The 57,671-nt window shown below is 61.7% G+C and carries 46 protein-coding genes, 1 tRNA gene and 2 pseudogenes (1 of these 49 running past the window's edge); 9 read left to right on the top strand and 40 right to left on the bottom strand.

Annotated features, from left to right (window positions below):
* From fliG to B3P22_RS10405, 26 genes are all read right to left on the bottom strand, one after another.
* Positions 1 to 836: the 5' portion of a flagellar motor switch protein FliG gene (fliG, locus tag B3P22_RS10530; protein ID WP_296270949.1), read on the bottom strand. Its footprint begins 181 nt before the window's first position; 836 of the gene's 1,017 nt are visible here — the first part of the coding sequence; its start codon is at positions 834 to 836; the stop codon falls past the left edge of the window.
* Positions 829 to 2,610, bottom strand: coding sequence for a flagellar basal-body MS-ring/collar protein FliF (fliF, locus tag B3P22_RS10525; protein WP_296270948.1), 1,782 nt, complete (start codon positions 2,608 to 2,610; stop codon positions 829 to 831). Before fliF ends, fliG begins: the two co-directional genes overlap by 8 nt.
* Before the next feature lie 152 nt (positions 2,611 to 2,762).
* The gene (gene fliE, locus B3P22_RS10520) at positions 2,763 to 3,092 is read right to left on the bottom strand and encodes a flagellar hook-basal body complex protein FliE (protein ID WP_296270947.1); all 330 of its coding nucleotides are present in this window, start codon (positions 3,090 to 3,092) and stop codon (positions 2,763 to 2,765) included.
* Positions 3,093 to 3,421: 329 nt separating this feature from the next.
* Positions 3,422 to 4,837 carry a sigma-54-dependent response regulator transcription factor FleR gene (gene fleR / locus B3P22_RS10515; RefSeq protein WP_296270946.1) on the bottom strand — a complete coding sequence of 472 codons (1,416 nt, stop codon included), beginning with the start codon at positions 4,835 to 4,837 and terminating at the stop codon, positions 3,422 to 3,424.
* Between the two features lie 3 nt (positions 4,838 to 4,840).
* Positions 4,841 to 6,055 (bottom strand): sensor histidine kinase, encoded by a 1,215-nt coding sequence (locus B3P22_RS10510; protein WP_296270945.1) that lies wholly within the window; start codon positions 6,053 to 6,055, stop codon positions 4,841 to 4,843.
* Positions 6,056 to 6,278: 223 nt separating this feature from the next.
* Positions 6,279 to 7,754: a sigma-54-dependent transcriptional regulator gene (locus B3P22_RS10505; protein WP_296270944.1), complete on the bottom strand. Its 1,476-nt coding sequence runs from the start codon at positions 7,752 to 7,754 to the stop codon at positions 6,279 to 6,281.
* Positions 7,755 to 8,013: 259 nt separating this feature from the next.
* A complete protein-coding gene (gene fliT, locus B3P22_RS10500) occupies positions 8,014 to 8,307 on the bottom strand; it encodes a flagellar protein FliT (protein WP_296270943.1) in 294 nt (97 codons plus the stop codon).
* 25 nt (positions 8,308 to 8,332) lie between these two features.
* On the bottom strand, positions 8,333 to 8,710 hold the full coding sequence (fliS, locus tag B3P22_RS10495; RefSeq protein WP_296270942.1) for a flagellar export chaperone FliS: 378 nt from the start codon (positions 8,708 to 8,710) through the stop codon (positions 8,333 to 8,335).
* Between the two features lie 80 nt (positions 8,711 to 8,790).
* Entirely contained in the window at positions 8,791 to 9,180 is a 390-nt protein-coding gene (gene fliS, locus B3P22_RS10490) for a flagellar export chaperone FliS (RefSeq protein ID WP_296270941.1), read from the bottom strand.
* A 22-nt stretch (positions 9,181 to 9,202) separates the two neighbouring features.
* Positions 9,203 to 10,591 carry a flagellar filament capping protein FliD gene (gene fliD, locus B3P22_RS10485; RefSeq protein WP_296270940.1) on the bottom strand — a complete coding sequence of 463 codons (1,389 nt, stop codon included), beginning with the start codon at positions 10,589 to 10,591 and terminating at the stop codon, positions 9,203 to 9,205.
* Between the two features lie 81 nt (positions 10,592 to 10,672).
* Positions 10,673 to 11,050, bottom strand: a complete 378-nt coding sequence (locus B3P22_RS10480) for a flagellar protein FlaG (protein WP_296270939.1) — start codon at positions 11,048 to 11,050, stop codon at positions 10,673 to 10,675.
* Positions 11,051 to 11,128: 78 nt separating this feature from the next.
* Positions 11,129 to 11,983 (bottom strand): flagellin domain-containing protein, encoded by an 855-nt coding sequence (locus tag B3P22_RS10475; RefSeq protein WP_296270938.1) that lies wholly within the window; start codon positions 11,981 to 11,983, stop codon positions 11,129 to 11,131.
* A gap of 421 nt (positions 11,984 to 12,404) precedes the next feature.
* Positions 12,405 to 15,917, bottom strand: a complete 3,513-nt coding sequence (locus B3P22_RS10470) for a glycosyltransferase (RefSeq protein ID WP_296270937.1) — start codon at positions 15,915 to 15,917, stop codon at positions 12,405 to 12,407.
* 83 nt (positions 15,918 to 16,000) lie between these two features.
* Positions 16,001 to 17,221 (bottom strand): flagellar hook-associated protein FlgL, encoded by a 1,221-nt coding sequence (flgL, locus tag B3P22_RS10465; RefSeq protein ID WP_296270936.1) that lies wholly within the window; start codon positions 17,219 to 17,221, stop codon positions 16,001 to 16,003.
* Positions 17,222 to 17,342: 121 nt separating this feature from the next.
* Entirely contained in the window at positions 17,343 to 19,364 is a 2,022-nt protein-coding gene (gene flgK / locus B3P22_RS10460; RefSeq protein WP_296270935.1) for a flagellar hook-associated protein FlgK, read from the bottom strand.
* 9 nt (positions 19,365 to 19,373) lie between these two features.
* On the bottom strand, positions 19,374 to 20,558 hold the full coding sequence (gene flgJ, locus B3P22_RS10455; protein ID WP_296270934.1) for a flagellar assembly peptidoglycan hydrolase FlgJ: 1,185 nt from the start codon (positions 20,556 to 20,558) through the stop codon (positions 19,374 to 19,376).
* A gap of 13 nt (positions 20,559 to 20,571) precedes the next feature.
* Entirely contained in the window at positions 20,572 to 21,651 is a 1,080-nt protein-coding gene (locus B3P22_RS10450) for a flagellar basal body P-ring protein FlgI (protein WP_296270961.1), read from the bottom strand.
* A 254-nt stretch (positions 21,652 to 21,905) separates the two neighbouring features.
* Positions 21,906 to 22,604 (bottom strand): flagellar basal body L-ring protein FlgH, encoded by a 699-nt coding sequence (flgH, locus tag B3P22_RS10445; RefSeq protein WP_419096428.1) that lies wholly within the window; start codon positions 22,602 to 22,604, stop codon positions 21,906 to 21,908.
* A gap of 40 nt (positions 22,605 to 22,644) precedes the next feature.
* Positions 22,645 to 23,430 (bottom strand): flagellar basal-body rod protein FlgG, encoded by a 786-nt coding sequence (gene flgG, locus B3P22_RS10440; RefSeq protein ID WP_296270932.1) that lies wholly within the window; start codon positions 23,428 to 23,430, stop codon positions 22,645 to 22,647.
* Between the two features lie 46 nt (positions 23,431 to 23,476).
* Positions 23,477 to 24,217 (bottom strand): flagellar basal body rod protein FlgF, encoded by a 741-nt coding sequence (locus tag B3P22_RS10435; protein ID WP_296270931.1) that lies wholly within the window; start codon positions 24,215 to 24,217, stop codon positions 23,477 to 23,479.
* A 211-nt stretch (positions 24,218 to 24,428) separates the two neighbouring features.
* Positions 24,429 to 25,814, bottom strand: a complete 1,386-nt coding sequence (flgE, locus tag B3P22_RS10430) for a flagellar hook protein FlgE (RefSeq protein ID WP_296270930.1) — start codon at positions 25,812 to 25,814, stop codon at positions 24,429 to 24,431.
* A gap of 36 nt (positions 25,815 to 25,850) precedes the next feature.
* Positions 25,851 to 26,516 carry a flagellar hook assembly protein FlgD gene (gene flgD, locus B3P22_RS10425; RefSeq protein WP_296270929.1) on the bottom strand — a complete coding sequence of 222 codons (666 nt, stop codon included), beginning with the start codon at positions 26,514 to 26,516 and terminating at the stop codon, positions 25,851 to 25,853.
* Between the two features lie 19 nt (positions 26,517 to 26,535).
* Entirely contained in the window at positions 26,536 to 26,979 is a 444-nt protein-coding gene (gene flgC, locus B3P22_RS10420) for a flagellar basal body rod protein FlgC (RefSeq protein ID WP_013714948.1), read from the bottom strand.
* 11 nt (positions 26,980 to 26,990) lie between these two features.
* The gene (gene flgB, locus B3P22_RS10415) at positions 26,991 to 27,398 is read right to left on the bottom strand and encodes a flagellar basal body rod protein FlgB (protein ID WP_296270928.1); all 408 of its coding nucleotides are present in this window, start codon (positions 27,396 to 27,398) and stop codon (positions 26,991 to 26,993) included.
* Between the two features lie 340 nt (positions 27,399 to 27,738).
* Entirely contained in the window at positions 27,739 to 28,566 is an 828-nt protein-coding gene (gene cheR / locus B3P22_RS10410; RefSeq protein WP_296270927.1) for a protein-glutamate O-methyltransferase CheR, read from the bottom strand.
* A gap of 44 nt (positions 28,567 to 28,610) precedes the next feature.
* Positions 28,611 to 29,543 (bottom strand): chemotaxis protein CheV, encoded by a 933-nt coding sequence (locus B3P22_RS10405; RefSeq protein ID WP_296270926.1) that lies wholly within the window; start codon positions 29,541 to 29,543, stop codon positions 28,611 to 28,613.
* Positions 29,544 to 29,619: 76 nt separating this feature from the next.
* Between B3P22_RS10405 and flgA the strand changes: the two genes are divergently transcribed.
* From flgA to B3P22_RS10385, 4 genes are all read left to right on the top strand, one after another.
* Entirely contained in the window at positions 29,620 to 30,378 is a 759-nt protein-coding gene (gene flgA / locus B3P22_RS10400; RefSeq protein ID WP_296270925.1) for a flagellar basal body P-ring formation chaperone FlgA, read from the top strand.
* A gap of 136 nt (positions 30,379 to 30,514) precedes the next feature.
* A complete protein-coding gene (gene flgM, locus B3P22_RS10395; RefSeq protein ID WP_296270924.1) occupies positions 30,515 to 30,850 on the top strand; it encodes a flagellar biosynthesis anti-sigma factor FlgM in 336 nt (111 codons plus the stop codon).
* Positions 30,851 to 30,900: 50 nt separating this feature from the next.
* Positions 30,901 to 31,368 (top strand): flagella synthesis protein FlgN, encoded by a 468-nt coding sequence (locus tag B3P22_RS10390; RefSeq protein ID WP_296270923.1) that lies wholly within the window; start codon positions 30,901 to 30,903, stop codon positions 31,366 to 31,368.
* 90 nt (positions 31,369 to 31,458) lie between these two features.
* On the top strand, positions 31,459 to 32,208 hold the full coding sequence (locus tag B3P22_RS10385; RefSeq protein ID WP_296270922.1) for a flagellar brake protein: 750 nt from the start codon (positions 31,459 to 31,461) through the stop codon (positions 32,206 to 32,208).
* Positions 32,209 to 32,222: 14 nt separating this feature from the next.
* On the opposite strand, the gene B3P22_RS10380 is transcribed toward B3P22_RS10385, so the two are convergent.
* The gene (locus B3P22_RS10380; RefSeq protein ID WP_296270921.1) at positions 32,223 to 33,539 is read right to left on the bottom strand and encodes an MFS transporter; all 1,317 of its coding nucleotides are present in this window, start codon (positions 33,537 to 33,539) and stop codon (positions 32,223 to 32,225) included.
* Positions 33,540 to 33,581: 42 nt separating this feature from the next.
* Positions 33,582 to 33,736 (bottom strand): annotated as a pseudogene (locus B3P22_RS10375) (glutamine synthetase); the annotation flags it as partial.
* Positions 33,737 to 34,026: 290 nt separating this feature from the next.
* Between B3P22_RS10375 and sstT the strand changes: the two are divergent.
* On the top strand, positions 34,027 to 35,250 hold the full coding sequence (gene sstT, locus B3P22_RS10370) for a serine/threonine transporter SstT (RefSeq protein WP_296270920.1): 1,224 nt from the start codon (positions 34,027 to 34,029) through the stop codon (positions 35,248 to 35,250).
* Positions 35,251 to 35,407: 157 nt separating this feature from the next.
* On the top strand, positions 35,408 to 36,175 hold the full coding sequence (locus B3P22_RS10365) for an ATP-binding cassette domain-containing protein (protein ID WP_296270919.1): 768 nt from the start codon (positions 35,408 to 35,410) through the stop codon (positions 36,173 to 36,175).
* A 10-nt stretch (positions 36,176 to 36,185) separates the two neighbouring features.
* Here B3P22_RS10365 and fhuF (B3P22_RS10360) read toward each other — a convergent pair whose 3' ends face one another.
* The 7 genes and pseudogenes from fhuF (B3P22_RS10360) to B3P22_RS10330 all read right to left on the bottom strand — a co-directional run bounded on the left by fhuF (B3P22_RS10360) (position 36,186) and on the right by B3P22_RS10330 (position 46,582).
* Positions 36,186 to 36,929, bottom strand: a complete 744-nt coding sequence (gene fhuF, locus B3P22_RS10360) for a siderophore-iron reductase FhuF (RefSeq protein ID WP_296270918.1) — start codon at positions 36,927 to 36,929, stop codon at positions 36,186 to 36,188.
* A gap of 21 nt (positions 36,930 to 36,950) precedes the next feature.
* Positions 36,951 to 37,076: pseudogene (locus tag B3P22_RS10355) on the bottom strand (GNAT family N-acetyltransferase); the annotation flags it as partial.
* A 105-nt stretch (positions 37,077 to 37,181) separates the two neighbouring features.
* On the bottom strand, positions 37,182 to 38,096 hold the full coding sequence (locus tag B3P22_RS10350) for an iron-siderophore ABC transporter substrate-binding protein (protein WP_296270917.1): 915 nt from the start codon (positions 38,094 to 38,096) through the stop codon (positions 37,182 to 37,184).
* Between the two features lie 10 nt (positions 38,097 to 38,106).
* Complete coding sequence (gene fhuB, locus B3P22_RS10345; RefSeq protein WP_296270916.1) at positions 38,107 to 40,143, bottom strand: Fe(3+)-hydroxamate ABC transporter permease FhuB; 2,037 nt, start codon at positions 40,141 to 40,143, stop codon at positions 38,107 to 38,109.
* A 70-nt stretch (positions 40,144 to 40,213) separates the two neighbouring features.
* Positions 40,214 to 42,298, bottom strand: coding sequence for a TonB-dependent siderophore receptor (locus B3P22_RS10340; protein WP_296270960.1), 2,085 nt, complete (start codon positions 42,296 to 42,298; stop codon positions 40,214 to 40,216).
* A 326-nt stretch (positions 42,299 to 42,624) separates the two neighbouring features.
* Positions 42,625 to 44,301 carry a multidrug ABC transporter permease/ATP-binding protein gene (locus B3P22_RS10335; protein WP_296270915.1) on the bottom strand — a complete coding sequence of 559 codons (1,677 nt, stop codon included), beginning with the start codon at positions 44,299 to 44,301 and terminating at the stop codon, positions 42,625 to 42,627.
* Positions 44,302 to 44,494: 193 nt separating this feature from the next.
* Complete coding sequence (locus B3P22_RS10330) at positions 44,495 to 46,582, bottom strand: TonB-dependent receptor (protein ID WP_296270914.1); 2,088 nt, start codon at positions 46,580 to 46,582, stop codon at positions 44,495 to 44,497.
* A gap of 201 nt (positions 46,583 to 46,783) precedes the next feature.
* On the opposite strand from B3P22_RS10330, the gene B3P22_RS10325 reads away from it, so the two are divergent.
* The gene (locus B3P22_RS10325; RefSeq protein ID WP_296270913.1) at positions 46,784 to 48,406 is read left to right on the top strand and encodes a cyclic peptide export ABC transporter; all 1,623 of its coding nucleotides are present in this window, start codon (positions 46,784 to 46,786) and stop codon (positions 48,404 to 48,406) included.
* 26 nt (positions 48,407 to 48,432) lie between these two features.
* Here B3P22_RS10325 and fhuF (B3P22_RS10320) read toward each other — a convergent pair whose 3' ends face one another.
* Positions 48,433 to 49,083: a siderophore-iron reductase FhuF gene (gene fhuF, locus B3P22_RS10320; protein WP_296270912.1), complete on the bottom strand. Its 651-nt coding sequence runs from the start codon at positions 49,081 to 49,083 to the stop codon at positions 48,433 to 48,435.
* A 229-nt stretch (positions 49,084 to 49,312) separates the two neighbouring features.
* Here fhuF (B3P22_RS10320) and B3P22_RS10315 point away from each other — a divergent pair, with 229 nt between their 5' ends.
* The gene (locus tag B3P22_RS10315; protein WP_296270911.1) at positions 49,313 to 51,010 is read left to right on the top strand and encodes an ABC transporter ATP-binding protein/permease; all 1,698 of its coding nucleotides are present in this window, start codon (positions 49,313 to 49,315) and stop codon (positions 51,008 to 51,010) included.
* 85 nt (positions 51,011 to 51,095) lie between these two features.
* Here the strand turns inward: B3P22_RS10315 and B3P22_RS10310 are convergent.
* From B3P22_RS10310 to B3P22_RS10300, 3 genes are all read right to left on the bottom strand, one after another.
* A tRNA-Arg gene (locus B3P22_RS10310) sits at positions 51,096 to 51,170 on the bottom strand.
* Between the two features lie 75 nt (positions 51,171 to 51,245).
* Positions 51,246 to 52,358 carry a Glu/Leu/Phe/Val dehydrogenase dimerization domain-containing protein gene (locus B3P22_RS10305; RefSeq protein ID WP_296270910.1) on the bottom strand — a complete coding sequence of 371 codons (1,113 nt, stop codon included), beginning with the start codon at positions 52,356 to 52,358 and terminating at the stop codon, positions 51,246 to 51,248.
* Positions 52,359 to 52,430: 72 nt separating this feature from the next.
* Positions 52,431 to 55,898: an indolepyruvate ferredoxin oxidoreductase family protein gene (locus tag B3P22_RS10300; RefSeq protein WP_296270909.1), complete on the bottom strand. Its 3,468-nt coding sequence runs from the start codon at positions 55,896 to 55,898 to the stop codon at positions 52,431 to 52,433.
* Between the two features lie 198 nt (positions 55,899 to 56,096).
* Between B3P22_RS10300 and B3P22_RS10295 the strand changes: the two genes are divergently transcribed.
* A complete protein-coding gene (locus B3P22_RS10295; protein ID WP_296270908.1) occupies positions 56,097 to 56,564 on the top strand; it encodes an Lrp/AsnC family transcriptional regulator in 468 nt (155 codons plus the stop codon).
* A 75-nt stretch (positions 56,565 to 56,639) separates the two neighbouring features.
* Here the strand turns inward: B3P22_RS10295 and phnP are convergent, their stop codons facing one another.
* Positions 56,640 to 57,404, bottom strand: a complete 765-nt coding sequence (gene phnP, locus B3P22_RS10290; protein ID WP_296270907.1) for a phosphonate metabolism protein PhnP — start codon at positions 57,402 to 57,404, stop codon at positions 56,640 to 56,642.
* Positions 57,405 to 57,671: the final 267 nt, after the last annotated feature.

Here is a 57,671-nt window from a genome sequence, read left to right as displayed (position 1 = left end):
TTGTCCTTGATCGCATCGTCGGCGCCCTTGAGCGCCAGCACCAGCACTTCGGACGAGACTTCGCGCATCAGCGCCTGGATACCGCGGTCGTCGACGTCGGCCAGGTTGTCGAAGACGAACATGAGGTCCTCGATCTGCGTCGACAGGTCTTCGTCCACTTCGCGGATCGAGTCCATGAGCTGGCCTTCGACCGAGCTGTCGAGGAAGTTCATGATGTCCGCCGCGCGCTTGACGCCACCCATGGTGGCGCGCGTGGTGTTGGCACTGCCGGAGAACTGCTTCTCGAGAATCTGGTTGAGTTCCTTGAGCGCAGACGGCTGCACGGTGTTGAGCGAGGACACGCGCAGGATGATGTCCAGGCGCACCTTGTGATCGAAATGGCTGAGCACCTCGCCGGCCTGATCGGGGTCGAGGTAGGCGACGACGATGGCCTGGATCTGCGGGTGCTCGTAGCGAATCACATCGGCAACGGCGCGCGGCTCCATCCACTTCAGGCTGTCCAAGCCGCTGGTGCTGCCGCCAAGGAGGATGCGGTCGATCAGGTTGCCGGCCTTGTCCTCGCCCAGTGCGGCAGTGAGCATCTTGCGGATGTAACCGTCGGAGCCGACGCCCAGGCTGGTCTGATCGCCGACGATCTCGACGAACTCGCCCATCACCTGCTCGACCTGCTCGCGGTGGATGTTGCGCATGCCGGCCATGGCGACGCCGACGCGCTGCACTTCCTTCGGGCCGAGATGGCGCAGCACCTGCGCGGCATCGGTCTCGCCCAGCGAAAGCAGGAGAATCGCGGCCTTGTCGACCTTGGTCAGTTTGGTAGCGGTACGATTGTCATTCATCGGCGTTGATCCACTCTTTCACGACCTGGGCTACGCGGCCAGGATCTTCCGCCACCAGACTCTTGATAGCGTTCAGTTGCGCATCATACCCCTCACTCGGGCTTGGCAGCAGTATGCTCTGCGGCCCGCCGAGGCTGACGCGATCATCGGACAGCTCACCATCCAGGCCGGCCATTGGACCAAGCTCAACATCACGCTCGGACAACTCCTTGTTACCGCCGCTAATGTTCTTCATCACCGGGCGCAGCACGAACCACACCAGCAGGAAAATCATCAGGGCCGGGACCAACTGCTTGAGCAAGCCCATGACCATGCCGAACAGCTCACTCTCATACCACGGCAGATCGATGGCTACCTCACGCTCGGCACTGAACGGGGTGTTAATAACACTGACGCTATCGCCACGGCTGGCATCGAAGCCCACCGAGTCCTGTACCAGACGAGTGAAACGCGCCAGGTCATCAGTGCTCCACGGCACCCGGCTGGTTTCGCCGGTGGCCGGATCGACGCGCACCTGATCGTCCACAACCACCGCGACCGACAGGCGGCGCAGGCGCCCCTGCTGCTGGCGGGTGTAGCTGATGGAACGGTCCAGCTCGAAGTTGCGGGTGGACTGCTCGCGCTTGTCCGCCGGGTACGGCGCCAGCATCGGCTGGCCGGTGGCCGGGTCCATGATCTGCTGGCCATTGGCATCGACCAGTGGCTGACCAGCGGCAACAGGGCCGGCCGGCGCAGCGGCGCCAGCAGCCTGCTCGGGAGCGGCAGCCGGGCCAGGCGGTTGATTGGACAGCGCGCCGGGCACACCTTGCGGCGGCAGGCTGCTCTGACGCTGCTCGTTGACCTGTTGCTCGCTGCGCAGCGCCGGCTGATCTGGGTTGAACATCTCGGAGGTGGACTCCACCGAGCTGAAATCCACATCAGCCGAAACTTCGGCCTTGTAGCGACCGGTGCCCAGCACCGGCTGCAGGATGTTGTGCACGCGCTGAGTGAACAGCCCTTCCATGCGACGGGTGTAATCGAACTGCTTGCCCGCCATGGTCAGCTCGGACAGCTCCTGCTGATCGGAAAGCAGGTTGCCCTTCTGATCGACCACGGTGACCTGCCCCTTGTCCAGCTCGGGAACGCTGGTCGCCACCAGATTGACGATCGCCATCACCTGACTGGGTTCCAGCCCGCGCCCGGGGTAAAGCTCGACCAGAACGGAGGCGGACGGTTTGCGCTCGTCGCGCACGAAGACCGACGCCTTGGGCATGGCCAGATGCACGCGCGCAGCCTTGACGTTATTGAGGCTGGCAACCGTACGCGCCAGTTCGCCTTCCAGGCCACGGCGGTAACGGGTCGCTTCCATGAACTGACTGGTGCCCAGGCCCTGCTCGCGGTCGAGAATTTCGAAACCAACGCTGTTGTCGGTCGGCGCCACGCCAGCGGCGGCCAGGCGCAGGCGCGCGCGCGCCAGATCGTCGGCCTTGACCAGCAGCGCACCGGAGTTGGGTTCGATGGTGTAGTCGATACCGGATGCGCTCAGGGTCTCGACCACCTGGGTAGCATCCATACCGTTGAGGCTGCCATAGAGCGGACGGTAATCCGGCTGCTGCGACCAGAGCACCACGGCAAAGCCAATGGCCACGCTGGCCGCCAGACCGACCAGCAGGCCGAGCTGACGCAGCACCGACATTTCGGCGAGATTTTCCAGGAAGCTAAGGCCCAGCAGAGGCTTCTTGGGCGCTCCTGCTTCGGCCTTGGCCGGTACGTTTGCTACTGCTGCTTCAGCCATTAATCAATCCTCAGAACCTGTTCAAAATCTTGCGAGCTAGAGGTATGCAAGGCAAAAACAGGCGAAAAAGCGGAGTTTACAAGCTGTAAATGAGCATTTTGAGTCTGTTTTTAACGCGGCAGACCCGACGCGCAGCAGATTTTGCATAGGTTCTAGACCGGCATCTGCATGATGTCTTGATAGGCCTGGACCAGCTTGTTACGCACCTGGGTCATGGCTTGGAAGGATACGCCGGCCTTCTGCGAGGCGATCATCACGTCGGTCAGATCGACCCCGCTCTGTCCCATCTCGAACGCAGTGGCGAGCTTGTTGGAAGCCTGCTGGGTCTCGTTGACCTTGTTCACCGCCTGCCCGAGCATATCCGAGAAGCTCGGCGCACCCGGCGCTGGCTCGCTGGCAGCAGGTTTATGACGCGCCATGGCCTCAGCCTGCATGGAACGCATTTCCAGCATCAAGCGATTGAATTCGACACCCTGGCTCATCACATCCTCCACTGCCCGCTTTTTGACGCTAGCGGCGCTATGCAGAGGTATTTGCAACAAGAGTGCCAAGAAGTGAAATGCGCGGTGAAAGGATGCGCAAAAGCCGGGCGACGCCCGGCCGGAGAGCTTGCATGAGTCGGCACAGCCCCAGAAATTTCGCGGACAAGTCCGCTCCCACAAGTAGCCAGCTCATGACCGGGATGAAATTAGATTCACCCGACAACCTGGCCCGCATACGGGCTCGCTACTCTCCCCCCTCAGAAGGAATCGGCAGCGCACCCCCGTGGGAGCGGACTTGTCCGCGAAGCTTTTCGCCGATTGCACGACGATCAACTGGCGTACAGATAGGCCTCCACATCCATACCCGCATCGCGCATCTGCGCCAGCTTGTAGCGCAGCGTCCGCGGACTGATACCCAGACGCTCGGCAGCTTCCTTGCGACGGCCACGCTCGGCGCGCAGGGTGTCGATGATCACCTGAAACTCGCGGCGACGCAGGTCATCGCCCAGCGCACTGGAGTCGGCGGCACTGGCAACCTCGACCGGCTGCGACAAAGGCGGTGCAACGCTCGGCACGACGGCGAGACGCGGCGCTGCGCTCTGCACCGTTTGGCCGATAGGCGCATGCAGGCAGAGATCCTGCGCCTGAATCACCCCACCCTGCTGCAGAATCAAGGCGCGCTGAATGGCGTTATCCAGTTCACGCACGTTACCCGGCCACTGGTGCTGCACCAGGCTTTGCGCGGCGGAATCCGACAGGCGCACCGGCGTCTGATTCATTTTTTTGACGTGCTTGGCCAGCAGCCGCTCGGCCAGCGGCAGAATATCGGCAGGGCGTTCACGCAGCGGACGCCAGGCCAGCGGGAATACCGACAGGCGATAGTAAAGGTCTTCACGGAAGCGTCCGGCCGCCACTTCGCTGGCCAGGTCACGGTTGCTGGTGGCCAGCACGCGAATGTCCAGATTGATCGGCTTGCGTGCGCCGACCCGCTCAACCTCGCGCTCCTGCAGTACCCGCAGCAGCTTGGCCTGCAGCCCCAGCGGCATTTCTGAAATTTCATCGAGCAGAATGGTGCCGCCGTCAGCCAGCTCGAATTTGCCGGGCTGAGCGGTGACCGCGCCAGTGAATGCGCCCTTCTCATGGCCGAACAATGTGGCCTCGAGCATGTTGTCGGGAATCGCCGCACAGTTGATGGCGATGAACGGACCGGATGCGCGTGGCGATTGCTGATGGATATAGCGCGCCAGCACCTCCTTGCCGGTGCCGGACTCGCCGGTGATCATCACCGTCGAGTCACTCTGCGCAACGCGCGCGGCCAGCTCGAGCAACTGCAGGCTGGCCGGCTCCAGCGCCACCGGACCGTCACGATCACTTGCCGGCAGCTTGCCAAGAGCATGTTTGGCCACCAGTTCGAGCAACGTACGCGGCTCGAACGGCTTGACCAGATAATCGGCCGCACCCTGACGAATGGCATCCACTGCACGCTCCACCGCACCGAAAGCCGTCATCAGCAATACCGGCAATTGCGGGTAGCGATCACGAATCTGCGCCAGCAGTTGGTGCCCGTCCATACCCGGCATATTGACGTCACTGACCACCAGCCCGAACGACTCCTCGGTCAGCGCAACCAGCGCCGCCTCGGCGCAGTCGACCGCCCGGTAATCATGCCTGCCCAGGCACAGGGTATCGGCCAGGGCTTCGCGCAGCGCGCGGTCGTCTTCAACCAGCAGGACTTTGGCAGCCATGGGTTACTCCTGATTCGAGTGAGGCGCTGCACCTTGCAGCGGCAGAGAAACGATGGCGCAGGTGCCACGACCCGCACGCGATTGCAGCAGCAACTGGCCCTGGTGAGCGCGGGCCACTGCCTTGACCACCGCCAGGCCGAGGCCGGTTCCGGTGGTCTTGGTGGTAAAGAAGGGTTCGCCCAGGCGCGCCAGGGTTTCCCGGCTCATGCCGGGGCCGTTGTCGCTGACACACAGGCGCAGCTGGCCATCGCGGCGATACAGATGCACCTTCAGGCGGGCATCGCGCCCGGCCGCCTGGATGGCGTTATCGATCAAATTGAGTACAGTGCCGACCAGCGTGTCGCGGTTGCACAGCAGTTCGCCGCCCTGCACATCGCACTGCCAGCGCACGGCCATATCGCCCACATGCGCATCGGCAGCCGCGCGCAACGCATCGAACAAGGCAGGCGGCGCAAGACGATCCGGCAGCGGCAGCTCGCCACGAGCGAAGATCAGCATGTCGCGCACCTGATTTTCCAGCTCGTGCAACCGCTCCTTCAAACGCCCGGCGAAGCGCTGTTGCTGCTCGGCCGGCAGCACCTGCTCGTTGAGATGGCTGGCATACAGCAGCGCGGCGGAAAGCGGCGTACGGATCTGATGCGCCAGGGAAGCGACCATCCGCCCCAGCGCCGAAAGACGTTCGTGGCGAGACAGTTGATCCTGCAGGCGTCGGGTTTCTGTCAGGTCAGTCAAAAGCACAAGCTGTCCCGGCTCGCCGTGCAGGGAGCGGGTCGCGATGGACAGCCGACGCCCATCGCGCATCGAGATTTCATGGCCATCGTCTTCACGCGGGGCAAAGTTACGGGCGATCACCTGTCGCCAGAGCATGCCCACCAGTGGCTGGCCGAGCAATGCACGGGCCACGGGATTGGCTTCCCGCACGACGCCCTGGCCGTCGATGACGATCACACCGCCGGGGAGCAGGTCCAACAGGCTTTGCAGGCGATGCGCCAGACGCTCTTTCTCCGCGAGTTCCTGCATGCGCTGGGCACTGACCAGCGCCAGTTGCCCCTTCAGCTCATTGACCCGGGCCTCGAGCAGACTGTAGGACTCGCTGAGCTGGTTGGACATCTGATTGAACAGGGCAAAGGCCTGCTCCAGTCCTGCGCGGCTGGCTTGTTCGAGCGGCGCAGATACACCTGGCTCAGCTGACTCGGGAGGGCGACGGTTGGCTTCCATTTGCTTCTCTCATACGACGCACCGTCAGAAGACGGTCGGATACAAGAGTCTTAGCAATCCCCGTGCCTACTTTTTTATCTTTATTTATCAGTGACTTGAAAAAACAAAGCCGGAGCTTGCGTCAAAGCTCCGGCTTTTGCGTCAACAATTCCTGTGGGGCACAGTGCGCGCCAGCTTTACAGCGTCATGCCATGAGCCAGTGCGCGCCCCTACACCAGACAAGTCAATCCTCGTCCTGGCCGTCCTCTTCGCGACGACTCATGCCGTACTTGCGCATCTTCTCCACCAGCGTGGTGCGACGAATGCGCAAGCGCTCGGCAGCACGCGCCACCACTCCACCGGCATCGTCCAACGCCTGCTGGATCAGGCCCTGTTCCAAGTTGCCCAGGTAGTCCTTCAGGTCCAGGCCTTCCGGCGGCAGCATGGCCGGCGTATCGAGGCCCGGCAGACCGGCCATGATCGCCGCGCGCTCTTCCATCTCATCGCGCAGACTGGCCGCGAGTTGCTCGTCTTCGTCATCGACATGACGGAATTTCTTCGGCAGCTCACCCACGCCGATCACGCCGTAGGGATGCATGATAGCCATGCGCTCCACCAGGTTCGCCAGCTCGCGCACGTTGCCCGCCCAGTCATGGCGACAAAGCGACATGATGGCCGCCGAGTTGAAGCGAATGGAGCCACGCTTCTCGTGCTCCATGCGCGAGATCAGTTCGTTCATCAGCAGCGGGATGTCTTCGATACGCTCGCGCAGCGGCGCCATCTCGATGGGGAAGACGTTGAGGCGGTAGTACAGATCCTCGCGGAAGCTGCCGTCCTCGATCATCTTCTCCAGGTTCTTGTGCGTAGCCGCGATGATGCGCACATCAGCGCTCTGGGTCTTGTTGCTGCCGACGCGCTCGAAGGTGCGCTCCTGCAGCACGCGCAGCAGCTTCACCTGCATCGGCAGGGGCATGTCACCGATCTCGTCGAGAAACAATGTGCCGCCATTGGCCAGCTCGAAGCGCCCTGCCCGGCTGGTGATAGCACCGGTGAAGGCGCCCTTCTCGTGGCCGAACAGCTCGCTCTCCAGCAACTCGGCGGGAATGGCGCCGCAATTGACCGGCACGAACGGCGCCTCACGGCGCTTGGAGTGGTAATGCAGATTGCGCGCGACCACTTCCTTGCCGGTCCCGGACTCGCCGAGAATCAGCACACTGGCTTCGGTATCAGCTACCTGCTGCATCATCTGCCGTACTTGCCCAATGGCACGACTGGTGCCAACCAGACTACGGAACAGATTGGGCTCGCGCTGCCGACCGCGATCACGCGCCTGGTCGTACATCTCACGATAGACCTGAGCGCGGTGCAGCGAATCGAGCAGCTTGTTGTAACTCAGCGGCGTCTCCAGACTGGCCAGCACGCGCCTGCGTAGATCTTCCGGCCAGTCGGCAACGCTGGAGTCGCCCACCGTCAACAGCGGCAGAAACTCATCCCAGCCAGCGATCTGCTTGGTCAGCTCCAATGCGCCGCCCTTGGCCTCGACATCGCCCAGTACGACGCTGAGCACCGCCCTGCTGGAATCAAGCTCGGCCACCACACTGCGCCAGTCCTGACTGGTACAGGCCAGGTGCTCTTCCCCGAGAAAACTCAGAATGATCGCCAATTCGTGGCGACGCGCAGCATTGTCATCGATCAGCAGGATTTTGGTTTCACGCCACATCTTGTGTATGTCTGACTCGAGGAATGAGGGAAATGCGCGCCAGATCTTCGGCACACACCGGCAACTGGCCACTAGTAAAGTCAAAAAATTGAAGCCAGTCAATTTTATGACGTAACTTTTTCGCCTGCCAATAGCGACAGCTAAGCACCTGCTGGAATAAGAGGGTAACGAGAGCGGATAAAAGGAAGGAAAACCCAAAACGGGGACGTGACAAAAACCGAGCCGAACCTGCGGGTTAAACTCGGTAAATGCAGAGTAATCAGCCGAAAAGCTGATAAACCTTGGCACCCTGACGGGATTGGTTGAGCTGTACCAGCTCGCTGGCAAGGCGTTGTTGCTCAGCCTGACAAACGGTCACAAGCTCTCGATACAGAGACAGCAAATTTTCCAGGCCACTGCGCAGTTCTTCCTCGTCACGACTGTCGGACATCGCCGCCTCGACTGCCATTCGACACTGCAGATCGAGCTCGCCAATCGCGGCCCAGTCCTGATTGACCAATGCATCACGCATGGCCGAACCGGTCGCTTGTAAATGCTGGACGGATGAACTCATTCCCATCTCCTCCGGTGTAACGCTGTTATTGGGCAATCGCATCCCACGCAGACTTGATCTCACGCAGCAACCCCGCAACTTCTTCAAGCAAGGCCGGCTCGTTATCACGGTGGGCCTGCAGCAAGCGCGCACTCATGTAATCGTAAAGACGCTCCAGATTCGCCGCCAACTCACCGCCCTGCTCATGGTCCAGCGCGTCGCGCAGGCCACCGACGATGGCGATGCTTTTGGTGATCAGCGCCCCCTTCAATTCCGTCTGCCCCCGCTCCATCGCGCCACGGGCCTGGGCGATGCGCGCCAGGCCGCCGTCGATGAGCATCTGAATCAAACCATGGGGGCTGGCGCCAAGGACCTGGGCATTGATGTTGACGGCCTGGTATTGCTTAAGGGCCAGTGCATTCATCGTTACTCTCGCTCTACTGTTTGGCTGATACCTCAGGTATCGGCCCTGACCAGCAAAGCTTTAGCTAGCTATTGCAAAATTCACTCGCCCAGCGGCTCCACCTCTTCGCCAATGGCATCCCAGGCCTCCTTGATCTGACGCAAAAGCGCCTGCACTTCATCCAGGCTACGCGGGGTATCGTCCAAGGCAACCGCACTCAAGCGCCGGGTCATGTATCCGTACAGTTCGTCCAGATTCTCGGCGATTTCACCACCCAACTCCTTGTCCAAGGCAGCCTGCAGCGCACCCAGGATGGTAATGGTGCGCCCCACGGCCACACCACGCACCGCGACATCGCCGTCCTGCTGCGCCTGACGAGCAAGCATCAAACGCTGCAATGCGCCATCAAGCAGGAGCTGCACCGCACGATACGGCGAGACTTCCTGGCTCACATTGATCTGCCTGTAGGTGTCAATCGACCGCTTGCTCATTACCCCACCCATCGTCTAACGATTAATTCTTGCCTAGCGACTTGTTCAGAGCATCCAGACTCGACAGCAGACTGTTGCCAGTACTGTTGAGCTGATAGACCAGATTATCCATGGCATTGAATTTGGATAAGAGCGAGGCTTCCAGCACAGCCATGCGCATGTCGTGGTCTTCACGCTGCTTGCTGATGTTACCAAGAGTCATGTTCAGCGCCTTGGTCTGCGTCTGGATGATGCCGTCGTATTTGGTGTACGCGTTCACCTGGTTTTCCAGGCGCGAGAACAGCCCTTCCTTACCCGTGAAGAAATTCACCAGAGCATCCGCATTCTGCTCCAAGGCATCGGACATGCGATCCTGGTCGATTTCCAGCGTCCCAGTCCGCGTCGTACTGATGCCCAGATCGTACAGCGACTGCACGCCAGCACCTTCGACAACCTTGTTGAGCTCACCACGCAGCATGTTGTTCAAGCCCCGCACAAGGGAGTCGCCGGTCAGTGCCGCGGCGTTGGTCTCGGTCGCCCCCTCCGTGGTGGTAACCTTGGTGAGATTATTGGTGACCGTGACCAGCTTGTTGTAGGCATCAACAAACTTTTGCAGCGACTCGGTCAGCCCCTCCTTATCGCCACTCACACCGATTGTTGCCGCGCCCTCGCCCTCCGGAGTCACCTGAAGCAGCTCGAACGTCAGGCCGCTGACTGCCCCTTCTACCGTATTCGACGTGCTGCTGAGCTGAACACCATCGAGCTCGAACTCGGCATTGGCAGCCCTTGTCAGATAGCTGCCCTGGGTATCATTGACATTCAGGGCCGCCAGGCCGCCGCCCACGCCCTCGACGCGGATATCATTGCCCTCTCCCGTGGTCGTGCTGCTCAGCACCAGACGCGAACCCTCCTGCGGATTGCCGGGGTTACTCATGATATTGGCGGTGATGCCATGATCCTTGAGCTGGGTATTGATCGCCTGGCGCACATCTTCCAGGGTCGCGCCCTCGGCGATCTCGACGGCCACCGACTGCTTGTCGCCGATGCTGACATTCAGCGTTCCCGCCGAAAACGTCTGGCCACTGGCAATCACCCCGCTGCTGGCTCTTGAGGCACTCGCCAATTGCGTGACCTTCAACTGGTAGGTACCGGCCACCGCATCATTGCCGGCCGTGACCTTCGCCAGAGCCTCATTGCTGCTACTGGCCTTGAGACCGGTAAACGCCGAGGCGGTGTTGATTTCCTTCAGGCTGGCGGTAAAGGCTTCCAGCGCATTGGTGAGCTGACCATAAGCGGAAATGGTACTGTCGGTACTGGCCTTGAGCCGGTCCAACTGCGCGGTTTTCGGAGCGGCCTGGGCATCGACCATGGCGCTGACGAGCTCGTTGATTTTCAGGCCAGAACCGATACCCGTGCTGGTGATAGTCGCCATTTCATCATCCTCCGACAGTATTCCGGCACAAACCGGCCGCTATAGGCTATAAGACAAAAATCGTGCCAAGTCATTCATGCTTTAGGCTTTGGCGCTGAACAGCAGGCTGCGCGCCTCTTCCAACTGCCCACGCAGGCGCAGAATATCTTCCGAGGGGATTTGCCGCACCAGCTCGCCATTGCTGTCGACAACCTTGACGATGACTGCGCCGCTTTCTTCGTCCAGGGTAAAATTCAGGTCACGATGGATCGACTGGGCCGCTTCACGAATGGAGGTGATGGCAGCGCTCAAGTCCTGCGCAGCGGGCACTTCGGGCGACTGATCCTGCACCACAGCGGAAGTGGCCAACGCCTCGCCAGCAAAGCCGCCCGGCGCCGCGGACGCAGCACTGCCGCCCTTGACTCTGCCATCCTGTATGGCGATGGCGGTATTTCTGACTGCGTGAATTCCGATCTCCATAGATGCCTCCCAAAAGGCAAAAGCAGGGGCAGGCACATTCGCCTACCCCTGCCGGCTATTGATCACCGCTACTTTAGCTTATTGCAGCAGGCTCAGCACTGCCGACGGCAGTTGGTTGGCCTGAGCCAGAATCGCGGTACCCGCTTGCTGCAGCACCTGGTTCTTGGTCAGTGCTGCGGTTTCCGCGGCGAAATCGGTGTCCATAATGCGGCCACGCGAAGCCTCGGAGTTCTCGGCGATATTCTGCAGGTTGTTGATGGTATTCTGGAAGCGGTTCTGCACCGCACCCAGGCCAGCGCGGGTGCTGTCGATGGCATCGAGGGCCGCGTCGATGGCGCTAAGAGCAGACTCGGTGCTAGCCTGATCGGTCACGCCAGTCAGGTCTACCGCTGCGCTGTCCACACCCAGATCGGAAGCACTGAACCCCGCAGTGGTGCCTGTAATGCTGAAAGTGATCACATCATCAGCAGTGGCCTGAGCACCGACCTGGAAGCTGACACCAGTGAAGGAGCCATCGAGCAGCTTGGTACCGGTGCCGAAGCTGGTGGTACTGGCAATACGGTCCAGCTCGGATTGCAGGGCAGCGACTTCCTCGTTCAACGCAGTACGGTCATCGGCGTTGTTGCTACCGTTGGCAGCCTGCAGGGTCAGGGAGCGCATACGCTGGAGGATGTTGGTCGATTCCTGCAGAGCGCCTTCGGCGGTCTGCGCCATGGAGATACCATCGTTGGCGTTGCGTACCGCGACGTTCAGGCCATTGATCTGGCGGGTCATACGGTTAGCGATCTGCAGACCGGCCGCGTCGTCCTTGGCACTGTTGATGCGCGAACCGGTGGACAGACGCTGCATGGAAGTACTGAGCTGGCTGGATGCGCTGTTCAGGTTACGCTGGGTGTTCAGGGAAGCGACGTTAGTGTTGACGGTAAGAGCCATGACGAGAACCTCGTGGTGTGGGCTTGTACGACTCCCGGCCTTGGCAACCGCCTGGGATGGCCTAGAGAGCTTTCATTAGGGTTATCGTACCGGCCTGCCAATTCTTTAGCGCTTCTTTGATATTTTTTTGCCCCTCGTGCCCGTTACGCCCGGCGCCCCAGAAATCGGCTCCTGAGACCGATGATGGTGCGCCTCATTCCCCGGTGCAAAACGCCAAATCATGACTATTTCCGCGTCTTGGTTCCCGCCTTTGTGGGGATGCCCCCGAATGCCCAATCATTATCATCCCAGCGCATGGCCTATCACCACCATTCCCGCGGCGAGCCAGCACTGATCGTGATGCTAAACTGAATGGCATTGGCCCTTACCGAAGAATGCAGATGATACCGCCACCACACTTCGCGCCCCATGATATACGGGCTCAGGGTAGCCAGACCTGACGCCAGCGCTGCAGGTTCTCACCTTCGAGCATCCAGTCGCGCAACACCTCCTCACGCAGCGCATCGCCCGCCTTGGCCGTGGCATCCAGATCAGCCAGGTGCATGCGGATCGCCTCCAGCCAGTCTTCGGTGCGGTTGCGTACCAGAGTCACCGGCAGGCCACTGTCACGGAACGGATCAATGTCGCTGCACACCACTGGATAACCGCAGGCACCGTATTCGAGCTGGCGCAGGTTGGTCTTGCAGCGGTTGAATAGATTGTCCTCCAGCGGGGCCAAGGCCAGGTCGAGATCAAGGGCCGCGAGCCGACTCGGATAATCGGCGATGCTGACCCCCGGATGGAATTCGTGCACATAGGATTGCAGCGAATCGGGGCACATGCCCATGAAGACCCATTCCACCTCGCCGGCCAGCGTACGCACCACCTCGGCGATCATTTCCAGATCACCGCTGTGGCTGCTCCCCCCAGCCCAGCCGACCCGCGGCTTGCCACCTGCCCGACGTCGACCACGCAGCTCTCCCCACCAAGCACGGGGCAGGTAGTTGGGCTGCACACGAATGTCGGGATGCAAGCCGGCGAAAACCTCCGCCAGCGGGCCGGTGGACACCACCAGGCGATCCAGCATGGACAGGGACACCTTGAAGAGATCCCTAATGTTCTGCGGCACATGTTTCTTGTGCAGGCTCTTTTCCGGAACCTCGAAAGCATAGTCGTCGCAGTCAGCTACGCGGAAGGCCCCCTTGAACAGGTGCCCCTCCTGGCGCTGCAACAGCCCCTGCACACCAATCTGCCGCTGGTAGACGATGACATCCGGGCAGAAGCGTTCCAGTTCCACGGCGGAGGGCAAGTGGTCGGCGATGATGGCACCGTCGACCAGCAGCGCCTCCTGCATGTGCTGGAAAGGCTGGCGGATGCGGTACTGCCCGCAGCCGCTGGCGTCGGAGGGGTGACAGAGCACGCGGGGCAGCGACGCCGGGCCGATGGCCTGCCACTCACGGGTCTTGCGGTAATCAGGCACGAAGCCGAAGGCCTGCAGGCTCAGGTTCTGGTTGTAGGCCGGGTCACGGGCGATCTGTGGCAGCCAGCGCTCGAACAGCAGCGGCTTGCCCTGTTCGAGGGCGACAGGCTGGTCCGCCAGGCTCCAGCGGGGCAAACGGACATGCGGCGTCCACACATTGAGATAACCTCCCTGTCCTAACCTGAGCCCTAGATCCACGGCCCGGTATTGCTCGTCCATCGGCTCGGTAGCGAAACCCTCGATATCCAGAAAGAGCTGCCGCGGCAGCATCAGGCACGCCGAGTCTAGCGCGCTGTAGTTCTGCACCACTTGCAAACGCCAGAGGTAGCCGGGGGCGTCGGATGCCTCGCCAATGAAGGCGCCACCTGCCGCACCGCGCAACCCCAGCACGATGCCGGCATGACGCACCTCGCCGCTGGGGTAGTCCAGACGCGGCGCCACCGCGCCGACCTCCGGACGCTGGGCATGTTCCAGCAGGCCCTCCAGCCAGTCCGGCTGGGTAATGCGCACGCCGCCATCAAGGAACAACAGGTATTCACCCTTTGCCAAGGTGGCCAGGCGGTTGCGCAACGCCGCCACCTCCTCCCCTGGCACCGCCTCGATGACCCGCATGCGCGCCTCGCCCAAGCCATCCATTGCTTCCAGCCAGGCGTTCAGTGCGCTATCCGCATCTTCTTGCGCAGCGATCAGGATTTCATAGAAAGGATACCGACTGTGCGCCAGGATCGACTCGATGCAAGCCTTCACGTCCTCTACCTGGCCACGAGCAGCCAGCAGTATGGAAACCAACGGCTGGGCGTCATGCCCATAGCGCACGCGATAGTGGCCTGGGCGGGTAGGTTCGACCGAGGCAGCAGAGTAACCCCTGGCATGCAGGTGACGAAGGATCGCCGCCTGCTCCTGCCGCGCGTCGGCCAGGCACGGCTGGCCCGTGATCAGCAGCACTTCGTCCACATGGCCGATGTCGGCCATGCCCCCCGCCTCGACGAGGCGCAGAATCAGGTCCAGCTCCGCGGCCTCGCCGAATCGTGGGTCGAAGCCATCCAGGGCCAGCAGCCGGTCACGGCGCAGCAGCCAGTGCCGCGACATGACCTGCGGCAGACTGAGCAGATAGTCAAGGTTGAAGCCTGGACGAAAGGCGCTCTCCAGCTTCCCCTGAGCATCGCGATACAGCGCATCGCCATACACCGCAGCGCAGTCTGGCGCTGCCAAAAGCTCCAAGGCCAGCGTCTGCAGCCCCGCTGCCACGAATTCATCGCCAGCCCGCACCAGCATCAGCCAGTCGCAGGGGAAGCTGCCGAGCAGCTCATTGAGCGCATCCACCCAGCCTGCCGGCCGAATGTGGACGAAGCGAAGTTCGTCGCTGGAATAGTCTGCTGGCACCTGTCGGGCGCTGAGTACCGCCAGGCGGGTATTGCCATAGAGGTTGCGATCAGCATCCAGGCTCTTCAGCGTTTCGGCCACAGCCGTCAGGTCGCCGGCCAGATCGAGGACAACGATACCGAAACAGGGCCCGCCGCCGTGCTCTGCAAACGTGCGTTCGATCAACCGAACCTGACTGCTGACCGGCTTGCGGCGCTCCAACCAGTGGCGCAGGCGCTCGCTCTCATCCAGATTGTCCAGCAGGTCGCGACTATGCAATTCGACCCGTTCACCAAAGGATTCCTGCGCCTCCAGCAGACCGCTCAAACGCATGATGCGCTCCAACGAGGCGCGCAACGCCTGAAAGTCTGGCCGGCACATCACGATGAAGTCGTGGTGTTTGCGGACAAAAAGCTCCTTGGCCTTGTTGTAAAGCTCAGAATGATTGGCCTGAGAGCTAATCGTGCTTTGCTCGATCGACCACTCGTCCTCACCGAAATAACGCCATGACTCGCCGATATCGGCAAAGAAATAATAAGCAGGATGCAGGCCGGCGAGAATCACACGTAAGGTATGATCGACGTGCTCCATTGCGTTGAAATATTCCTCATCCATCAACCCTACAGTTGCCAGGCAATGGTGGGAGTAATAGGAAAACGCCCCTACGCAATAGGGGTAGAACGCGACGTCGACGCCGTCATAGCGCGCCAAGGCGGCGGGATTGGGCAGGCGCCCAGGACCGGTCTTGTTGTGCACACCATGCTGGCTGTAGTTGAAATGCTGGATTCCAGACACCCTGGCCGCCTCGATATAACGGTCGAACACGGTGTCGTCGGTCAGATAGATGTCGTCCTCAATCAGGAAAATGTGCTCAATGCCACGCTCCTGCATGCGACGCAGGGCATCGTTCTTCGAGCGCCCCACACCCAGGTTGTTTTCGTGCTGGATAAATTCGTCGACCTGCAGCCCGGCGAACTCGGGGAAGGCCTGGCCATCGTTGACGATGATGAAGTAATCGAGTTGCTCGCGCGGGATGCTGGCGTACAGGCGCAGCAGGCTTTCCGGGCGGTTGTAGGTAATGATCGCGCAGCCGATGCGCTGGCCATGACTCATGGACACTCCTCGATTCAAACAGGTGAAGGGCAATCACGCCACACAGACCTGCACGCTCAAGCAGGCATGGATGTGAGCCAGCGTTACAGGAGATTGAACAACGACAGGTTGGCGATGCGTACATAACTTTGCTGCGCGGCCTCTAGGACCGTTGACTGCAGCGACAGGCGCGACAACGCCTCAGGGTAATCCAGCTCACGTAGCTCGGCCTGAGTCGCCTGATTGACCAGTGCGACGTTCTCGTTGTCGGCCAGGGTCGAACTCACGACATTCATGCGTGCGCCTATCTGCCCGCGGCCCTGATCCACGGCATCCATGCTGGCATCCAGATTGGCGATCGACAGGGAAACGGCATCACGAATCTCACGACCATCGGTGGAGCTCTCCAGAACCTGGCGCAAGTCGGCAATGACATTCAACGGGTTGACCCGCACCTGAGGATCATCCGTCATGTTCGCGGCAGGGTCCGGCCCGGTCACCGTGTAGCTGGAACCGGGAGCCGGCGTGCCATTGACGTAAAAACTGACGCCCTGGTAAGTCAACGCCGTGTCCTTGCCCTCGCTCAGCCGCCCGCTAATCGCCGGACTGCCATCACTCGGCGTGAGGGTGTAATTGAGCGGATCGCCGGCATCGAAGCTGATACTGAAACCACCATCTGGAAAGCTGCCGTAGGAAACCTCGTCCTGCACCAGCAACCCACTGATAGTGCCGTCGGCAATGTCCACGGTCAGGCGCGCAGCGTTCAGGCCGCTGCCGAATATCGCCCGGCCACTGTCGCTGATAGGCAGCTCCAGCGAGCTGGCTATCTGCACCTGACGCTGACCGTCATCACCGGTGTAGGCGTAGGAACCATCGGGCTGCCGTACAAACGGCTGGGTCTTGCCCTGAAAACCGGCAAACAGGTATTCGCCGCGGGCATTACGGGTGTTCATCAGGCTCAGCAACTCATCCTCACGCTCGGCCAGCTCGGCGGCGATGGATTGGCGATCCTCCTGATTAAGCGAGCCATTACCGGCGCGAATGGTCAGCTCACGCACCCGCTGCAGCACATTCTCCACGGCAACCAGTGTGCTCTCTTCCTGAGTCAGGCTGTTTTGCGCGGCATTGAGATTGGCGTTGTACTGCTTCAGCACGGCCTGCTGCTGCTCGAGCTGCAGCAGGCGCACCGAGGCCACCGGGTCGTCCGCCGGGGTGAGGATGCGGTTGCCGGTACTGATCTGTTCCTGGGTGCGGATGAGGTTGGCGTAGTTACGCTGCAAACCGTTTACACCGTTATTGAACGCCTGGACGGTGGAAATACGCATAAGCTGCCTCGCTCGGCCGGCGGAGCGTCAATGACCGCCAGTGAAAATCTATCGGGGACGCAGAGCACTCACCTGCGCCGGATTAGGCTGCGCCAAGCCAGCCTGGATGAAGCCTCGGCCCTTACCTGAAGGCACCAAGCAGGGTATCGAACAGATCGCGTGCAACTTGAATGGTCTGTGCCGATGCCTGGTAATACTGTTGGAATTTGATCAGGTTGGCCGCCTCTTCGTCGAGGTTGACGGCCGACAGTGAGTCGCGGTTGTCGTTGGCCTGTTTGAGGATGGCGGTGGTCGCCTCGCTGTCCTGGCGCGCCTGGGCCGTCAGGGTGCCGACGCGTTCGATCAGGTCGCCATAACCGTCAGAGAAGGTCACACCGGTGGTGCCCGGCGAGCCGGGGTCGATGCCGACCGTGGCCTTCGACTGCAGGTCTGCCAGCTTCAAGGCATTGCGGTTGTCGGATACGCCCTTGTCATTGAACGCCACGCTGAAGGTATCGCCCTCCTCCGGCCGCCCCGTCAGGCTGAAATGCACACGGCTGCCATCGGCCAGGGCCAACTCGTAGCGATTTTCCTGGCCGGGCACGAAGGTAGCAGGCGTGGCGGGCGAGCCATCGCTGGGATTGATGCGGGTCAGCGTCGCACCGGCTGGCACGCTAAAATTCCCTGCCGCGGCATCGAAGGTCAGGCTCAGCGGCAAGGCTCCGGGCAAACCGCCCAGATTCAGCTCGGAGACCAGTTCTGGCTGGCTGATACTGCCGCTGCCGCGGTTCTGCGAGTTGCTCTCGGCGCGCACCGGTGCGGCAAAGGCCAGCTCGTCGGCCTGCTTGAGCACCGCCTGGATATCGGTAGCACCGCGCCGGGTTGGCTGCAGCAGAAAGCTGTCGCCCTCCGCTGGCGCCGGGCTGCCCAGCTCGACCTGGAAGCCCTGATCGCGCCCCTTGCTATCGGTGAAGCTGAGGGTGCCCGGCGGGTTCTCGTTGATCGTGAGAATCTCGTTGTCGCTCAGGCGCCGAGCCTTGTAGCTGGTGCCATCGAACTCCAGGCGGTAGTCGCTGGTGGTCAGCACCGTGGTGTCGGTGATGTTGAGCAGCGGCTGAGCGCTGACGCTCATGTCGTTGTCCGAATTGGCCTGCACGCGCAATGCCGCCAAGGCGGGTTCGTTGTAGTCGCCAAACAGTGCAGCACCGACCTGCCCCTTGAGATCCAACCCCTGAGCGAGCTGCGTATTGACCTGATCGGTAATCGCCAGGGCCAGACGCCCCAGAGCATTGAAGGTGGTATCCAGTGCCTCTTCACGGTAGCGGATCAGCCCGCCCAGCTCACCACCGGCTACTTGCGAGGTGATGGTCTGGCGCGAACCGCCACTGATGAACTGCACCTCGAAACGGTTAGGGTCATCCTGCCCTGGCACCACCTGCAAGGTGCTCGCTGACGCACCCACCACCAGCGGCTGGCCGCTGCCAATGAAGACGTTCTGCGAGCCATCGCTCTGCGCCACCACGGTGACGCCGATGTAGCTGGAAAGCTGGCGAATGGCTTCGTCACGGGCATCGAGCAGGTCGTTTGGCGCCGCGCCATTGGCCGAAGCCACCGCAATCGCCTCATTGAGGCTGGCAACCGAGCCGGCCAGACGATTGACCTGATCAGCCACCGCCACCATTTGCTTGTTGGCGAAGTCGTTCTGCTCGTTGAGGCGGTCGTAGACCGTGTTGAAGCGCCGTGCCAACCCCTCTGCCTCGGACAGCACCAGTTGCCGCGCAGGAATGTTCGAGGGGTCTTCGGCTGCGGTCTGCAGCGCCGAGAAGAACTGCTGCAGCGACGGTGTGACGCCGGTGGTGGTGCCGGCCAGCAGGGCATCGAGCTGGTCGATCTGGCTCTTGTAGGCGGCAACGTCATTGGCCAGCGAGGTGCTGCTGCGCAACTGGGTAGTCAGAAACTCGCTGTAGGTGCGGCGCACGTCGGTCAGCGTGGTGCCCGAACCGATGAAGCCGGCACCACTGAACTGCGGCGTGCGAGTCGACTGCACGGCGTCCTGGCGGCTGAAACCCGGTGTATTGACGTTGGTAATGTTGTGTCCGGTGACGCTGAGTTGCGTCTTGCTGGCCGTCAGCCCCGACAAACCGATGTTCAGTAGGTCAGCCATGATTCAATCTCAAGTCCTTGTGGTGGCGCTATCGGCAGCGGCGATGGCCTGATAGGTCTGCATCTTGCGGGCGATCTGCGAGATCTTGCGCGCATACTGCGGGTCGGTGGCATAACCGGCCTGCTGCAGCTCCTTGACGAAGCGCTCGGGGTTCTCGGTGCTGTTCAGCGCCTTTTCATAGCGACCGTTGTTCTGCAGGAAGCTTACGTAGTCATCGAAGCTCTGCGCGTAGGAGTCGTAGGCGCGGAAGTTGGCCGCTTCCTTGACGGCCTTGCCGCCCTTGTATTCGGTCGTCAGCACCCGGGCCGACTCGCCATCCCAACTGTTGTGAGATTTGATACCGAACAGGTTATGGCTGCTCTGACCATCACCAGTACGGATAATCGATTTGCCCCAACCAGTCTCCAGTGCAGCCTGAGCCACCAGATAACGCGGGTCGACGCCAATTTTCTCGGCAGCGGCTTCCGCCATCGGCAACATGGTTGCGACGAACTCCTGCGGCGAGCTGAACGCAGCCTTGCCCGGTGCCAGTGGCGGCTGAGCGATACGACGGCCCGTCAGGGCATCGGCGTTCGCCAGGCTCAATGCCTTGCCGTTAGGTGCAGCACTGGCCTGGGCCGGAATCCAGTCATTGCCTGCCAGCGCCTTGCCCTCACCTTCCCCGGCCGACGGCACGATGCCGGCCAGCAGCCGATCGGCCAACTTGCCCGGTACGGCCAGGCGGCGACGATTGAGCAGCGCGACGTCATCGCGGAAACCTTCGCTGCTGGCAACCTTGTCGGCCTTGGCTTCAGCGGACGCAGCAGCGGGCTGCTCGATCTGCGCGAAGGGATTGGGGCGACTCGACGGCTGCTTGATCTTCGACATCTGCCGCACCAGCACGTCGGCCAGACCGATGCCGCGCCCTTCCTTGGAAAGGGTCACGGCCAGTTGCTGGTCATGCATGTCCTGGTAGGTCTTGCTCTCGTTGCTGTTCATGAAGTTGCCCTCGCCGAACGCGGCGTTGGCCGAACGCATGGCCTTGAGCATTTCGTTCATGAACAGCGATTCGAACTCCTGAGCGACCTTGCGGATGTTCTGCTCGGTGTCGCCGCCCACCTTGAACTGGTTGAGGCGATTGAGATCAGTGAAGGCACCGCTGTCGATCGGGCTTTTGCCGTTACCGAGCAGACCTGCAGAGAGTCGGGAGTCCATACGCTGTGCCTCTTTAAATCACGATCAGGTCAGCCTGCAGAGCGCCGGCCTGCTTGAGCGCCTCCAGGATGGCCATCAGGTCGGAAGGCGCCGCGCCCACCTGGTTAACCGCACGCACGATCTCGTCGAGACTGGTGCCGGGGCCGAACTTGAACATCGGCTTGGCCTCTTCCTCGGCGCCCACGCGCGAGCGCGGCACTACTGCCGTCTGCCCACCGGACAGCGCTTCGGGCTGGCTGACGATGGGGTCCTCGGTGATGGTCACGGTCAGGCTGCCGTGGGTGACGGCGGCAGGCTGCACCTTGACGTCCTGGCCGATGACGATGGTGCCGGTACGCGAGTTGATGATGACCTTGGCCACCGCCTTGCCGGCCTCGACCTGCAGGTTCTCCAGGATCGATAGATAGTCGACGCGCTGATTGGGATCGAGCGGCGCGCTGACGCGGATCGAACCGCCATCGATGGCCTGGGCGACCCCCGGGCCGAGTAGGTCGTTGATCTGGTCGACGATGTTCTTCGCCGTGGTGAAATCCGGACGATTGAGGTTCAGGGTCAGGTAGTTGCCCTGATCGAAACCGCTCGGCACCGGGCGCTCCACGGTGGCGCCGCCGGGGATACGACCGGCGGAGGGTACGTTGACGGTGATGCGCGAACCATCGGCGCCGCTGGCATCGAAACCACCGACCACCAGGTTGCCCTGGGCGATGGCGTAGACGTTGCCGTCGATGCCCTTGAGCGGCGTCATCAGCAGGCTGCCGCCACGCAGGCTCTTGGCGTTACCGATGGAGGAAATGGTGATGTCGATGGTCTGACCCGGCTTGGCGAAGGCCGGCAGATCGGCGTGCACCGACACGGCCGCGACGTTCTTCAGCTGCACATTGCCGCCCGGCGGCACCTTGATGCCGAACTGCGCCAGCATGTTGTTGAAGGTCTGCACGGTGAACGGGGTCTGGGTGGTCTGGTCGCCACTGCCGTTGAGGCCAACGACCAGGCCGTAGCCGATCAGCTGGTTACTGCGCACGCCCTGGATCGAGGCCAGATCCTTCAGGCGCTCGGCCTGGGTCGGCAGGCTCAGCAGCATGCACCCGAGCATGGTCGCCAGCAGCAACCAGTCGTTGGCACCGCGGTGACGGTAGCCGCGATGGGCGACGGCGAACTGGCGGCGGCACGCGCCGACCTGTGCTGACTCGACGCCATGAACACGCGCACTTCGCTTGGCAGTCGAGGCCACCGCAAAGGCCTTGCGCGCGGAGCCCGTCGCAGTGACTCGCGCATACCAGCCGGCAAGGCGGTTGAGCAGCGAGGATGGAGAATGAGTCAGCCAGGATTTCATCGATTACACCCCGATCAGAACGGCCACAGTGGGCTGACGAAGAAACGGCTCAACCAGCCAGGCTGGCTGGCATCGGCGAAGGCGCCGGTGCCGGAATAAGTGATGCGCGCATCGGCAACGCGGGTAGAGGCCACGGTGTTGTCGGTGGCGATATCGTCAGCGCGTACCAGACCGGAGATACGCACCAGCTCATCACCGGTATTGAGCGTCATCCATTTCTCGCCGCGCACGGCGAGGATGCCGTTGGGCAGCACTTCGGCGACGGTCACGGTGATCGACCCGGACAGGCTGTTGCTCTGCCCTGCCTGGCCGGAGCCACTGGCCTCTCGCTCGCCATTGAACTGGGCGCCAAGGTTCATGTTGCCGCCCGTCAACGGGTTGGTGGCCGAAGGAGTCGAACCAAACAAAGAGGTCACGCCCAGGTTGGCGCTACTGTCCTTCTGGATATTGCTGTTGGCATTCTTGCTGGCCTGAGTGCGCTCATTGAGCGTGATGGTGATGATGTCACCAATGCGGAAGGCCTTGCGGTCGTCATACAGGCCATTTTCGAAACCTGCCTGATAGATCGAGCCGTTGTTCTGCGCGGCCGGCAGCGGCGTGCGCGGCAATACCGGCGCGTAATAGGGATCATCCGGCTTGGCTGTCGGCGCCACGCAGCCGCTGCTGAGCAGCACGCCAGCCAACAGGGGGAAACAAAGCATTTGCCGGTTCATAACCACTACCTCGCGGCGTTCACAACGGAGTCAAAAAGGATCAGAGGTTCTGCGTCACGAAGGACAACATCTGGTCGGCGGTGGAAATCACCTTGGAATTCATTTCATAAGCGCGCTGGGTGGTGATCATGTTCACCAACTCCTCGACAACGCTGACGTTGGAGTTTTCCAGGGTGTTCTGCAGTGTAGTGCCGAGGCCATTGAGGCCCGGGTTGCCGACCTGCGGCGCGCCACTGGAGCCAGTCTCCAGGAACAGGTTATTGCCGATCGCTTCGAGGCCGGCCGGGTTGACGAAGTCAGCCAGCTGGATGTTGCCGATGATCTGCGGCTGCGGGTTACCGGCCGTGGTCACCGAGACGGTGCCATCTTCAGCGACGGTGAAGGTGCGCACTTCGTTGGGCAGCACGATCGCCGGCTCCAGCGCGAAACCCTGAGAGGTTACGATCTGGCCGTCGGAATTCAGATGGAAGCTGCCGTCACGGGTGTAGGAAACGGTGCCGTCGGGCTGCAGAATCTGGAAGAAGCCACGGCCATTTACAGCCATATCCAAAGGCTGCTCTGTAGTCTGTAGGCTGCCAGCGGTGAAGATCTTCTGCGTGCCCACCACGCGCACACCGGTACCGAGCTGCAAACCGGAGGGCAACTGGCTGTCTTGGCTGGACTGACCACCGGGCTGGCGACGGATCTGGTACAGCAAATCCTCGAACTCGGCACGGTCGCGCTTGAAGCCGGTGGTGGCGACGTTGGCCAGGTTGTTGGAAATGGTGGTCAGGTTCATGTCCTGGGCGGACAAACCGGTCTTGCTGACCCACAGTGCCGGAATCATATCGTCTCTCCTCGGACGCCGGTTTTACGGCGCCGCGTGCTGATAATTAGCTAATCTGCAAAACCCGCGCCATAGCCGACGAGTTGTCCTCGGCGGTGCGCATCATCTTCACCGACAGCTCGAACTGACGGGACAGGGAAAGGATTGCGGTCATCTCTTCGACGGCATTGACATTGCTCGCCTCGAGGAAACCGGACGTCACCTGAACAGTGGCGTCGGCCTCGACCTCAGGCTGACCCTTGACGCGGATCAGGCCATCGGTGCCCTTCTCCATGCTTCTGGGATCAGGGTTGACCAGCTTGATGCGGTCCACCTCGGCCAGCACATTGGGGTTTTCGCCAAGGGCACGAATGCTGATGGTGCCGTCCTGGCCGATCTCCACCTTCTGCTCCGGCGGCACGGCAATCGGCCCGGCGTTGCCCATCACCGGCAAACCATTGCCGGTGCGCAGCATGCCCAGCGCGTCGATGTTCAGACTGGCGGTGCGAACGTAAGCCTCGCTGCCATCGGGCGCCTGTACGGCGATCCAGCCTTTGCCGCCGATGGCCACGTCCATGTCGCGCCCCGTCTCCTGCAGCGTCCCCGGACGGAAGTCCGTGGCCGGCCGCTCGGTCATGGCGAACACGCGCGCGGGATAGCTTTCACCGAACAGCGGCATGGAGCGCGCCTGCTCGAAATCCCGGCGGAACCCCGAGGTGGAAACGTTCGCCAGGTTGTTGGCATGGGCGCGCAGGCTCAGCGTGTTGTTCTGCGCTCCGGTCATGGAGACGTACAGCATCTTGTCCATGGTAATTCTCCGAGTGGGCGACGTGCCCTTGGCTCTTTGCAAGCTTTAAAGCAAGCGCTGTGCCAACCCCGAAAAATAAATGCAAGCTGCTGATTTAAAAGAAGTTAAGCCAGAAGAGAAAATTCAATGAGATTCCGGCGGCGAGGTTTTGCCGGCCTTTGAACGGCAAAGCGGCAAGCTTGGCTTGCCGCTTCATCTCAGATCACGACCATCAACGCAGGTTGATGATGGTCTGGGTAATGGCGCTCTCGGTCTCGATGGTCTTGGCGTTGGCCTGATAGTTGCGCTGGGCCACGATCAGGTTCACCAACTGGTCCGACAGCTCGACGTTGGAATCTTCCAGCGCGCCCGCCTGCAGAGCGCCGAGGGTACTACTGCGCGGCGTACCGATCACCGGCTCACCCGACTCGAACGACTGCGCCCAGCCGGTCTTACCCACCGGGGTCAGGCCCTGCACGTTGGCGAAGTTGGCCAGCACCACCTGCCCTTGCACCTTGGACTGGCCGTTGGTGTAACGCGCGAATATCACCCCGGTATCGTCAATTTCCAGCCCCGCTAACTGGCCGGTGGTATAGCCGTCCTGGCTGACACTGTTGACCGCGAAGGAACTGGCGAACTGGGTCGCCGAGCGCAGATCTATGCTGATACCTTCCGGGTTGGCAGTGGCACCATTGGGCGACCAGACTGGCGGCGTACCGCCGTCGGAGCTCGCCGGCACCCAACTGTCGAGACCGATCATGCCATTGGTAATGCTGAAGCCCGTCGGCGTAGAAGCGTTCAATGCCGTCAGATCCAGCTTGCCGGCAGCATCAAACTGCAGGGTAACCTGCGACGGCGTCGTCAGGCTCGGGTCATCCGGGTTACGCCCGTCCACCAGAACCTTCATGTCCCAGGTATTGGCACCAGTCTTGACGAAGTATTGAGTCAGCGTGTGCGCATTACCCTGACTATCATAGATATTCACCGAGGTCGACGAGTTGTAGGACGTCGGGTCGGTAGGATTGAAGGTGGCATTCGCGGCTGCCAGCGCACCATCCGCATCACCCGGGTTGGTTGCCAGATGCGAGTCGTAGGCCGTCTGCCAGGCACTCGGCGAAGCCAGAGTCGAATTCAGGTTGATATTCTGATTCAGCGCGGTGGTCGCCTTGGGCTCCTGATTGCCCGACTGCACTCTCAGGTCACTGGCTACACCACTGACGATGTTACCGTCGGCATCCGAAGCATAACCCTGCAGGCGATAACCGAAATTGTTGACGATGTAGCCGTCGCGATCCGTACCGAAGTAACCTGCGCGGGTATAGCCAATATCCCCACCGTTACTGGTCACGAAAAAGCCATTGCCGTTGATGGCCAGGTCCAGCGCGTTCTGCGTGTAGTTGATGTTGCCCTGATTGAACAACTGCGAGACGTTGCCCAGCAAGACGCCACTGCCCTGCGGATTGGAGCCAGTGCCCAGCACCGACGCCGCATAAACATCGGCGAACTCGGCACGCGACTGCTTGAAGCCTGCCGTGCCGGCGTTGGCAATGTTGTTGCCGGTGACATTGAGGTCGCTGGTTGCCGCACGCAGACCACTGAGACCGATATTGAACGACATGGAAGACTCCTTTGCCGGAACTGCCGGCAGCAATAATTACTGGCCGATGACCTGCACTTGGGAAAGAGGAACGTTGCCGAGGCCGGCAAGGTTGAGCATCAGCTCGTTGCCGCCCAAGGTGACGCTGTCGACGTTGGCCGGCAGCATGGTGTAAAGACCCTTGGTTTCGCTGCCGTAGGTGGCCTGCGCCTCGAACTTGTAGGTGCCGGGCGGCGCTACGTTGCCGCTCGAATCCTTGCCGTCCCAGATGAAGCTGACATTGCCAGCGGCCTGCTCGCCCAGGTTGATCCGGGTGACCAGCGAACCCGAGTTGTCATAGACGTTGACGTACACGTTGCTGCTGCTGACCGGCAGCACGGTGCTGGCCTTGAAGCTCTCGCTGGTATCGACCACCGCCTTCTCGCCCGGCACGATGACCTTGCGCCCGACCAGGGAGGACGCCTGCAACGCCTGTGAAGACTGGAAGCTGGAAAGCATCGAGCCCATGCTAGTGTTGAGTTTCTCGATACCTTCCACCTGGCTGAACTGCGCCAACTGAGCGATGAACTCACCGTTGCCCTGCGGCTCCAGTGGGTTCTGGTTGTTCAACTGCGCCACCAACAGATTCAGGAACTCGTTCTTGCCAAGGTCGTTGCTCTTCGGACCTTCCGGCTTGAGCTGGTATTGCTCCAATACCGAACCAGCGCCACTTACGGTACTCATATGATTTCCTCGTCTCGGCTTACTGGCCCAGGGTCAGCACGCGCTGCAACATCTGTTTGGCGGTATTCATCATTTCAACGTTGGTCTGGAAGGCGCGGCTGGCAGAGATCATGTCGGCCATTTCCTCGACCACGTTGACGTTCGGGTAGTAGACGTAGCCGTCGGCGTTGGCCATCGGATGATCCGGCTCGTAGCGCGGCATCAGGCTGCTCTGATCCTCGATCACGCCCAGCACCTGCACGCCACGGCCGGCTTCGTCCTGCTCGGCGAACAGCGAGCCACGGTCGCCGCCCTGCGCCTGCTGGAACACGGTGGCGAACACCGGATGGCGCGCGCGGTAGGTCTGATCCAGACTCGAGGACACGGTCTCGGCGTTGGCGATGTTGCTGGAAATGGTATTGAGGCGAGTGCTCTGGGCGCTCATGCCGGTTCCGGCGATATTGAAAACACTGGCAAGGGACATGATCGCGCTCCTTATTCGCCGCGCAGGGCTGCGGTCAGCCCTTTGAATTTGCTGTTGAGGAAGGTGAAGCTGGCCTGAAACTGCACGGCGTTCTCGGCGTAGTTGGACTGCTCGATCTGCAGGTCAACGGTGTTCTGGTCCAGCGAGGCGTGGAACGGCGTGCGGTAAGGCAGCTCGGCCTCGCCAGTTTTCACGCCTTCGGCCGGGATATGACGGCTGTCAGTACGGTTCAGGGCTACGCCACCACGCTGCATGCGGCTATTCTGCTCGGCCAGCACGCTGGCGAAGTCCAGGTCACGCGCCTTGTAATTCGGTGTATCGGCGTTGGCGATGTTGTTCGCCAGCACCTCGGCACGCTGGGCGCGAAAGCCGAGTGCCTGCTCATGGATGCCGAGGGCTCTGCCGAAATTGATGCTCATGCTCTGAACCTTTGCCGCTGGGGCCATGTGGTTACTGTTGCGAGCTATTCAGCAAATGCTATGCCAACTTATTTAATTCAGTATTTTCAAGTAGTTAGCGCTTAGTTAAGCGACGAGAAGCGGCAAAGCGGCAAGCCCTTTCCGCCTGTGGGCAAGCAAGCGGCAAAGCCAGACAGATCACGATTGCCGCTCGCAGGGTGCCCATGCGCACCGACTCTGTAGCATCCAAACCGCTGGTGTGCGCGGCGCACCCTACTGATCGAGCCCCATGGGTTTCAGAACCCAGAAATGCAAACGGGAGGCCATGGCCTCCCGTTCGTTTGCTGCGTTCACCTTGCGGCTACTTGGCCTTGTAGATGATCCCTGGGCTGCACTGCACCATCTGATATTTGTCCGGCAGGCCATTGAGCGCCTCGGAAGCCCCCAGGAACAGATAGCCACCCGGCTTGAGAGTGGCATGGATGCGCGTGAGGATGTCCTTCTTCACTTCGGCGGAAAAGTAGATCAGCACGTTGCGACAGAACACGATGTCGAACTTGCCTAACGCTGCGTAGCTGTCCAGCAGGTTCAGCGGCCGGAACTCGACACGGCTCTTGATCGGCGCCTTGACCTGCCAACGCCCCGGCCCCTTCGGATCGAAATAGCGTTGCAGGCGCTCCTGCGACAGACCTCGACCCATGGCCAGGCTGTCGTATTCGCCGGACTTGCAGTTGGCCAGCATCGAGGGTGACAGGTCAGTGGCAACGATCTGCATCCCCGCCTTGAGCTGGCCGAGGTTGGTGCGCTCGAACTCATCGATGGACATCGACAACGAATACGGCTCCTGTCCGGACGAGCAGGCTGCCGACCAGAGGCGCAAGCGCTGGCCGGGGTACGCCTTGATCAGCTCGGGCAGCACCCGGCTCTTGAGCACCTCGAAGGGATAGGTGTCACGAAACCACAACGTCTCGTTGGTGGTCATGGCATCGACCACCTGCTCGCGCAGCCCGCCACGAGGCTGGCTTTGCATGCGCTGCACCAATTCGCCCAGGGTCTTGATGCCGTTCTGTTCCATCAACTTGTTCAGACGACTGGAGACCAGGTACTGCTTGTTGCTGCCAAGCAGAATACCGCAGGCCTTTTCCAGGAAAGTCCGGAACTGCTCGAAATCCAAATTACCTGAAGACACTAGTGCCGCCTCACCTACCATAACATTCGCCGAAGGTCGTACCTTCAGCCCCCATCCGACACCCGAATACGATCGACCACGCGCGCGGCCAGATCATCCGGCTTGAACTTGGCCAGGAAATCGTCAGCACCGACCTTCTTCACCATCGCCTGGTTGAATACACCAGAAAGCGAAGTATGCAGGAGGATATGCAGCTTCTGCATGCGCGGATCGCTACGAATCTCGGTAGTCAGTGTGTAGCCGTCCATCTCGGGCATCTCGATGTCGGAAATCAGCATCAGCAGTTCCTTGTCGGGATTGCGCCCTTCCTCCGCCATCTTCTTGAGATAATTGAGCGCCTCGCGACCGTCATTCAATGCCGTGACTTCCACGCCGACGGTCTGCAGGCAGCGCGAAACCTGTTTGCGCGCCACCGAGGAGTCATCGACGATCAACACATGCTTGGTCACCGCCTGACTCTGCACCTGATCATCGATGACGCCAGCGGAGATCACCTCGGAAGTCGGCGCGACCTCGGCAAGAATCTTCTCGACGTCGATAATCTCGACCAGTTGCTGATCGAGCCGCGTAACGGCGGTCAGGTAATGATCGCGCCCCGTCCCCTTGGGTGGCGGATGAATCTCCTCCCAGTTCATGTTGACGATCCGCTCCACCGAACGCACCAGAAACCCCTGAACCTTGGTGTTGTACTCGGTGATGATCACGAAGCTGGTCTTCAGATCCCCCAATGCCGCACGCCCCGTCGCGATGGAAAGATCGAGAATCGGGATGGTGCCCCCACGAATGTTGGCCACGCCTCGGACCACCGGGCTGGATTTGGGCATGATGGTGAGATTGGGGCACTGCAGCACCTCCTTCACCTTGAATACGTTGATACCGTAAAGCTGTGGGCCTTCCAGGCGAAACAGCAGCAACTCCAAGCGGTTCTGCCCCACCAGCTGAGTTCGCTGGTTAACCGAATCCATCAACCCGGCCATGCCCGGACTCCTCTTTGTTTGGTAACGCCTACCCGTTGAGCCTAGCAGGCGGCACGGGGCTTGCTTTGCAATACGTATGAAGCAGAAAACGTCATCATTCCGTCAGCTACTGGCAAAGTGCCTTGCCACTTTACCCGTTCTACTCGCATTGCCGGCACTCGGCTACAGCGGTACGGCGGCGGCCACCTCCATCAGTGCTGAACAACTTATCGGCGCTACTGAATCCTTTCTTGAGCAACTGACCACTGAATATCTACAGCGTAGCGAAATTCAGGGCCGCCATGAGATCCGCGTCAATCGTCTCGATCCACGGTTGCGTTTGCCTTTGTGTGACCAGCCATTGACCACTACCCTGGAAAGCCCGGCACAACCGCTGGGTCGGGTCACAACGCGGGTGCGTTGTGACGGCAGCTCTCCTTGGACGGTGTTCGTGCCCGCCGAGATACGGCTGTACCGTCCGGTCGTCGTGCTGACTCGCCCGCTCAAACGCATGAGCGTAGTGAAGGCGACGGATTTGAACATGGTGGAACGCGACGTGGGGCAGCTCGGTCAAAATTTTCTGACGGACCCGATGCAGGCAATCGGCAAGAAATTGACACGGCAACTGGGTAGCGATCAGGTTCTGGCGCCGAGCCATCTACAAGTGGCTGAGGTCATACGACGCGGCGATCAGGTCGTGATCAGCGCACGCGGCACCACGGTCAATGTCCGTATGCCCGGTGAAGCCCTGACGAATGGGGCCCCAGGCGAGCAGATCAATGTCCGCAACCTGCGCTCGCAGCGAGTGGTTCGGGCGCGGGTGATCGGCCCGGGGCAGGTGGAAGTGTCGATGTAGGCACGTTTCTTGTAGCGCAAAGGTCTGGCGATTCCCTACACTGTTTCAACGACGCGCTGAAATTAGTCCTAAAGTTTTCCCGGCAACGGCCGAAAAGCATGGCAAGCGTCCACCATATCGTCCGAGGTTCTGCATCATGGTCATCGACTTCAACCGGCTGAACAATGCCAATACGCCCGCCAATGCGGGACGTACCGGCGCGACTCAGGCTGGCAATCGCAATGAGTCGGCACAGCCGAACAAGGCGCCTGTCACCGGTACCGATGAACAAACCACCGCCAAGAGCGGCGAATCCGTGCAACTGAGCCGAGAGGCACAGCAGTTGCAAACAATCGGCGAGAAGCTGCGTGATCAGCCCATCGTCAACAAGGAGCGTGTGGCCCAGTTGAAACAGGCCATCGCCGACGGCAGCTATCAGGTCGACAGCAAGCGCGTCGCCCAGAAACTGCTCGACTTCGAATCCCAGCGCTAGTCTCAGGGCTGCGCTGGGGGTGTTGGACGCCCGACCCCCAAGAGCCCGCCATGCACGACACAGCCCTGCTTGACCTGTTTACTTCCGATATCGGCACTGCCGAGCAATTGCTTGAGCTGATCGATAACGAATTTCAGGCCCTCACCGACCGCGACCTGCCGCGCCTCGATAGCCTGCTCAGCGAAAAACAACCGTTGCTTGCCCAGCTCCAGCAGCACGGCAACGACCGCAGCCGACTGCTGCAAAGCGCCGGCCTGAGCGCTGATCGCGAGGGTCTTACTGCGCTAGCGGGTAAATCCTCGGTGGGCGACCAGTTACTCGCTCGCAGCGAGGAGCTTTCCACTGTGCTGCAGCGCTGCCAGGAAGCCAATCTGCGCAATGGCCGTCTGATCCGCGCCAGCCAGGCCTCGGTTGGCAGCGTGCTCGGCATTCTGCGCGGCGGTGAAACGCCAGGGCTCTATGACAGCCGCGGCAGTGCCGCTAGAATCGCGCAGCAAAGGCCGCTCAGCCAGGCCTGATTCCATACTCATAAAAAAGCACAGGGACATGCAGGCACTACGCCAGTATGCTGGTGCCGTTGTAGTCCATGATTCGGAGAGTTCCGACCTGTGTCCAGCGCGTTCAACGACGAGAGCGGTCCTCAGCCGCCCAAGGTGCTCAAGACATCCGTAGAGATCATTGCCACCCTGCGCCAATTGCAACAGAACCATGACCCGCTGCTCGTGCAGTTCAAGGATCGTGGGCAACGCTTCCAGAGCTATCTGGTCGAAATCGACAAGGACCGCGCACGCATCGCACTGGACGAAATCATCCCCACCGACGGCGAGCGTTTTCTCAAGCAGGGCGAGCCGTTCAGCGTCGAAGCGTATCGCGACGGCGTGCGTGTCGCCTGGACCTGCGATCACGATGTCCAGCTCGGCGAGCTCGAGGGCGCGCCCTGCTACTGGGCGCCATTGCCCGACGAGGTGATCTATCACCAGCGGCGCAGCGCCTTTCGCGCGCAGCTCAAGCAGAGCGATCTGGTCAAGGTGGATCTCAATGGCGACAAGCTGCGTGAGGCGCTACCCGGTCACCTGCTGGATATCTCGGCTAACGGCTGCAAGCTGCGTTTTGCCGGCAATCTTGCCCAACAGCTGAGCGCAGGCCAGGTACAGGAGCGCCTCACCGCCCACCTGCCCTTCGGCGATTTGAACTGCGCCGTGGAAATACGTCACGTCCAGTACGAAGACAAGGTCGACATGACCTTCGTCGGTTGCCGCTTCCATCGCATCAATGGCCTGGAGCAACGTCAGGTCGAGCGTTTCGTCTATCAGTTGCAGCGCGAGGCACGCCGCACCGAGAGCGACGGCCCCTTCTGAAATCCTGGCAGCCGTTACGAGGCTGCCTGCGCCTTTTCCTGCTCCTCTTCTGTCGCCGCTGCCGCGGCAGCCGGTTCCTGCATCTGCTCCTGCACGGTCTGTTCATCCACTCGCGGGTCGAGTGCGGCCACCAGCGGCGAGCTGGCGACATTGCCTGGCATGGCCATATGTTGCAGCGGCGCATCGTCGACCTGATGCAGATGCGTGACCTTTTCAGGGCGAATGCGCCAAACCAAGATCAACGCGCAGAAGCAGATGAACGCGTACAGCATATTGGCGCCATAGAAGCGCATCAGCACACCCGTCAGCAACGGGCCGATACAGGCGCCGACGCCGAAGGTGACCAGCAGCATGGCGGTAAGCGAAACGCGGCGCTCCGGCTCCACATGGTCGTTGGCCAGCGCCACCGCCAGCGGATAAAGGCTGAACTGCATCAGACTGACCAGAAAACCTATGCAGATCAGCAGACCGAGAAAGACCTCCGGCAACGCCGCCAGCGGCAAGGCGGCGAGCAACAGCAGCACTGCACAGCCGCGGATCAAGCGCACACGGTCATGGCGATCCGACAGCCAGCCCAAAGGCCACTGCACCAGCAAGCCGGCCAGAATGCAGCTTCCCATGAACAGGCCCACCTCCTCGGTGGAAAGACCCATGCGCGTGGCATATAAGGGTGCCAGGCCGTAGAACGAACCGATCAGCAGGCCGGCCACGGAAATAGTGGTTAGCGACAGCGGCACTCGCCGCAGAAAGAAACGCAGCTCCAGCGGCGCCGGATGCAGGGGCGCCGGATGCAGTCGCCGCGTCAGGGCCACCGGCACCAGGCACAGGGCGAAACACAGCGCAACCAGCATCAGCAGTTCCAGCCCCAGCGCGGGGTGAACCACCAGCGCCAGTTGCCCGAGAATCAGCCCCAGGTAGGAGGCTGCCATGTAGCCGCTGAACACCAGACCGCGCTGCCTGGCTTCGGCCTGCTCGTTGAGCCAGCTCTCGATCACCATGTACTGGCACATCATGCCCAGGCCCACCAGCACGCGCAGCAATAACCAGAACGGCAGCGACTCCACCAGACCATGACCCAGCACCGCCGCGGTCACCACCCCGGCACAGGCGACGTAGGCCCGGATATGCCCCACCCGCCCGATCAGACGGTGCCCCAGCTTGCCGCCCAGCACCAAGCCGAAATAGTTGGCGGCCATCAGTGCGCCGACCCACAGACCATCGACCGTATCGGCCAGACGCAGCGCCAGATAGGTACTGAGCAGACCGGAACCAAGCAGCATCAGCAAAGTGGCGAAATACAGCGAACGGAATGACTTCCAGATCAGTCGCATTGGCGGGTAAAGCTCCTTGTACGCGGTAACGAATTGATGGCCTCAGGCCTGGCCCGTCAGAACATGACGCGCCCAGGGCGTTATCTCGTCGTAAAGCTGCTCAGCTCCATGGCCTTGCAGGCGATGTAACCTTCGATGAACTGCGCACCGAACAGTTCGATCGCCAGATCACTGCGCCTCAACCTTTCTCTGATGGCTGGCCGGTATAGGTTAGCGCCTATTGCTCGAAGCATATCGAGTCCCGCAACAAAGACCTCGCTAGAGCCGGATTCGAACCTTGACGCTTAACGGCGGGCAAAGCTTGCCGAGATGCGACACCCGCTTGCACGCTATCGTCCAGATGCCTATTGCCAGCACGAAGCACAGCGCGGCTGTGCTAAAGTCGCGCGCTATTTTTTCGGCCAGCCCTCCTGAGGCTGTCTTGAAAAGCCTCTCGATCCAGGCACGAAGCCACCTGCGACGCGCCCAGCAACCAGAGAACCAAGCGATGTCCCAAGCCATGCACCCTGCCCTGCAGTTCCTTAACCGTACCAGCCTGGTGACGCAGATCATCATCGGCCTGCTTGCAGGCATTGCCCTTGCCGTCATCGCCCCGCAGGCAGCTTTGTCCGTCGGCTTCATCGGTAGCGTGTTCGTTTCTGCGCTCAAGGCCGTCGCCCCGGTACTGGTGTTCATTCTGGTGATGTCGTCAATCGCCAACCACCAGCATGGCCAGCAGACTCACATCCGTCCGATCCTCGCCATGTACCTGATCGGCACCTTCAGCGCTGCGCTGGTGGCCGTGGTGGCCAGCTTCGCCTTCCCCTCGGCGCTGGTGCTGAGCAGCCAGGCGGCCGAACTGTCGCCCCCCGGCGGTATCGGCGAAGTGCTCAAGACCCTGTTGATGAACGTCGTCGACAACCCGGTCAACGCCCTGCTCAACGGCAACTTCATCGGTATCCTGGCATGGGCCATCGGCCTCGGCTTCGCCTTCCGCCATGCCAGCGTCGGCAGCAAGCAATTGCTGGGCGACCTGTCCAATGGCGTCACGGCCATCGTCAAACTGGTGATCCGCCTGGCGCCGCTGGGCATCTTCGGCCTGGTCGCCGCCACCCTGGCCGAATCCGGCTTCGACGCCCTGCTCGGCTATTTGCACCTGCTGGTGGTGTTGGTCGGCTGCATGCTGCTGGTGGCACTGATCATCAACCCGGCGCTGGTGTACTGGAAGATCCGCCGCAACCCCTATCCGCTGGTGTTCACCTGCCTGCGCGAGAGCGGCATCACCGCCTTCTTCACCCGCAGCTCGGCCGCCAACATCCCGGTCAACCTGCAACTGTGCCAGCGCCTGGGCCTTCACGAGGAAACCTATTCGGTGTCCATCCCGCTGGGTGCCACCATCAACATGGCCGGCGCGGCGATCACCATCACCGTCCTGACCATGGCTGCGGTGCACACCCTGGGCATCGCCGTCGACCTGCCCACCGCCCTACTGCTGAGCGTGCTGGCCTCGATCAGTGCCTGCGGCGCCTCGGGCGTGGCAGGCGGCTCGCTGCTGCTGATCCCGCTGGCCTGCAGCCTGTTCGGTATTCCCAATGATGTGGCCATGCAGATCGTCGCCATCGGCTTCATCATCGGCATCGTTCAGGACTCGGCGGAAACCGCGCTGAACTCGTCCACCGACGTCCTGTTCACCGCCGCCGCCTGCCTGGCGGAAGAAAAGCGTCAGGGCTGAATATCAGGGGCTCGCCTCATCAGGCAAGCCCCTATCCACCTGAGGATGCGCGCCGCCGCCCACAGGAAGGGAGCGCGGGGCAGAACGCCATAAAATTGATAACGATTAGCGTTTGAATTAGATTGACGCCCTTCGCAAACCCACCGCGGCCGCCTTCATGTTCGAATTGCAAAGCGTCAGTTTCAGCATTCCTGAACGCACCCTGCTGCATCCCCTGAACCTGCACATCGACGCCGGACGCATGGTCGGTCTGATCGGCCATAACGGTTCAGGCAAGTCCACCCTGATCAAATTGCTCGCCCGCCAGCAGTCGCCCAGCGGCGGCCAGATCCTGCTCGACGGCAAGCCGCTGCCGGCCTGGGGCCAACGCGACTTCGCCCGCCAGGTGGCCTACCTCCCTCAGCAGTTGCCGCAGACCGAAGGCTTGACCGTACGCGAGCTGGTGGGCTTTGGCCGCTATCCCTGGCACGGCGCACTGGGGCGCCTGGGCAGTGAAGACAGCGCGCACATCGAGCGCGCCATGGACCTTACCGATACCAGCATGTTTGCCGATCGCCTGGTAGATCATCTGTCGGGAGGCGAGCGCCAGCGCGTCTGGCTGGCCATGCTGCTGGCGCAGAACACCCGCTACCTATTGCTCGACGAGCCCACCTCGGCACTGGACATCGCCCATCAGGTGGAGGTCCTCTCGCGCGTCCACGAACTCAGCCGCGAGCTGGGCCTGGGGGTGCTGGTGGTGCTGCACGACATCAACATGGCCGCGCGCTATTGCGATCATCTGCTGGCCCTGCACAGCGGTCGCCTGCTGGCCCAGGGCAGCCCAGCCGAGCTGATGCACGGTGAAACTCTGGAGCGCATCTACGGCGTGCTGATGGGAGTGATGGCCAACCCGGTGGACGGCTCGCCGATCAGCTACCTGTACTGAGCGGTACGCCTCAAGGCACCGAACCGGCCGCCTGCGCAGGTGGCTCGTCGAGCAACGGGCAGTTCTCGCACAATTCCAGTTCGGGCAGCAGGTAGCGGATGCAGCACACTCGCCGTTGTCGCCAGGGCAGTTCAGCGCCCTGCAGTTCGACATAACGTACCGGCTGATACAGCGGGTTACGCCGTCCATCAGGCTGCAGAGCCGCCTGCAGAAGGCTGAAGCCATCGGCCAGCAATGGCGGCGGAAGTACTTTGCCCAGCGCCGTCAGAATCCACTCGAAATAATTGCCGGCATTGCTCCAGAGCACCTTGGGCGCAATCTTCACCTGCGCGGTGAATGCCTGGATCAAGGGCTGCAGGTGATCATGCTGAAGATGGGCGAAGCGTTCGAACGGATCGCCCGGGGCAAACGCCTCTCCTGCATCGCGCAGCTTGAAGGCCTGCGGCAGATGCTGCGCATCGAGCACCACCTCGACGTCGTCGAGGTGCAGTGGCAGACGCCGGTTCAGCACCAGCGCGGCGGCCACCACTGGCGGGATCAGGCGCACGAAATAATGCTTCGACCACTGCGACAACAGCGCGCGGCGATCACCGCCTGTGTACACCTCGCCGAAACGCGCCAGCAACATCGGAAGCCCCTCGGCACTGAGCAATTGGCCCAGCGGCACCGAGGGCCGTGGATCATCGTGCAGCATCAGGGTGTCGCGATAAGAGGAGAAATCGCCGATAAAAAGCGGCGCCAGCGCCTCAATCACCCCGAACCATTCCCGATGCGTTCAATACAGCACCCCGTTGTCGAAAAAGCGCTCGCGTCCAATCGCCATCAACGCCGCACGCTTGTGAGGAAAGTCGAACTCCTTTTCCCGGTAATAACCCAACTCCTGCTTGGAGCCAATCATCTTTCCCAGCGCCGGCGCGACCGTCCTGACCGAGGGATAAATAGCAGAACACCCATATTTGATTATCAACAAGGATTAATCCAACAGACGAATGGCTAAGAGCAAAATTCAACGCTTCATTGCCTCGATCGCCTCGCGCACCTGGGTGGCGATGGCGGCCGTCGAACGCGGGCCACCAAAGGTCCAGTACGGCGTGGGGAGAAAGGCGTAACGCTGCTGCTGGGCGACCGGCAGGGCTTGCCACAGAGGGCTTGCAAAGAACGGCGCCTGCTCCTGCCCACCGATGAACAGCACGCGCAGCCCCGGCTCGCTGGCGAAGGTGCGCATATCGATGCGACGGTGCAGACTGTGCGCGGAACGCAAGGTCCAGGGCGAGCGCACCTGCAGACGATTCATCAGGCTGCCGATCAGCGTCTGCTGGTTGAGGGCGATGAAACTGCCCTGCTGCACCAGCGGGTAGAGCACCGCCACCGGCTCGCCCTGCAGAGCTCGCTCACGGACGGCCTTACGCGCGGCAGCCAGCGCCTGCTGCCCTTCGCGGATCACGGCAGCGGCCTGCGCCTGCCGGCCGGTCAGGCGCCCGAGGTGCTCCAGCATGGCCTCACCGATGGCCACTCCGTCATAGCCTGCCGACGCCAGCGACACCTGATAGATCAGGGTCGGCGCCAGGCCATCGAGACGCTCGAACAACGGCAGGTGCAGGTAAGCCACGCCGACGATCAGATCCGCCTCCAACCGGGCGATGGTCTCCAGATTGGGCTGCTGCGCGCTGCCCAGCGACACACTGCGCTCGAGCAGATCGTTACCGATACCGATGTAGCGGCGATAGCTGGCCAGGTTCGCCACCCCGACCGGCTCGATCCCCAGCGACACCAGCAGTTCGGTGCTCAGCTCATCGAGACTGACGACGCGCAGCGGCGCTTCTCCAACGCCAGTCGACTGCCGGGCCACCAGTTGCGCATCGGTCGCCCAGGCGCCGTGCGCCAGACACACCAGCAACGCCCCGCAGAGAAGACGCAACATCGCCACCGCGCTAGCTCCTTTTGTCACTGAAATAGACGCGGCTGAGCAGCAGCAGGAACAGCGGCGCACCGATGGCAGCCGTGGCGATCCCCAGCGGGATGTCCAGCGGCGCGAGCAACACACGCCCGAGCAGGTCAGCCGAGGCCAGCAGGGTCGCGCCCAGCAGCGGTGCCGCCAGCAGGCGCTGGCGAGCCCGATGAAAGCCCAGCAAACGCACGCCATGCGGCACCAGCAAACCGATGAATGCCACCGGCCCGACCACCGCCACAGCCGCCGCGATCAACGCACTGGCCAGCACGATCAGCAACACCCGCCGGCTCGGCACCGACAAGCCGAGGCTGCCGGCCACACCATCGCCCAGCTGCAGCAGATCCATCCAGCGCGTGGTCGCCGCACACAGCGCCAGGCCGATCACCAGCCAGGGCAGCATCGCCTGCAGATCATCCCAGGTGCGCCCGTAACTGCTGCCCACCATCCAGATCAACGCCTGGGCGATATTGCTGGTGAACTGCGCCATCAACAGGCTGACCAGGGCCAGCACCACGCCGCTGATGGCAAACCCCGTAAGCGTCACGCGCAGTGGCTCCAGGCCGTGGCGCAGGTTGAGGCCGATGACGATCACCAGCGCCAGACCGGCGCCCAGCCACGCCAGCGGGAAACGCCAGGCCACCGCCAGTTCGGGCATGAAGATCAGTGCCAGCAGCACCACCAGCGCCGCCATCTGGCTCACCCCGAGGATTTCCGGGCCGGCAAGCGGGTTGCGCGTTACCGCCTGCAGCAGCATGCCGGCGGTTGCCAGCAGTGCTCCGGCGGCCATGTCCACCAGCAGACGCGGCAAGCGCAGATCGAGTAGCGTCATGGCCATGGGTTCGCCGGCCCAGACCCGCTGCCAGAACGCCCAGACGCCCGACTCGCCCTGCGCCGTACCCGCTATCAGCAACACCAGGCAGATCAGCACGGTAAGCACGACGAACGACCACAGCGGCATGCGCCTGGCCCGGTTCTCGCCCGGCATGCTCGCCGTAACCGCCGCCACCGGCGCGCTGCGCCCGTAGCGCAGCAGCAAGAGGATCGCCAGCGAACCGAGAATGGCCGACAGCACCCCCAGCGGCAGTTGGAACCAGGGCTCGACGGCCGCCACCAGCGCATCGGCGAGCATCGTCAGCAGCGCTCCCCAGATCGCGCACAAGGGAATCAACCGGGAAGGTCGCACCACGGCAAAGGCAAAGCGCAACAGGTTCGGCGTGATAAGCCCGATGAAACCCAGCGGCCCGGCCAGATGAATGGCCAACGCGGCCAGCAGACTGCCCAAGACGATGCTCAGCCCTTTCAGCCAGGCCGGCGACAGCCCCAGCGAGCGCATCTGCCCATCGCCCAGCACCGCGAGGTTCAGCGGTCGCATCAGCAACAGCAGCGCCAAGGCCATCATCGGCAACAGGTACAGGGCCGGGTGCATCGCGCCCCAGCCCAATTGCTGCAGCGAACCGGTGTTCCACAGCGCTACCACCATCGCGGCCTGGTCGTTGAGGCTGAGAAACAGCGCGATCAGCGCGGCGAAGGTCTGCGCCACCGCCACCCCGGCCAGGGTCAGGCGCAGCGGTGAAGTGTTCCAGCCGCCGGCCATGAGGAAGGTGAACAGAGCCGCCAGCAGGCCGCCGACGAAGACCAGCGGCAGACCGAGGGCGCTGGGCAGGAGCATGCCGAGAATGACGCCCAGTTGCGCCCCGGCGGTGATACCGAGCAGATCCGGCGACACCAGCGGGTTGCGCGTGATCAGTTGCATGATCGCCCCGGAGACGCCCAGGCAAGCGCCCACCAGTACACCGGCGAAGGCGCGTGGCAGTTGGGTCCACCATAGCAGCAGGCCATCGAGCGATGGCGCCGACGACAACGGTGCCAGCCAGGCCTCGGCTGTCGGCCAGGGATGGCGCAACACGCCTTGCCACAGCAGCATCACCAGCAGCAGCGCGAGTCCCAGCAGCGCCAGGCCAACATGACCGAAACCGCGTGCAGCGGCTGGCTGCCCAGGGCGACTCAAACTCGTCATCCGTTGTCCTTACATATGCAAAAAGGCGAAGGGTGTCCCCCTCGCCTTGGTTTGCTCACTTGGTTGCCGCTTACCAGCGCATCGACACCGTACCGAGGAAGGTACGCTCGTCGCCCCAGTAGCAACGCCCGGCATTGTTGCAGCCTGCCACGTACTCCTTATCGAAGACGTTCTTGGCGTTGAGGTCGACCGACCAGTGCTCGTCGATGTCGTAGCCGATGGCGGCATCGACCAGAGTGACGTCGCCGGTGTCCAGCTTGCCGTAGAGAGTTTCGGCGGTATAAGCAAAGGTACTGTCGAAGTGACGCACGCCACCGCCCAGACGCAGGCCGCGCAGCGCACCATCGAGGAAGCGGTAGTTGGCCCAGATCGATGCCTGGTTGCGCGGTACGCCGGTCATCTGCTTACCTTCTACAAGAGAATTTGGCGCGTCCTTGGTAATTCGAACGTCAGTGTAGGTATAGGCGGCCGTGACATTCAGGTTGGCAGTGATGTCACTATTGACTTCCAACTCAAGCCCCTTGGATCGACTCTCTCCCACCTGACGAGGCAGATTATTCTCGGTATAAACATCATCTTCTTTCCGCAGATCGAATACTGCAGCGGTGAACATGGTGTTCCAGCCCTTGGGTTCGTACTTCAGACCCACTTCATATTGCTCGGCTATGATTGGGTCGAGAGGACGCTCACTGGTGGTCTGCTGCACCGGGACAAATGAGGTGGAATAGCTGACATAGGGTGACAAGCCATTATCGAACTGGTACATCGCACCAGTCTGCCAAGTAAATTTCTCATCCTTGGAGCTTACGTCATTAGCTGGTGCTAGTTTGTTGCGAAAATCACTATCGACCCAATCGTAGCGGCCACCCAGAAGAAATATCCAGTTCTCGTATTTACTCTGAAGCTGGCTATAAACACCCTGCATATTTTGAGTCAGCAAGGTATTTTGAACGCTGATCGGCGTGGTCGGCTCACTGGTCCAGACCGGATCGAATACGTCGATCGACGGGCCGAACCCCGCATTCCAATCCTGATTGAAGGAAGTACGGTCGAAACTCGCACCGACTAGCAACGTATGCTCCAGAGCACCTGTGTCGAACTTGCCTTCGAGCTGGTTATCCAGCGAATAAGTGATGGATTTGTTGTAGCGATCATAAGCCTGCAGCGTCAGATTCGTACCAAAGCCATTATTATTCAAATTACTAACTGGCCAGGTTTCATTACGCTGGATCCGCGACTGCATGTAGCGCGAATTCTGGCGGAACTGCCAGTCGTCATTGAAGCGGTGGGTGAACTCGTAGCCTAGGGTCCAGACTTCGCGCTCGAAGGTGTTCCAGTCCTTGTTGCCAAGGAAGGTGTCCTTGTCGATCTTGCCATTGGGGTTACTCAGCAGCGTACCGGCTGCCGGCAGGCCCAGCTCCAGCTTGGTGCGGTCCTTCTGGTAGGTCGACAGCAGGGTCAGGCTGTTGAAGTCGTCGAAGTTCAGCGTCAGCGACGGGGCAATATAGATGCGGTTGTCCTGCACATGATCGACCTGGGTATCGGCCTCACGACCGACCATCACCACACGCCCCAGCACATTGCCGCTGGCGTTCAACGGCCCGGAAACGTCCAGGTTTAGCTGGCGACGATCATTGGAGCCATAGCTGAGCTGCACTTCACCCTGCGAAGCAGCGGTCGGGCGCTTGCTGACCAGATTGACCAGGCCACCCGGTGCGTTCTCGCCATAGAGGATCGAGGTCGGCCCGCGAAACACTTCCACCCGTTCCAGACCATAAGGCTCGCTGGTGGTGTCGTAGCGGTTACCCTGCACGCGCAAACCGTCACGCAGCAGGCCATAGCCGTAGTCGGTGGCATTGAAACCACGGATAAAGAAGTAGTCTCCGGCCAGGCCGTCCCCCACGGCAAACGGAGGAGCGAAGATACCTGGCACATATCCCAGGACCTCTGTGAGGGTCTGCGACTTCTGATCTTCCATGCGCTTGCGGGTCACCACGGACACCGAACGCGGCGTCTCTGACAGCGGCGTGCTGGTCTTGCTGGCGGTCAGGCTTTTCTCAGCCTTGTAGCCGTAATCCGGACCTTGTGGGCGGTCCTGTTCACCAGTGACCGTCTGCGCCGGCAGCGTCACCTGATCATCTTGCGCATGAACCATCCCGTGACATGTGGCGGCAATCACCACAGCCAGGCATTTCAGTTGAAAACGTCCAGCACCCTGCACTGCCTTCGACATCATGTTCTCCCCCTGATCCCGCCAGCCAATCCGCTGGCCTGTCAAAAAACGCTCGCTAGCCTAACCAATACCAAGCTAAAACTAAATAGCAACCCTTATCATTTAGATGGCAATTTGAAAGAACTTTGCCAGCATCCGACAAAGGGTCCATGAAGAACCAATGTGCATGGGCAAACTCTGAAATAGCCGAGCACGGACGGCAGTCCGGTTTCTGATGACTGGCCCTCCGCCAGCGTGGCGATCAGTGCTCAAGAATGGGCGGCGCCACCGATCTCCAGCAGCGCATTGCGACTGGCCTGGGCGCGATGTTCGCCCTGCAGCTCATGAAGCAGCCCGCCATCCATCTTCAGCAGGCGATCGGCCTGATCGAAATAGTGATCGTCGTGGCTGATGGCGAATACGGTCTTGCCGGCGGCCTTCAACTGCGGCAACAACTCGCGGTAGAACACCTGACGGAATAGCGGATCCTGATCGGCGGCCCACTCATCGAGCAGCAGGATGTCGCGCGCCTCCAGCAGCGCCAGCAGCAGTGCCAGACGCTTGCGCTGACCGGCAGAAAGGCGCGTATCGCGCAGGCGCCCTGCGGCCACTTGCACCTTGTGGCGCATGTGCAGGCTTTCCAGCCAGTGCTCGAGCTCCTCATCCGTCGCCGCCACGCCGTGCGGACCAAGCAACTGCGAGAACAGGTGATAGTCGGTGAAGACCGACGCGAACAGCTGACGATAGGCGGGCCACTCCTGCAGCCCAAGCGTCCGCCCGTCGATGCGAATCTCGCCACGCAGCGGGACGTACAGCCCCGTAAGCAGACGCGCCAGAGTCGACTTGCCGCTGCCGTTGCCGCCGACCAGAAACACCGTCTCGCCACGCTCCAGGCGCAGGCTGACAGGCCCGACATCGAAGCCGGGCTCGCCATCCTGCGCCGGATAACGGTATTCCACCTCATGCAATTCCAGCACCTGCCACTGGCCACTCAAGGGGTCGGCCGGATGCTCGAAGGCCTCGACATGTGGCGCCAGTGCCAGCGATTCGACCTTGTCCAGCGCCACGCGTCCGGCAATCTGCGCCGGGATCGCCGCCACCGCCGAGACCAGCGGCGTGCGCATGAACAGAATGGTCAGCGCATAGGTCGAGGCCACCGCCGTGGAGGCCCACCCCAGACCGTTGGCCAGGTAGAACACCAGGCCGATGGTGCCCAGCACCATGATGTTGGCCCAGTTGCTGGCCAGGCCGTGGTAACGGTCGGCCAGGGTCACGTGATCGCGATAGGCGCGCGCGCTGAGGTCGAACTCGTCTTCGTACAGACGCTGCGCGCGGTCGCGGTTGAGGGTCAGCTCCTTACGCCCATCGATCACTGCTTGGTAGTCCCCGTAGAGACGATCCTCGGACTCACGCAACATGCGCAGGTGGTGATTGAGCCGACCGACCAGCAGCCAGCCGACGCCGAGGGTGAAGCTCATCCACAACAGCGTGGTGACGAACAGGCCGGGCGAGAGCCAGGCCAGATAGGCGAATGCCGCCAACGTCAGCACGCTGCCATAGATCAGTTCGGGCAGATGCACGAAGGCCAGGGTGATGTTGCGGATGTCGCTGGACAGGCTGGCGATGATGTTGGAGCCACCGATGATCTCCAGGCGTTCGATGCTGGTGTCCAGCACCCGCTTCACCAACGCCCGCCGCATGCGGTAGACGAAGCGGTGGCCCAGCGCCGTCAGCGACAGCTGCGCAGCCGAGGCCAGCACCAGCAGCAGCGCCAGCAAGGCGACGAACTGCCCCAGCGCCACACCCGGATTGCTCGCTGGGTTAAGCATGCGTTGATTGATGAAGGCGATCACAGCCACGCTGAGCAACGCACTACTCAGGCTGAGCGCCAGCACCAGCGCGATGGACCAGCGGTATTCGTGGAAAACCAGACGCAGCAGCTTCATTCAGAACCTCTTGGCCAAGGGCAGTTGCGCGAGCACTGCCCATCGAGTCGTACGCGGCAATGCCCTAGGGTATCGCGCAAAATCAAGTTGATGAGCGCAGGCGAAGTGCCCAGCCGAGTCGCCACCTCGCGCTGGGTGAGGCAGTCCGCTGAAAGAAAACTGGGGCAGTGGCGTGGCCACCGCCCGGCTAGGTTTAGAAGTCGTAACGGGCGGCCACTCCCAAGGTCATCGGCGCACCGACATCGAGCAGGCTGTCGCTCTGATTGTTGGTGATGTACTGCTCATCGAACAGGTTGTGAACATAGCCGCTAAGCGTCAGATTGCCGATCGGGAACTCGGCATTGAGATTCACCAGCGTGACGCTGTCGTTACGACGTACCTTGGTTATTTCGCGAGCTCCGTTGGCGTCGAAGTTGGAGATACTGCGCCCCTGGTAAATGACATCGCCGCCGATCATCAATCCATTACCGAACGTATAGTTGGCTCCCACGTTTGCCATCCTTTTCGGCGCATAGACGAACTCGTAGCCGCTGAGATCCACACCATCGCGGACAAAGGACTTGTACTTGGTGTCGTTGTAGGCGAAGCCGGCATTGACCAGCAATTGCGAGGTCACCAAGTATTCGGCAGAGAACTCCAGGCCGATCATCCGACTGTCGGCAGCGTTGGATACCTGCGTGGTGCCGTCAGCAATATTGCGGAACGACACCTGCTGGTCTTTCCAGGTGGTGTGGTAGAGATTTGCAGTGGTACGCAGTCGGCGATCCAGCCAGTTACCGCGCCAGGCCAGCTCATAGGTGCTGGTGAACTCGGGGTCGTAGCTATCGTGAAGAGCGCGGCTGCGAATGTTCACACCACCGCTGCGGTAGCCACGCTGCCAGGTCAGGCCGAGTACCTGGTTCTCGGTGAGGTCATGACTGATGCCGATCTTCGGCAGCAGCACGCTGGAGCTGATGTCTTCATCAACGACAGGATCTGTAACGGAAACCACACGGACCGGGTAATTGATCTTGGTGTTGTTCTTCTCGTGATCCCAGCGCAGCCCCGTGATCAGTTGCCAGTCGTCCACGAACTCCCAGTTGAGTTCACCAAACAAGGCCTGGCTCCTGATATTGATCTCGCCTTTCTGGTTCAACAACACCGTGCCATTGTTGACCAGTTGATCGTCGATCTCGCCCTTGGAGCGTCCCAGATAAACGCCCACTACGCCATCGACGCGATCGGCGGCATAGCCCAGACGAAACTCCTGGCTGCCCAGGCTTTGCTCATGATGACGAGGTGCGGTCTGGGTGGGATTAGCCGCAGTAGTGCGGTCGAAGTCGAGGATGGAGTCGTACTTCGACCAGGTTCCGGATGTCACACTGGTCAGGGTCCAGAAATCATCCAGGCGATAGTCCAGCTTGGCCGTGGCGGTGTTCTGGTTCAGCGTGTTGTAGGTCTCGGTATTCTCGTAAATGCTGTAGTAATCGGGCTTGCCGTTGGACGCGGCCGTAGCATTGAGGCCGCTGCGCTGCTTGGTGCGCGCGAAGGTCAACAGCAGATCCATATCGTCGGACGGCAGAATGAGGAACTTGCCGCGGATGTTGGACGAACGCAGTTGGTTGGCGTCCATGTCCAGGAATTCATTTTCTATATAGCCGTCAGAGGTCTGGTAATCGACAGCCAGACGGCCCGCGACGAGGCCGTCAATCAGGGTGCCGTTGGCCATCGCCGAAGCACCACGCTCTCCATACTTGCCGGCATTGCTTCTCACCGAAAACTCGGGATCGAAGGTCGGATCCTTGCTTCTCATGATGATGGCGCCAGCCAGGGAGTTACGTCCCTGGGTGGTCGACTGGGCGCCACGATAGATTTCCACCTGCTCCATATCCCAGAGCTGAATGGGGTTGTGGGTGAGCAGCCTGTTGACTTGTAGCGCATCGTCGACATACACCGAGACCGCACCATTCATGGCAGCCGGCCCCTGATCATCGAATCCGCTCACCGGAATACCACGAATCCCCCAGTTCTCGTTGCCCGACTGGGCGTAAACGCCCGGAGTGCGATCCAGCACCCCCTGGAGATCTTGATCTCCGTGGCTGCGAATATCCTCGGCAGTCACGACTGCGACACTGGAGAGTGTCCTGTCCTGGCTACGCTGGATCTTCTCGCCAGTAACCACCACTTCCTTCAATTCCAGCGCCTTCTCTGCGCTGGGTTCTTCGGCTGCCATTGCCGCAGTGACAGCTATCAGGCTGGACGCGACAGCCAATGCCAACGTGCTCTTCTTGAATATGATCATCGAGCCCTGGTTCTCATGGGTCTTATTTGGATCCTGAAGGCCGCAACGAAATGCTCCAACCTCCCCCAATCCCGACAAAGTGCCGGAATATAAATCGATATCATTTCAACATAATTTGCATTCTTTACAAGAATGATTTGCTTTTATAGCCAAGAGCAGCATTCTGCCCAGCCTCATTCACTCACTGGATGATCATCGGAAATGGATCTGTTACTGCTACTGGCGCGACGTTCCTGGCGCACCCTGCTGATCGCCACCGCCACCGGTCTGGTCTGCGGCCTGGCAGCTGCCGGGCTGATCGCCAACATCAACCACTCCCTGGCCGGCTTCAACCAGCTGCGCCCGGTCGATGGGCTGCTGTTCGCCGGCCTCGTGGGTCTGGTGGTAAGTGCACGCATCGTCTCCGACGTGAGCCTGCTGCGTCTGGGGCAAACCGCAGTCAGCGACATGCGCCTGCATCTGAGCGGCAAGCTGATCGATACGCCCTATCCACGCCTGCAACGCCTGGGCAAGCACCGCCTACTGGCGATGCTCACCGACGACACGCAAACCATCAGCCAGGCCGTCGAGCTGGTGCCCATCCTGCTGGTCAACAGCGGCATCGTACTGGCCTGCCTGGGCTACCTGGCCTGGCTCAGCCTTCCGCTGCTGGTACTCACGGCGGCGCTGATCCTGCTCGGCGCGGCCAGCTTCCATTGGCCACAGCGCAAGGCATTGACCTCCATCGGCAAGGCACGCGAACTGAAGGATCAGTTGTTCGACCAGTACCGCTTGCTCACCGACGGCAGCAAGGAGCTGCAGCTCAACCACGCGCGGCGCCTGCAGTTCTTCGAGCGCCTGCTCTACCCCATCAGCCAGCAGTACCGCCGCGACTTCGTGCGCGGCATGAGCATCTACGCCCTGGTGCTCAACTGGGGTAACTGCATCTTCTACCTGCTGATCGGCACGGTGCTGTTCGTCGCCCCGCAGTTCATCGAGCTCAGCGCAGCGCTGGTGACCGGCTACATCCTCACCCTGCTGTATATGATCACGCCGCTGTCCGAAATGATGAATGCCCTGCCCACCCTGGGCCGGGCCAGCGTCTCGCTGCGCAAGATCCGCGCACTCGAAGGGCAGCTGGAAGTCGCCGGCGCACCGGCGGACGGCCTGTCGCCGGCCCGGCACGTAGCACGGTTGCAATGCCGCGAGGTGCGCCACAGCTATTACCGCGAGGGGGAGGACGGCCGTTTCACCCTCGGCCCGTTCGACCTCGAATTGCACGCTGGCGAGGTGGTCTTCATCACCGGCGGCAACGGCAGCGGCAAGACCACCCTGGCCCTGCTGCTGACCGGGCTCTATCAACCCGAAGGCGGCGACCTGCTGCTCGACGAGCAGGTGTCTGCGAGCACCCAGAATCATCTGTACCGTCAGCATTTCTCGGCGATCTTCACCGACTTCTGCCTGTTCGAGCACCTGCTCGACGGCGATGACCCACACCTGATGCAGCAAGCCCGTGACTATCTGGCGCACCTGCAACTGGCGCACAAGGTCAACATCGAAGGCGGTCGCCTGTCCACCCTCGATCTGTCCACCGGCCAGCGCAAGCGCCTGGCCCTGCTGGCCGCCTACCTAGACGACCGTCCCTGTTATCTGTTCGATGAGTGGGCAGCGGATCAGGATCCGGTGTTCAAGCGCTTCTTCTACACCAAGATCCTTCCTGATCTGCGCCAGCGCGGAAAACTGGTGATCGTGATCTCTCATGACGACGCCTACTTCAATTTGGCCGATCGGATGATCAAGGTGGATCAGGGCAGCGTTATCGAGGCAAGCGTTCATGGGCTCTAACGAAGGTCGCTTCAAGCAAGATGCACTCAGTGTTGATAAATCTGCCGCAAGTAACTTGCCTGCTCGGCCTCGGGCAGACGATGCAGCTTTGGGCAGGACTCGCACAGTACCTGAGGCTCACCGGGCACTGGTGCATGCAGCTGATAGTGCAGACAGCAATGACGGCGTAGGGGAATGCGCGCGCAGACCTCGGGCGCCGGTGAATCGACCATCCACTGCAGACTTCTCGGCTTGATGCGACCCTCGGCGACCACCGCGCGCTCCAGCCAGCGGTGGGCCTCGGCGAAACCTTCACGCTCCAGCTTGGCGTCAATGCGTGCGAAGGCGCCGTCCCAGATGGCAGCAAAGTTGCCCCAGAGTACCTTCGGTGCCAATCCACCCCAGGCTGCAATACTGGCGAACAATGGCTCCAGATGCTCATGCAGCAGGCGCGCCCAATAGTCATCGCGCTGCTCGGCGGCAAGCCAGGTTGGCGGTGTCGGCAGCAACAGCGCCCGTGGCTGGCCCGCCTCATGCAGCAACGCGACCTCATGCTCCCAGAAGGCAATGCCCCGCTCGCGCGTCAATACAGCCGCCAGCATGGCCGGCAACATCACGCTGAGGTAATTCATTGACCATTGAGAGGCGACTGGAGGGCGCTTGATACCGGGATAGCCTTTGGCAAAGCGTTCGAGCATGGGGTGCAACACACTCGTTTCAGCCAAATCAGGCAGCGCGACCGACGCCAGCCCCTGGCGCTCGACCTGTATCACACGCTGGATGGGTGGCCATGCTAGGCAAAGCCAGTCCGGAAATTCGATGGCTGGCCTCCACCGTTATGGGTAAATGATGAGAACGATTAGCGTTGATGGTATAGGCCCCCCTCTATAAACTCAACGCGTTTGACGCCGGGCAACTCGAGGCCACATGCAGACATTACGTGATTTCTGGTTGCTCGCCCGGCCCTTCTGGTCGTCTGCAGAAAAACGCCCCGCCTTCCTGCTACTGTTCGGCACGATCCTGATGAACCTGTGCCTGGTCGGGGTCAACCTGCTGTACAACTTCTGGAACCTGCACTTCTACAACGCCCTGCAGGCGCTGGATTACGACGCCTTTCTAATTGGTGGCGTGCAGTTCCTCTTCCTGCAACTGGGCCTGGCCACCTTCACCGTGGCCGCCTTCCATTTCCAGCAGAAACTCACTCTGCGTTGGCGCCGCTGGGCCACCGAGAACACCCTGCAGCAGTGGCTGCAGCGCCATCGCTATCTCAAGCTGCAGCTTACGGTTCCGGAAACCGACAACCCCGACCAGCGCATCGCCGACGACATCAACCTGCTCATCACCCTGTCGCTGAAGCTCAGCCTGGGCCTGATGACTGCTCTGGTTTCGCTGTTCTCCTTCCTGCACATCCTCTGGCAGGCATCGAGCCTGGTGCGCATTCCCTTCGCGGGCGAAGAACTGGTGATCCCCGGCCTGCTGGTATGGGCAGCGCTGCTCTACTCCATCCTCGGCACCGGCGGCGCCTTCTGGCTGGGGCGCGCATTGCCACGTCTGAATTTCATCCAGCAACGTCGCGAAGCGGATTTTCGCTTCGCCATGATGCGCCTGCGCGAAAACGCCGAAGCCGTGGCCCAGTATCGGGGCGAGAGCGAAGAGCATGCCCGTTTCAGCCAGCGCCTGGGCGCCGCGCTGGAGAACTTCTGGTCCCTGGTGAAACAGCAGAAGATCGTGCTCGGCTACTCCACCTTCTACATGCGCAGCGCCATGATCATTCCCATGTTCATCATGGCCCCGCAGTTCTTCGCTGGTGCTTTCCCCCTCGGCCGCCTGACCCAGCTCAGCGCAGCCTTTGGCGAGGTGCACGAGGCCATGGCCTATCTGGTCAAGGTGTTTCCCGAGGTCGCCGAATGGAAAGCCGTGGTCGACCGCCTGATCGGTTTCCAACGGCGTCTGAATCAGGTTGGTGATGAATGCGGCGTCCGCCTCGAGCACGACAGCGAAGGCTTCGAAGCCACCGGACTGTCGCTCTGGCTGCCGGATGGCCAGACGCTGCTCACTGACTTCGACCTGCGCCTGCAACCCGGAGATAGCCTGCTGATCCGGGCACCGTCAGGCTTCGGCAAGTCGACTCTGATCCGAGCGCTGACCGGTATATGGAGCCATGCCAGCGGCGTGGCACGCTACGACCTGGGCAGCACCCTTACCTTGGCGCAGAAACCCTACCTGCCCCTTGGCACCCTGCGCGATATGCTCTGGTATCCCTCAGCGCCGCTTCCGCAAGACGATCCCCGCCTGCTGGAGGTGATGCAGCAATGCGACCTCGACCACCTGAGTGCACGGTTGGATGACGAGCTCGACTGGTCACAGACGCTGAGCATCGGTGAACAACAGCGCTGCGCCTTCGTGCGCGCACTGCTGTTACGCCCTCGGATACTGTTCCTCGATGAAAGCAGTTCGGCTCTGGATGAAAAAAGCGAAAGGCGCTGCTACACACAACTGCGCCACGCCTTACCGGACGCTATCGTCATCAGCGTCGGTCATCGAGCCTCGCTGGAAGCCCTGCATACTCGCACTCTGGATCTGCTGCCCGCGCAACGCTCGGACCAGGAATTGGAATACGCCTGAGTCGACCAAACGCACTGGCTGCCAGACAGGAGGCCAGCAACGAAAAAGCCGGCTGCAAGAGCCGGCTTTTTCACTACTGAGTCGATGGCGTCCCCTGCTGGAATCGAACCAGCATCTAGCCCTTAGGAGGGGCTTATTCTATCCGTTGAACTAAGGGGACACGGCCGTATTGATAACGGCCGGGCCGCATCTTAGCGGCGGCGGGCAGATTTGTCATGTCGCCACCGCTCACTTCCTAACGCTGCCAACCCTGGGAAACCACCTTGGCGACCGCTGCCGCACGCACAGGCTGCACGCCACCGCGCAAACGCTCCAGCGCCATGCGGTCGGCAATCGCGGTAGTGGTCGCGCCTTCGCGCTCGGCGCGCTGGAAGATTTCCGTCAGGGTCGGACCGATGCTTTCGATATGTGCCTTGAGTTCGCCCGCGCTGCCACCGGTGCGCTCGTAGCAGACGTCGATGATGCCGCCGGCGTTGATCGCATAGTCCGGCGCATACAGGCACTCACGGCGGCGCAGCAGCTCGGCCAGACTGGCATCGGCCAGCTGGTTGTTGGCCGCACCGGCGATGATCGGCGCCCGCAGGGCTTCGAGGCTCTGCAGGTTGATGATCGCGCCCAGCGCGCACGGCGCGAACACGTCCACGTCGAGGCGGTAGATCTCGTGCTGGCCGACCGCAGTGGCGCCCAACTGGCTGACGGCGCGCTGCACGTTGGCTTCGACGATGTCCGTCACCCACAGCTGCGCACCGGCCTCCTTGAGCAGCTTGGCCAGGCCGAAGCCGACCTGGCCCACGCCCTGGATGGCCACGCGCAGGCCATCGAGATCCTTACGCCCCAGGCGATGCGCCACGGCCGCCTGGATGCCGATGAACACGCCGTAGGCGGTCGAGGGCGACGGGTCGCCATCGCGGCTGCCGCCATCGAAGGCCTCGCGCTGCCCGGCGCCGGCCACATGGCGGGTGCGCTCGGCCATGATGCGCATTTCGGCCACGCCGGTACCGGAATCCGCCGCGGTGACGTAGCGCCCGCCGAGGCTGTCAACGAAATCGCCCATGGCCTGGAACAGCGCTTCGCTCTTGCCGTGATGCGGGTCACCGATGATCACCGCCTTGCCGCCACCAAGCGGCAAGCGCGCCAGCGCCGACTTGTAGGTCATGCCGCGTGACAGACGCAGCACGTCGCGCAGCGCCTCTTCTTCCGTGGCGTAGTTCCACATGCGGCAGCCGCCCAGAGCCGGGCCGAGAGTGCTGTCGTGGATGGCGATGATGGCTTTCAGGCCGCTGGCTTTGTCGTGGCCATAGACCACCTGTTCGTGCTGATCGAAGTCGACGTGATTGAAAACGGACATCGGATTACCTCGGATATAAAAGCCGCCCCTCCCCCGCACGGGAGTGGGTGGCAAAGGGGATGGGGTTGAAGCTCAGGCAGCCGGTTCGAACAACTGCACCGCGGCGATCTCGCTGACGGTCAGGCGTGCCTTGAGCTGCGTCGCCTGCTCGCGCGCCTTGGCCAGCGCCGCTTCCTTCACATGACCGTAGCCGCGGATCTGCTCAGGAATCTCGGCCAGCGCCACTGCCGTGCGGTAGTTGCCGGTATTGAGCTCGGCGAGCAGATAGGCCACGTTGGCCTCGTATTCCTCGATCAGTTCGCGTTCCAGGCGACGTTCGACACTGTGGCCGAACGGATCGAGGGCGCTGCCACGCAGGAACTTGAAGCGCGCCAGCACCGCGAAGGCCTTTAGCATCCAGGGGCCGAAACTGCGCTTGCGCGGTTCGCCGGTAACGGCATCCGGCTTGCTCAGCCAGCTCGGCGCCAGATGGAACTGCAAGCGGTAATCGCCTTCGAACTGCGCTTCGAGCTGCTTGCGGAAGGTCGCATCGCTGTAAAGCCGCGCCACTTCGTACTCGTCCTTGTAGGCCAGCAGCTTGAAGTAATAACGCGCGACGGCCTTGCTCAGGCGCTGCTCGGCATCGGTGTCGGCCTTGCGCACGCGCCCGACCAGTTCGCGATAGCGCTGGGCATAGGCGGCGTTCTGGTAAGCGGTCAGTCGCTGAGCGCGGTCCTCGACGATCTCCTCCAGCGTGCTGCAATGCGGCGCTTCGACCACCTTGGGCGCAGCAACTTTCTCCACCGCGGCCAGGTCATGCGCAGCGCGGCGGCCCCAGAGGAAAGCCTGCTGATTGAGTTGCACGGCCACGCCATTGAGCCCGATGGCCTTGTTGATCGCGTCGGCTGACACGGGAACCAGACCGCGCTGATAGGCATAGCCCAGCATGAACAGGTTGGTGGCGATGCTGTCACCGAGCAGGCGAGTGGCCAAGCGCGTGGCATCGACGAAACGGGTCTTGCCCTCACCCACCGCCTCGCTGATCGCCTCACGCATGGCCGCGCCGGGCACCTGGGCGTCCGGGTTGCGGGTGAACTCGGCAGTGGCCGCTTCATGGCTGTTGATCAGCGCATGGGCGATCTTGTCGTTGAGCTTGGCCAGTGCCTCTTCACTGGACGACACCACCAGGTCGCAGCCCAGCAGCAGGTCGGTTTCCCCCGCAGCAATGCGCACCGCGTAGATGTCGCTCTGCCGCGCGGCGATGCGGATGTGGGTGATCACCGGGCCGAACTTCTGCGCCAGCCCAGCCTGATCGAGCACGGTGCAGCCCTTGCCTTCGATGTGCGCGGCCATGCCCAGCAGCGCACCGACGGTGGTCACGCCACTACCGCCGACACCCGGCAGGAGGATGTTCCAGGGCCGGCTCAGAGCCGGTTGCTTCGGCTCCGGCAAGGCGATGAACAGCGCACCCAGGCCAACGGCCTCTGGCTTGCGCAGGCTGCCTCCATGCACGGTAACGAAGCTCGGGCAGAAGCCTTCGAGGCAGCTGAAGTCCTTGTTGCAGGCGCTCTGGTCGATCTCGCGCTTGCGCCCCAGTTCGGTCTCCAGCGGCAGCACCGACAGGCAGTTGGATTTCACGCTGCAGTCGCCACAACCCTCGCACACCGCCGGGTTGATGAAGGCGCGCTTGGCCGGGTCGACCATCTTGCCGCGCTTGCGCCGACGGCGTTTCTCGGTGGCGCAGGTCTGGTCGTAGAGGATCACCGAAACGCCCTTGAATTCGCGCAATTCGCGCTGCACGGCGTCCAGCTCGCGGCGGTGATGGAAGGTCACACCGGGTGCGAAGGTGGCGCGGGTCGGGTACTTGTCCGGCTCGTCGCTGACCAGGGCGATGCGTTTGACGCCCTCGGCATGCACCTGCTGGCTGAGCTGGTCGATGCGCAGCTCGCCGTCGATGGGCTGGCCGCCGGTCATGGCCACCGCATCGTTGTAGAGAATCTTGTAGGTGATGTTGACCCCGGCAGCCACAGCCGCACGCAGGGCCAGATGGCCGGAGTGGAAGTAGGTGCCGTCGCCGAGGTTCTGGAATACGTGCGGCGTGTCGGTGAACGGCGCCTGGCCGATCCAGGTCGCGCCCTCGCCGCCCATCTGGGTGAAGGTGTCGGTGCTGCGATCCATCCACTGAGTCATGTAGTGGCAACCGATACCGCCGAGAGCGCGGCTGCCTTCCGGCACCTTGGTCGAGCTGTTATGCGGGCAACCCGAGCAGAAATGCGGGGTACGCGCAGTCTTGTGTTTGGGCGCGGCCAGGGCCTTCTCCTTGGCATCGAGAAAGGCCAGGCGCTCTTCGATGGTCGGGCTGCTGTAGATCGGCGCCAGGCGCTTGGCGATCACCCGGGCGATCATGGCCGGAGTCAGCTCGCCCAGGTTCGGCAACAGCGAATTACCCTCTTCGTCGAACTCGCCAACCACCCGTGGGCGTTTGCCGACCGGCCAGTTATAGAGCTGACCGGTGAGCTGGTCTTCAATGATGCTGCGTTTCTCTTCCACCACCAGGATTTCATCCAGGCCTTCGGCGAACTGGTGCACCGAGACCGGCTCCAGCGGCCAGCTCATGCCCACCTTGAGCACGCGCAAACCGACCTTGGCGCACAGCGCTTCGTCCAGACCGAGGTCGTCCAGAGCCTGGCGCACGTCGAGGTAGGACTTGCCGGTGGTGATGATGCCCAGGCGCGGGTTGGGCGAATCCAGCTTGACCTGGTTGAGGTTGTTGGCCAGGGCGAAGGCCCGGGCAGCGTAGATCTTGTACACGTTGAGGCGCTTTTCCTGCGCCAGGGGGGGATCGGGCCAGCGGATGTGAACGCCGTCTTCCGGCAGCTGGAAATCCTCGGGAATCTTAATCTGGATGCGTAGCGGGTCAACGTCCACCACGGCCGAGGAATCGACGTTCTCGGCGATGGTCTTCAGCGCCACCCAGCAGCCGCTGTAGCGCGACAGCTCCCAGCCGATGATGCCGTAATCCAACACTTCCTGGACGTTGGCCGGGTTGAGCACCGGGATCGACGCGGCGATGAAGGCGTGCTCGCTCTGATGCGCGATAGTCGAGGACTTGCAGCCATGGTCGTCACCGGCCAGCAGCAGCACGCCGCCATGCTTGGAAACGCCGGCCGAGTTGCCGTGCTTGAACACATCACCGCTGCGATCAACGCCCGGCCCTTTGCCATACCACATGGCGAACACGCCGTCATAGCGCGCGCCGGGGAACAGGTTGGCCTGCTGGCTGCCCCATACGGCGGTGGCGCCCAGCTCTTCGTTGACGCCGGGTTGGAAGTGGATGTGGTTTTCCTTCAGGTACTCGCGCGCGTCCCACAGGCTCTTGTCCAGGCCGCCCAGGGGCGAGCCGCGATAGCCGGAGATAAAGCATGCGGTATTGAGTCCGAAGACGGCGTCACGCTGCTTCTGCAGCATGGGCAGGCGGGTGAGCGCCTGAGTGCCGGTCAGGTAGAGGTGACCAGTCGCGAGGCGGTATTTGTCATCCAGGCGGATTTCGGCCAGTGACATGGAGCGCTCCTTTTATTCTTATGGCGAGCACAAGGAGCGCGACGGTAGACACGCTCCGTTGAGTCCGGTCGCAGGATCGCTGCGACGGATTTGCCTAAAGCATGACCGGAGGGTTCCGCTTTTTTCTTTCTATTTTCGAGTAGCAGAGACAATACTTCGCATGATCCTTCCAACAATCACAAGAAAATGGAAACAATCATGCAGGACAAGCTCAGCGCTATCGACCGGCGGATTCTCCGCTTGCTGCAGCACGATGCCGATCTTTCTGCAGCCGAAGTGGCGGAAAAGGTCGAACTGTCGCAATCGCCCTGCTGGCGACGTATCAATCGCATGCAGGAGGAAGGGCTGATCGAACGTAAGGTCGCCCTACTCAATCACAAGCGTCTGGGCTTCGGCATCACGGTGTTCGTCGACATCAAACTGTCGGCCCATGGTCGCGGCAATCTGGACGAGTTCGAACAGGCCGTGGTCGGCTATCCGCAAGTGTTGGAGTGCTACAGCATGGCCGGCGGCTCGGACTACCTGCTCAAGGTGGTAGCCAGGGACATCGCCGATTACGAGCGTTTCCTGCGCGAACACCTGCTGCAACGCCCGCACGTACACGAAGCGCATTCGCACATCGCCATGAGCGAAGTGAAGCGGACAACGGAATTGCCGCTGGATTGACCGGCAGCGCAAGCCAATCCGTCGCCCCGATGCAATCCAAAAATGACTGTCGGGCGGCCCCGGATTGCATCCGGGCTACAGCACCAGACCATCACTGGCCAGGCTTACTCCCGACGGCAAGGCGTCTGGGTGATCGAGCAGCCAGGCGTCGAAGCTGTGGCCGATATGGGTGAGCACGGACTTCGCGGGCCGCAAGCGCTCGATCACCTCCAACGCCCGCGTCAGGTCATTGTGATTACGCGGCGCGATGGGTTGCGGTGCGGTGGAACAATCCAGCACTAGCAGATCCAGCGGCGCACGCCGCAACTCGGCGCAACTGGCCTCGGGTACGCCAACGGTATCGGTGAGGTAGGCAATGCGCTTGACCTGCCCCTCAAGCCCCGGCCCTTCAAACAAGTACCCAAAGGTTGGCTTGGAGTGAGTCAGCGGTAGCGCGGTGACCTGCAGTTCGCCCAGTTGGCGACGCTCGAAGGCCACGAACGGCTGGCTGAAATCGAGAATGCCAGGGTGCTTGTACAGATCGGCCAGGCCATCCGGGTCATCCGGGCCATGCACCGGAATCACCAAACCCTGCCCCCAACGCAGATGCAGCAGGCCCTGGGCGTGATCGGCGTGGTAGTGGGTCTGCAGAATTCCACTGAGGCTATGCGGCGCAAAGCGTTCGGCAAGATCGGTCAGGCCGCTGTCGATCAGCCAGCGCTGCGCGCCGCATTCGATCAGCGCGCAGCACGGGCCGCGCCGGCGCGAGGGATAGACGCGCGCCGCATCGCAGGCCGGGCAACTGCAGTTGTATACGGGCACTTGGCGGGCATCGCCGGTGCCAAGCAGGGTCAGGCGCATCGGCGCATCTCGTCGAGCAGCTGCAAAAGGCGGCTGACGGTGTGCGGCAGGGGGCCGGAGTTGTCGAGAATGACGGTGTCAGCCAGGCCAGCCCTCTCCCCCGGCCCCCCTCCCCCCAGCGGGGGGGGGGGGGGAGGAACACTGGCCCGCCGTTCGCGGCTGCGCGCCCGGCGCTTCCCGGTCCGCTCCGGCGGCCCGCGGCCGCGGGCCGGCCAGGGCCGGGGCAGCCCCCCCTCTTCGTCTGTGATGACGACCACCACAAAGATG

It is taken from the genome of Pseudomonas sp. UBA6323, from assembly GCF_002439135.1.
Taxonomy (GTDB): Bacteria; Pseudomonadota; Gammaproteobacteria; order Pseudomonadales; family Pseudomonadaceae; genus Aquipseudomonas.
The sequence above is the reverse complement of the archived record's forward strand: the minus strand, read 5'-3'. Positions and strand labels throughout refer to the sequence as shown.

Bases quoted from the DNA above. Each gene is read 5' to 3' on its own strand.
- fliF (WP_296270948.1), bottom strand. From the start codon at position 2,610: ATGGCTGAAGCAGCAGTAGCAAACGTACCGGCCAAGGCCGAAGCAGGA.
- fliE (WP_296270947.1), bottom strand. From the start codon at position 3,092: ATGAGCCAGGGTGTCGAATTCAATCGCTTGATGCTGGAAATGCGTTCC.
- fleR (WP_296270946.1), bottom strand. From the start codon at position 4,837: ATGGCTGCCAAAGTCCTGCTGGTTGAAGACGACCGCGCGCTGCGCGAA.
- B3P22_RS10510 (WP_296270945.1), bottom strand. From the start codon at position 6,055: ATGGAAGCCAACCGTCGCCCTCCCGAGTCAGCTGAGCCAGGTGTATCT.
- B3P22_RS10505 (WP_296270944.1), bottom strand. From the start codon at position 7,754: ATGTGGCGTGAAACCAAAATCCTGCTGATCGATGACAATGCTGCGCGT.
- fliT (WP_296270943.1), bottom strand. From the start codon at position 8,307: ATGAGTTCATCCGTCCAGCATTTACAAGCGACCGGTTCGGCCATGCGT.
- fliS (WP_296270942.1), bottom strand. From the start codon at position 8,710: ATGAATGCACTGGCCCTTAAGCAATACCAGGCCGTCAACATCAATGCC.
- fliS (WP_296270941.1), bottom strand. From the start codon at position 9,180: ATGAGCAAGCGGTCGATTGACACCTACAGGCAGATCAATGTGAGCCAG.
- fliD (WP_296270940.1), bottom strand. From the start codon at position 10,591: ATGGCGACTATCACCAGCACGGGTATCGGTTCTGGCCTGAAAATCAAC.
- B3P22_RS10480 (WP_296270939.1), bottom strand. From the start codon at position 11,050: ATGGAGATCGGAATTCACGCAGTCAGAAATACCGCCATCGCCATACAG.
- B3P22_RS10475 (WP_296270938.1), bottom strand. From the start codon at position 11,983: ATGGCTCTTACCGTCAACACTAACGTCGCTTCCCTGAACACCCAGCGT.
- B3P22_RS10470 (WP_296270937.1), bottom strand. From the start codon at position 15,917: ATGAGTCATGGCCAGCGCATCGGCTGCGCGATCATTACCTACAACCGC.
- flgL (WP_296270936.1), bottom strand. From the start codon at position 17,221: ATGCGTATTTCCACCGTCCAGGCGTTCAATAACGGTGTAAACGGTTTG.
- flgK (WP_296270935.1), bottom strand. From the start codon at position 19,364: ATGGCTGACCTACTGAACATCGGTTTGTCGGGGCTGACGGCCAGCAAG.
- flgJ (WP_296270934.1), bottom strand. From the start codon at position 20,558: ATGGACTCCCGACTCTCTGCAGGTCTGCTCGGTAACGGCAAAAGCCCG.
- B3P22_RS10450 (WP_296270961.1), bottom strand. From the start codon at position 21,651: ATGCTCGGGTGCATGCTGCTGAGCCTGCCGACCCAGGCCGAGCGCCTG.
- flgH (WP_419096428.1), bottom strand. From the start codon at position 22,604: ATGAACCGGCAAATGCTTTGTTTCCCCCTGTTGGCTGGCGTGCTGCTC.
- flgG (WP_296270932.1), bottom strand. From the start codon at position 23,430: ATGATTCCGGCACTGTGGGTCAGCAAGACCGGTTTGTCCGCCCAGGAC.
- B3P22_RS10435 (WP_296270931.1), bottom strand. From the start codon at position 24,217: ATGGACAAGATGCTGTACGTCTCCATGACCGGAGCGCAGAACAACACG.
- flgE (WP_296270930.1), bottom strand. From the start codon at position 25,814: ATGTCGTTCAATATCGGTCTCAGTGGTCTGCGTGCGGCAACCAGCGAC.
- flgD (WP_296270929.1), bottom strand. From the start codon at position 26,516: ATGAGTACCGTAAGTGGCGCTGGTTCGGTATTGGAGCAATACCAGCTC.
- flgC (WP_013714948.1), bottom strand. From the start codon at position 26,979: ATGTCCCTTGCCAGTGTTTTCAATATCGCCGGAACCGGCATGAGCGCC.
- flgB (WP_296270928.1), bottom strand. From the start codon at position 27,398: ATGAGCATCAATTTCGGCAGAGCCCTCGGCATCCATGAGCAGGCACTC.
- B3P22_RS10405 (WP_296270926.1), bottom strand. From the start codon at position 29,543: ATGGCCGGGTTGATGGATTCGGTTAACCAGCGAACTCAGCTGGTGGGG.
- flgA (WP_296270925.1), top strand. From the start codon at position 29,620: ATGAAGCAGAAAACGTCATCATTCCGTCAGCTACTGGCAAAGTGCCTT.
- flgM (WP_296270924.1), top strand. From the start codon at position 30,515: ATGGTCATCGACTTCAACCGGCTGAACAATGCCAATACGCCCGCCAAT.
- B3P22_RS10390 (WP_296270923.1), top strand. From the start codon at position 30,901: ATGCACGACACAGCCCTGCTTGACCTGTTTACTTCCGATATCGGCACT.
- B3P22_RS10380 (WP_296270921.1), bottom strand. From the start codon at position 33,539: ATGCGACTGATCTGGAAGTCATTCCGTTCGCTGTATTTCGCCACTTTG.
- sstT (WP_296270920.1), top strand. From the start codon at position 34,027: ATGTCCCAAGCCATGCACCCTGCCCTGCAGTTCCTTAACCGTACCAGC.
- B3P22_RS10365 (WP_296270919.1), top strand. From the start codon at position 35,408: ATGTTCGAATTGCAAAGCGTCAGTTTCAGCATTCCTGAACGCACCCTG.
- B3P22_RS10350 (WP_296270917.1), bottom strand. From the start codon at position 38,096: ATGTTGCGTCTTCTCTGCGGGGCGTTGCTGGTGTGTCTGGCGCACGGC.
- fhuB (WP_296270916.1), bottom strand. From the start codon at position 40,143: ATGACGAGTTTGAGTCGCCCTGGGCAGCCAGCCGCTGCACGCGGTTTC.
- B3P22_RS10340 (WP_296270960.1), bottom strand. From the start codon at position 42,298: ATGGTTCATGCGCAAGATGATCAGGTGACGCTGCCGGCGCAGACGGTC.
- B3P22_RS10335 (WP_296270915.1), bottom strand. From the start codon at position 44,301: ATGAAGCTGCTGCGTCTGGTTTTCCACGAATACCGCTGGTCCATCGCG.
- B3P22_RS10330 (WP_296270914.1), bottom strand. From the start codon at position 46,582: ATGATCATATTCAAGAAGAGCACGTTGGCATTGGCTGTCGCGTCCAGC.
- B3P22_RS10325 (WP_296270913.1), top strand. From the start codon at position 46,784: ATGGATCTGTTACTGCTACTGGCGCGACGTTCCTGGCGCACCCTGCTG.
- fhuF (WP_296270912.1), bottom strand. From the start codon at position 49,083: ATGCTCGAACGCTTTGCCAAAGGCTATCCCGGTATCAAGCGCCCTCCA.
- B3P22_RS10315 (WP_296270911.1), top strand. From the start codon at position 49,313: ATGCAGACATTACGTGATTTCTGGTTGCTCGCCCGGCCCTTCTGGTCG.
- B3P22_RS10305 (WP_296270910.1), bottom strand. From the start codon at position 52,358: ATGTCCGTTTTCAATCACGTCGACTTCGATCAGCACGAACAGGTGGTC.
- B3P22_RS10300 (WP_296270909.1), bottom strand. From the start codon at position 55,898: ATGTCACTGGCCGAAATCCGCCTGGATGACAAATACCGCCTCGCGACT.
- B3P22_RS10295 (WP_296270908.1), top strand. From the start codon at position 56,097: ATGCAGGACAAGCTCAGCGCTATCGACCGGCGGATTCTCCGCTTGCTG.
- phnP (WP_296270907.1), bottom strand. From the start codon at position 57,404: ATGCGCCTGACCCTGCTTGGCACCGGCGATGCCCGCCAAGTGCCCGTA.